This is a genomic window from Sphingomonas sanguinis, assembly GCF_001476905.1.
In the GTDB taxonomy this organism is placed as follows: domain Bacteria; phylum Pseudomonadota; class Alphaproteobacteria; order Sphingomonadales; family Sphingomonadaceae; genus Sphingomonas; species Sphingomonas sanguinis_B.
The window spans coordinates 1-56,775 of sequence record NZ_LDTE01000007.1 but is presented as its reverse complement, the minus strand read 5'-3'; the positions used below and the strand labels follow the sequence as shown (position 1 = coordinate 56,775).

Genomic DNA, 56,775 nt, shown 5'->3' with positions numbered 1-56,775 from the left:
ATATTTGTCAGGTGCCGCCGCGGTGTTGACGATTGCGGCGCGCGGGATCAGAGGGCGGATCAGGCGTGGGAGCCCCCGCGCCGTTCCAGAAAGCGAGAACATGTCCAGCGACAGTTCCAGTAGCGCCGCACGCCTCGGGGTCGTCCGCTAGTTTCGCGAAACTGGCTTTCGTCCGCCCCGGGTCGTGCGGACGAAAGGTTTGAAATGGTCAACGATCTGATTGCCGGTGTCACCGCCGGTTTCCGTTCCTCCCGGCGCGGCCTGTCCATCGCCGATCTCGTCGATACGTTGCAGTCGCTCCCCGTCGAGGAAGCGGCCGACGCCCTCACTCAAATGCCCGACGCCCGCGCCGTCGCCGTGCTCGACAGCCCGGAACTGCGCTCGGCCGCCGATATCCTGTCCCGCCTGGCCCCGGCCCGCGCGGTCGCGCTCCTGTCGCAAATGTCGGAGGACCGCGCCGCCGACGTGCTGTCCGACATGGAGGAAGAGGACGCCGCCGCGCTGCGCGCCGGGCTGCCTGCCCCCGTTCGCGCCTCGATCGAAACGCTGCTCCGCTGGCCACCCGCCAGCGCGGGCGGGATGATGACGACCGAATATGTCGCCGCCTCCGCCGACGCCACGGTCGCCGAGGTGCTGGCGCATATCCGCACCGTCGAGCGCAGCCGCGAAACGGTCTATTCGGTCTTCCTGCTGGAGCCGCAGGGGCGGCTGGTCGCGACCGTCTCGCTCCGTCAGCTGATCGCCGCCGAGCCGGAGTCGCCCGCGATCGATCTGGCACGCGGTCATGATCCGATCACCGTCGCACCGACCACCGACCGCGAAGAAGTGGCGCATCTGATCCGTCGCCACGACCTGCTGGCGCTGCCGGTCGTCGACGAACAGGGGCGGCCGATGGGCATCGTCACCGTCGACGACGTGCTCGACGCGCTGGTCGCCGCGCATACCGAGGACACGCAGAAGTTCGGCGGCGTCGAGGCGCTGGACGATCCCTATCTCGAAACCGGCTTCCTCGCGATGATCCGCAAGCGGGCCGGGTGGCTGAGCATCCTGTTCTTCTCGGAAATGCTGACCGCCAGCGCGATGCAGCATTTCGAGTCCGAGCTGGAGCGCGCGGTCGTGCTGACCCTGTTCATCCCGCTCATCATGAGCTCGGGCGGCAATAGCGGCAGCCAGGCGACCTCGCTGATCATCCGCGCCCTCGCCCTGAACCAGGTCCGCCTGCGCGACTGGTGGCGTGTCGCGCTGCGCGAACTGCCCGCCGGGCTGACGCTGGGCGCAATCCTGGGCGTGCTGGGCATGGCGCGGATCACGCTGTGGCAGACCCTGGGCTTTTACGACTATGGCCCGCACTGGGGTCTGGTCGCGACCACGGTCGGCACCGGGCTGGTCGGGATCGTCACCTTTGGCTCGCTGGCGGGATCGATGCTGCCCTTCGTCCTGCAACGGCTGGGCTTCGACCCGGCGAGCGCCTCGGCACCGTTCGTCGCGACGCTGGTCGATGTCACCGGGCTGGTGATCTATTTCACCATCGCGCTGGCGATCCTGTCGGGGACACTCCTGTAAGATACTCCCCGGCACGGGGGGCCGCAGCACGAAGCGATGACGGAGGGGGGCTCCCCCTCCACCAGCTTCGCTGGTCCCCCTCCCCGTGCCGGGGCGGATGATCAACGCTTCCAATAGCGCACGTAATCGACCTTCATCACCTGCGGCAGGGCGGCGTCATCCACACCCTTCTGCCCGCCCCAGTCGCCGCCGACCGCCAGGTTCAGGATCAGTGAATAGGGCCGGGTGAACGGCCACGCCGCCGCGCCGCCGGGCTGGTCGTTCTTCACCCGCATATAGGCATGGCCGTCGACTCCGATGGTGATCGTGTCGGGCGTCCATTCCAGCTGATAGCGGTGATAGGCGGTACACGCCCCCGCCACACGAATCTGCGCCCCGCGCTGCGTCTTCAGCCGATGATTGAACGCGGCGGAGTGGACCGTCGCGTGGATCACGTCCGGGTCGAAGCCGACCATTTCCATGATGTCGATCTCGCCGCCATCGGGCCAGCGCGAGCCATCCATCGGGAGCAGCCAGATGGCGGGCCACATGCCCCGCCCGCAGGGCAGTTGCGCGCGCACCTCGTAAAATCCGTAACCCAGCGGGTCACGCGTCACTAGCTTGGCAGAGGTATAGTGCTGTCCGCCCCAGTCGGCGGCGTCGCGCGGTGTCTCGGCGCGCGCCTCGATAACTAAGGCACCCTTTTCGACCCGGGCGTTGGTCCGCTCCGGCCCGGCATAATATTCCAATTCGTTATTGGGCCAGCCATGCTTGTTCTGCGCCGTATCCCAACGCCACCGTCTCTGGTCGATTGTCCGGGTAAACTCGTCGCCAAAACTCGGCCGCCCAGACGGGGTTACCATCGCACCGGTATAGGCATAGTTAGTCGCGCCTAGCGATGGTGCCTCAACCTGCTGTGCCTTAGCCGTTCCCGCCGCCAGCAGTGCTCCGCCCGCCAGCCACCATGTCGAATATTGCATCCCCACCCCTTTTATCGTTCGGGACAGCGTAGCGTGCGACGATGCCGAACGCCACGCCGTCCCGATCCGACATCAGGTGGCGATGGTGAAGACCGATCCCGAATCCACCCGCAGTCCCGCGCCGTTGATGAAGCTCGCCCGTTCGGACACCAGGAAGGCGACGGCGGCGGCGACCTCTTCGGGACGGCCACGCCGCTTCAGTTCCATGCCGGGACGCTCCTCGTCCAGGAAGCTCTCGATTGCCTCGTCGAAGCTGACGCCCTTTTCCTTGGCGCGCTTCTCCATCATCGCGTCGGTCATCGGCGTAGCGACAAAGGCGGGCGACACGGTGTTCACGAGCACATTATCGCCGCCATAGGCCTTGGACAGCCCCTTGGCGAGGCTCAGGATACCGGCCTTGGCCGCGCAATAGGGCAGTTCCTCGACATAGGGCTGCACCGCATCCTCCGAGGCCATCAGGATGATGCGGCCCCAGCCCTTGCGGCGCATCGCCGGGATCGCCTCACGACACATGCGGACCGCGCCCATCAGGTCGATGTCCAGCGTCTCTAGCCAGCCCTTGTCGTCGATCTCCAGGAAATCGCCGGTCGCGCCGGTGACGCCCGCCGAATTGACATAGATATCCGGCTCGCCCAGCCGCTCGCGCACCTCGGCCCAGAGCGCGGTCACATCCTCCGATTTGGTGACGTCACCCGTCACCGCGATTACCTCGCCCAGCGACGTCAGTTCCTCGACCGCCTGGTCGAGCGACCCACCCGGCTTGTCGGTCAGAGCGACACGCACCCCCGCCTCCAGCAACAGGCGGGCGGTTTCCTTGCCCATACCGGAGTCCGCGCCACTGATCAGCGCGATACGGCCCTTGATACCCAGATCCATCGTCTCTCTCCTCGAAATCCTGTCAGGCGTGATGTCGGTCAACAAAGTCCGCGATCAGCGTGGCGACGGCGTCCGGTGCCTCCAGCGGCAGGAGGTGCGCAGCGCCCTCGACCGCCACTACCTGCGGCTCGACATAATGGGGCGCGTTCCACTTTCGCTGCGCGGCCTTGCCCAGATCGCCGTCCTCGCCGCCCGCCACGATCAGCGCAGGCGTGGCGATCACGCCCGCCGCCGCGCGCCAATCCTCGCGACTGCCACGCTCCAGCCAACCTCTCCACGCATCCGGCGAGGAGCGGCGAACATCGGCAATCGCGGCCACGCGCAGGGGGTCGGGCAAGGGCTCCGCGCTATTGTCATCGACGAACCTTGCCGCCTGCGCTTCATCGGCAGGGCGTTCGCGGAACCAGTCGAGCATCGCCGCCCGACGATCTTCGTCCATCGGCTCGGGCGCGGGTGGTGAGGCGGCCAGCAGCACGACGCCACCCAGGCCGCAGCCGTTCTGTTCGCGCGCGGCAAGCAAGGTGGCGAACTTTCCGCCCATGCTGTGCCCGACCAGGAACCAACGTTCGGGCCGCCGCGCCGCGACCTCCGCCGCCAGCCAGTCGACCATCTCTGCGACATCGACATAGCCCTCATCCGCATGGTCGCCGAAACCCGGCAGGTCGAGCGCCACGCAATCGAAACGGTCGTCCAGCCGATCGATCACGTCGTTCCAAGCCTTTGCACTGCCACCCAGGGCATGGAGCAGAAACAGGGTGGGTCGAGGCATAGGCGGTCAGTCCGATCATTCATGCGGATCAATAATCTGCGGCATGAAGAACCGACCGCCCGATCGGGTTCCCCCCGACCATGACCAATAAGTCTTTGAGTTGGCGTGGAACCAATCGCGATCTCGACGGATCGAGCCTCTTCGATTGGCGGGCGCGGACGCAGCGCGTAAAGATCGCCGCCGATACGAGAGGAAACAGTCCATGCCCTTCCCCGCTCCCTATGCCGCCGACCCCGCGCGTTACGACGGCCGCATGCCCTATCGCCGCACCGGGCGCAGCGGCCTGAAGCTCCCCGCGATCAGCCTGGGGCTGTGGCAGAATTTCGGCGGCAGCGACGTGTTCGAGACCGGCCGCGCCATCCTGCGTCGCGCCTTCGATCGCGGCGTCACCCATTTCGACCTCGCGAACAATTACGGGCCGCCCTATGGCTCGGCGGAGGAGAATTTCGGGCGGGTGATGGCCAGCGACTTCGCCGCGCACCGCGACGAGCTGATCCTGTCGACCAAGGCGGGCTGGGATATGTGGCCTGGCCCTTACGGCGATATCGGCTCGTCGAAGAAATATCTGATCGCCAGCTGCGACCAGAGCCTGAAGCGGATGGGGGTCGATTATGTCGACATCTTCTATTCGCACCGCGTCGACCCGACCACGCCGCTGGAGGAGACGATGGGCGCGCTGGTCCAGCTGCACCGGCAGGGCAAGGCGCTCTATGTCGGCATTTCCTCCTATGATCCTGGCCTGACCCGACGGGCCGCCGCGATCCTGACGGAGGAGAAGGTGCCGCTGTTCATCCATCAACCGAGCTATTCGATCCTGAACCGCTGGATCGAGCGCGACTTGCTGGCGACGCTGGAGGATCTGGGGACCGGCTGCATCGCCTTCTCGCCGCTCGCCCAGGGCATGTTGACCAAGAAGTATCTGAACGGCGTGCCGCAGGATGCACGGGCCAACCGGGACGGATCGCTGTCGCAGTCGCTGCTGACCGAGCAGAATCTCGGCGCGATCCGGCGGTTGAACGACATCGCCCATTCGCGCGGCCAGACGCTGGCGCAGATGGCCATCGCCTGGGTGCTGCGCGATCCCCGCGTCACCTCCGCCCTGATCGGGGCACGCACGGTCGAGCAGCTGGACGACTCGCTCGATGCCGTCGCGCGGCTGGACTTCACTGCCGAGGAACTGGCGGCGATCGACCAGGCGGCCATGGATGGCGGGATCAACCTATGGGCGGAATCCTCCGACATTACGGAGCTGCCAGCGGCACAGGGCATTCCGGCTCACGGCTGATATTCAAGCTGACGAATGCCATAGCGCCGCTCGTCCCGACATATTTTGTCACGGTCGGCCTATGGCATTTGTCGGACAGTTGACATAGCCTCTCCCGAAAAGGGGAGAGATTGATGAAGACCGTGATTCGTAGTTGCCTTGCCATCGGCGCGCTCCTGGCAACGACGGCGATCCATGCCAACGGACAGGCGCCTGCCACGGCGCCTCGCCAGTTGGAAATCGTGAAAAAGGATCGCCTGCCCAAGCCGCCCGCCCCCCGCGACGCGCGGACGGCCTATCTGATGACCTACTTCACCGACGAGGATCATTCGCTTCACTTCGCGACGTCGCGCGACGGCTATAGCTTCACCGACGTGAATGGCGGCAAACCGGTGATGAGCGGGCGCGAAGCGGCCGAGCAAAAGGGCATTCGCGATCCCCATATCATGCGCGGTCCCGATGGCGGCTTCTATATGTCGATGACCGACCTCCACATCTTCGCCAAGCGCGAAGGGTTGCGCGACACCCAATGGGAACGGCCCGAGGAGCAATATAGCTGGGGCAACAACCGCAACATGATCTTCATGAAGTCCTATGACCTCATCCACTGGTCACGGTCCCGTGTCACGCCCTCGGCCATGTTCCCGCGCTATCGCAACGCGGGCAATATGTGGGCGCCCGAGACGATCTACGATCCCAAGCGCAAGGCCTTGATGGTCTATTTCACCACCCGCGACGGCAATGGGCCCAACTATCTGGTCTATTCCTATGCCGACAAGGATTTCAGCACGCTGACCGAAGAGCCCAAGACGCTGTTCGACTATCCCGATCCCAAGGTGAACGTGATCGATGCCGACATCACCAAGGTCGGCGACAAGTACCATATGTTCTATGTGGCGCATCAGGCCCCCGGCAATATCCGGCATTCGGAATCGTCGAGCATCAACAGCGGCTGGACGAAGGACCTGCGCAAGGTGGACCCCGAAACCGTCGGGACGGAAGCGCCGACCCTTTGGAAACGCAGTGGCACCAACACCTATGTCCTGATGTACGATGTATTCGGTATCAACCCGAACAATATGGGCTTTTCTGAAACCACCGACTTCGTGACCTATCGCAATATCGGCCGCTTCAACGAGCCGGGATCGCCGATGAAGGCGACCAACTTCGCCCGGCCCAAGCATGGCGCGGTCGTGGCGATCAGCCCGGCCGAGGCCACGCGCCTGGAGCGATATTTCGCCACCCGCTAAACGTGAGAATGCCCCCGACCATGATGGGTCGGGCGCATTCCCTTATCCGCGATATTACTTGGCGGCGCTGCTCACATCGCCCTGCCCCATGGCCGAGACCAGGACGTTGCCCGAGCCCGAGAAGTTCGCGGCGGGCAGGTTGGCGATCCGGTCACCCACCTTCACCAGCACCCGCTCAACCGCGCCCTGCGCATTGGTGCGGACCGACTGAACCGCGCCGATCGCCCGGCCCTGCGCGTCGTTGACGACCATGCCGGTATTGACCGGGAAGGCCCCGCCCTGCGCCGCACCGCTACCGGCCAACGCCAAGTTGCCCGACAGCGTGCCATTGCCACCCGCCGCCGACAGCGAGCCCGAACCGGAGCCCGCAGCATTTCCGGCCGCATTGGCGGCGCGCCCGCTCAGGTTGGAGACCGCACCGCGCGCCCGGTTGCCGACCGCGCCAGCCGTGTCACGCACCCGTCCGGCAACGTTGCCGACCGTGTTCACGCCGCGCCCGGCCGCGTCGCGCACCGCATCGGTGCCGATCAACTGGGCATCGACGCCGCCACCGACCGCGCCGGAGGTCGTGCCATTGGCACTGCCCGACCGGTTTCCGACCCGCGTCGCGCTGTCCAGCGTCGAGCCACCGGTGGCGTCACCCGACGCGCTGATCCGCCCCCGACGCAGGTCGACATTCCGGTCGCCACGCACCGAACCCCGGGCGCGGGTCGCATTTTCGGTGGCGACGCGACCCGACCGCTTGGCGCTGTCGAGATTGCCGGTCAGACCACCGGTCGCGCCGCCAGCAACGCCGCCGAGTTGACCACCCAGACCGCCGGCCAGGCCGCCGCCACCAAGAAGCTGCGCCGATGCGGGGCTTGCAACCAGAGCAATGGCAAGGATCGCGGTGCCAGACAGAATGTTCTTCATCTTCGTTCTCCTTAACTTCTGCTGGGACAACGAAGCGGGTGATGCGTTTAATCCCCAATTTTTCGATTTTTATTGGAGGTCGGTGCGGCAATCTCCGCAAACCATTCCACGACCGATGTTTTTTTCCGGTCCTTGCAGCCCCGATCGACGCGCCTCGACATCGATCTTCGCCAGCGCGGCACGACGCTGCGCCGGGTCGGGCGTCGGATAGACCGCGGCGATCCGCCCGGCGACTAGGGGCGCGGCAAAGGAAGTGCCGCGCACCGCAAAGCGTCGACCGTTCACGCCCGCCACCAGCATGTCCGCCGCCGGCGCGACATAATCGAGATGCTCGGCCCGCCCCGCTTCGATCAGCGGACGGTTGCGGCGGTCGACGCCGCTGACTGCGACGACGCCGGGATAGGACGCAGGATAGGCGGGCGGCGAGGCCGCGCCATTGTTGCCGACGGCCGCGACGATGATCGTGCCACGCGCCTGCGCCGCCGCGACGACCCGCGCCAGCAAGGGATTGGACGGCCCGACCAAGCTGATCGTCACCACCGGCACCCGCGCGCCGACCAACCAGCCGAGCGCCTTGGCGATGGCGGTCGCATTGCCACCCGCCGGATCGGTGCCATAGACATCGGCCGAGGCGATCCGCGCACCGGGCAAGGCGCCGCGAATGCCATGCCCCCCGGCGATCAGCGACGCGACGGCCGTGCCATGATCATTGGGGCGCGGCGCGCCGCTGGCAAAACCACGCAGCATCGCAGCTCCCTCGACGCCGCCATCGATCACGCCGACCAGTGTGTCGATCTTCGCCGCCTGTCCGGCAAGCGGCGGCGCGATCATTGCAACCCCACCGCCGCTCGCCAGATGCAGCTGATCCGCGCTCACTTCGCCGCCCAGCTTGCGCAGCTGGTCCAGCGCCGTTTTCAGCGACACGCCCTGCGGCACCCGCAACCGGGCGAAACCGACGCCCAGCACATCATCGCGCTCGATGATCGCATAGCCCGCCTTGGTCGCTGCGGCGATCAGCGTCTCACTGGGGGCGTCGACCACCACCTCGCCCGCGCGCGCAGGAAAGCCCTGGGGGTCCAGTGTGATGGCATCGGGATGCTCGCGCACCAGCTGGGCGAAGGTCTGGCGACGCAAGCCGTCCAGCCGTGCCGCTGCCCGCCGTGCCATATTATCGACCGGGCCCAGCAAGTCCTGCGCCCTGGGCAGTCCGATCGACGACAGCGGCCCCGGCATGGGCAAGCCCGGCGCCCCGCCCTGCGGCAGATTGGGCAAAGCACCACCCAGCTGGGCGCGCACCATGCCAGCTCCGCCCACGATCCCGGCTGTCGCCATCAGCAGCGTCAGGTATCGGCGAGCGCGCCACTTCATCGATCGTCTCCCATTGCCAAAAATCGTCCTGACATGGATTAAACGAAACTCGTCATCCGTTTCATCCCCACAAGAAGGAAATTGGCTTGGCCGCATTCGAGAATGAGCTGTTGGCGCTGCTGCCGCGATTGCGACGGTTTGCGCGATCGCTCACCCATGATGCAGCGGATGCCGATGATCTCTGCCAGGTCACGATCGAAAAGGCGCTGATGGCGCGCGGCTCGTGGCAGGCGGGGACGAGATTGGACAGCTGGATGTACCGGATCATGCGCAACGCCTGGATCGACACCGCCCGCTCGCGTCGCCGGGCGGCGGAGACGTTCGTCGGCGAGGAGGCCGGAATGACGGTCGGCGCCCAGGGCAATGCCGAGGCGCGCGTCGCTCTGGGCGAAGTCGACGCCGCGATGCAGGCGCTGCCCGCCGACCAGCGCGAGGCGGTCGCGCTCGTCTTGGTCGAAGGACTGGCCTATAAGGAAGCGGCCGAGATACTGGACATCCCGATGGGAACATTGACCTCGCGATTGGTGCGCGGGCGACAGGCGCTGATGGCGCGGCTGGGAGAAGCGGCATGACGATCGAACCAGAAATCCTGATGGCCTATGCAGACGGCGCGCTCGACCCTCTGACGACCAAGCGCGTCGAACGGGCCATGGCGGCGGACCCTGCGCTGGCCGAAGAGGTCGAGCGCCATCGGCACCTGAAGGCCCGGCTCGCCCAGGCCTATGCCCCGCTGACCGAAGAGCCCGTGCCCGATCGCCTCGCGGCCCTGCTGACCGGCAGCGCCGCCAGCAACGTCGTGCCGATGCCGGTGCGCACCGCTCCCCCCAAGTCGCGCTTTGCGATACCTTCCTGGCAGGCGGCGGCGGCCATGGCAGCGTGTCTGGTCGTCGGCGTGCTGGTCGGCCAGGGTGTCGATCGGGGACCGATCACGGCGACCGGCCAGGGGCTCTATGCCGCCGGATCGCTCGCCCGCGCGCTCGACGATCAGGCGAGCGGTGGGAACGGCCCGGTCCGCGTCGCGGTCAGCTTCCGCGCCCGCGACAACGGTTTTTGCCGCGTGTTCCAGTCGGCGCAGGCCGACGGCATCGCCTGTCGCGATCCCAAGGGCTGGGCGCTCCGGCGGACGATGCCCGGCTCCGCACCGGCTGCCAATGGCGGCTATGCGCAGGCCGGATCATCGGACGCCGAACTGATGGCGGCGGCGCAGGACATGATGGCCGACATGCCGCTCGACGCAGCGGGCGAGAAGGCGGCGATTGCCCGGGACTGGCGCAAGTAACGGCTGCGCCACTTTTCGGAAAGCAAGCGTTTCCGCAGCGGCAGGTGCGGTGCGTCCGGATTGCCCCTATCTTGGCGCCATGAAGAAGATCGGTTTCCTGTCGTTCGGCCATTGGTCGCCCTCGCCCCAGTCCGCGACGCGCTCGGCGCAGGACGTGTTGCTCCAGTCCATCGACCTTGCCGTCGCGGCCGAGGAACTGGGCGCGGACGGGGCCTATTACCGCGTTCATCACTTCGCACAGCAGCTCGCCTCCCCCTTCCCGTTGCTCGCCGCCGTGGGGGCCCGCACCTCTCGCATTGAGATCGGGACTGGCGTCATCGACATGCGCTACGAGAACCCCTTCTACATGGTCGAGGATGCGGGCTCCGCCGATCTGATCAGCAACGGGCGGCTGCAGCTCGGCATCAGCCGGGGCTCGCCCGAACAGGTGATCGAGGGCTGGCGGCATTTCGGCTATGGCCCGGCGCAGGGCGAAACCGATGCGGACATGGGCCGCCGCCATGCCGAGGTGTTCCTGCACCTGCTGAAGGGGCAGGGCTTTGCCAAGCCCAATCCGCGCCCGATGTTCGCCAACCCGCCGGGCCTTCTCCGTCTGGAGCCGCATTCGGCGGGCCTGCGTGACCGCATCTGGTGGGGCTCCGCCTCGGACGCCACCGCCATCTGGGCCGCCAAGCAAGGCATGAACCTGCAAAGCTCGACGCTGAAGGCCGATGAGAGCGGCGAGCCGTTCCATGTCCAGCAGGCCAAGCAGATCCGCGCCTATCGCGAAGCCTGGACGGCGGCTGGCCATAGCCGCACGCCCCGCGTGTCGGTCTCGCGTTCGATCTTCGCACTGACCACCGATCAGGATCGCGCCTATTTCGGCCGCGACGACAGCCAGGACCAGGTGGGCGTGATCGACAATATGCGCGCCGTCTTCGGCCGCTCCTACGCCGCCGAGCCCGAACGACTGATCGAACAGCTGCGCGCCGACGAGGCGATCGCCGAGGCCGATACGCTGCTGCTCACCGTGCCCAACCAGCTGGGCGTCGATTACAATGTCCATGTGATCGAGAACATCCTGCGCCACATCGCCCCGGCGCTGGGCTGGCGCTGAGGCGGGCCTATCCGTTCTTATCATTCAGATTACAGTATTGTAACATCCGAGACATTCCACCGAAAGCGTTGGAATCGCATAAGAACCGGGCTGGTCGCCGTTTACTCCCGTCGGCGGCCAGCGCCTGATAAGTCCCGCGAACATGCTGCCGAGGGGGGAGCAGAGCCGCCGGGCCCATCCCCGCTGCGCCGCGTTTCCACGCCTCCGCCGTTCCTCCCAAACGGCCTCTCGCGAATGGCGGCGCGCGGGGGTGGTCAGGCGCTTTCCGCTGGGCTAGGAACGACAATTCCCATCTGACCACCAAGCCGGAAAGCAACAGACTTTGGCCGACGAGACGACCCTCGCGGAACCTTCCGATATTTCGACGATCTCCATCGTCGACGAGATGAAGTCGAGCTATCTCGACTATGCGATGAGCGTGATCGTGGCGCGTGCGCTGCCCGACGTGCGTGACGGCCTGAAGCCCGTCCATCGCCGTATCCTCTATTCGGCCGCCGAAAGCGGCTTCGTCGCGGGCAAGCCGTACCGCAAGTCGGCACGCATCGTCGGTGACGTGATGGGTAAGTACCATCCGCACGGCGACAGCGCGATCTATGACGCACTGGCCCGCATGGCGCAGGACTGGTCGATGCGCGTGCCGCTGATCGACGGTCAGGGCAACTTCGGATCGATGGACCCCGATCCGCCCGCCGCGATGCGTTACACCGAAGCGCGTCTGGCCAAGGTCGCCAATTCGCTGCTCGACGATCTCGACAAGGATACGGTCGACTTCCAGCCCAACTATGACGGCTCGGAGCGCGAACCCTCGGTCCTGCCCGCCCAATATCCGAACCTGCTGGTCAACGGCGCGGGCGGCATCGCGGTCGGCATGGCGACCAACATCCCGCCGCACAATCTGGGCGAGGTGGTCAACGCCTGCCTCGCCTATATGGAAAACGGCGCGATCACGGTCGAGGAACTGAACGAGATCGTCCCCGCCCCCGACTTCCCGACGGGCGCGCTGATCCTGGGCCGCTCGGGCGCGCGTTCGGCGTACCAGACCGGGCGCGGTTCGATCATCGTGCGCTCTCGTCACGAGATCGAGGAGATGCGCGGCGACCGCCGGGCCATCGTCCTCACCGAAATCCCCTATCAGCAGGGCAAGAACGCGCTGGTCGAAAAGATCGCCGAGGCCGCCAAGGAAAAGCGGATCGAAGGCATCAGCGACATTCGCGACGAATCGAACCGCGAGGGCGTTCGCATCGTCATCGACCTGAAGCGCGACGCGACCCCGGAAGTCGTGCTCAACCAGCTGTGGCGCCATACGCCCGCGCAGACCAGCTTCCCGGCCAACATGCTCGCCATTCGCGGCGGTCGCCCTGAGCTGCTGAACCTGCGCGATATCATCCAGGCGTTCGTCCAGTTCCGCGAGCAGGTCATCACCCGCCGCTCCAAGTTCGAGCTGGCCAAGGCGCGCGAGCGGGCGCACATCTTGCTGGGCCTCGTCATCGCGGTGACGAACCTGGACGAGGTGGTGCGGATCATCCGTGGTTCGGCCTCGCCGGTTGCCGCGCGCGAGGCGCTGCTCGCCCGCGAATGGCCGATCGCCGAGATCGCCCAGTATATCCGCCTGGTCGAAGCGGTCGAGCATGAGGGCTTTGGCGATACCTATCGCCTGTCGGAGACGCAGGTTCGCGCGATCCTCGACCTGCGCCTGCATCGTCTGACGGCGCTCGGCCGCGACGAGATCGGCGACGAGTTGAAGGGTCTGGCGGACTCGATCACCGAGCTGCTCGAAATCCTCGCCAACCGTGTGAAGCTGTACGAGGTCATGCGCGGCGAGCTGGTGGCGATCCGCGACCAGTTCGCGACCCCGCGCCGCTCGGAAATCGCCGCCGCCGCCGATGGCATCGACGACGAGGACCTGATCGAGCGTGAGGACATGGTCGTTACCGTGACCATGCAGGGCTATATCAAGCGCACCCCGCTCGATGCCTTCCGCGCGCAGAACCGGGGCGGTAAGGGCCGCTCGGGCATGGCGACCAAGGACGAGGACGTCGTCACCGAGCTGTTCGTGACCAGCACCCACACGCCGGTCCTGTTCTTCTCGAACCATGGCAAGGTCTATCGCTACAAGGTGTGGCGCCTGCCCGAGGGCGGGCCTGCCACGCGCGGACGGCCGATGGTCAACCTGTTGCCGCTGGCACCGGGCGAGGTCATCTCGACCGTGTTGCCGCTGCCGGAGGACGAGGCGGAGTGGGGCAAGCTCCACGTCATGTTCGCCACCGCCAAGGGTGCCGTGCGCCGCAACTCGATGGATGCGTTCACCAACGTGCCCTCGAACGGCAAGATCGCGATGCGCTTCGACGACGAGAGCGAGGATCGCCTGATCGGCGTCGCGCTGCTCGGTGCCGAGGACGACGTGCTGCTCGCCACCCGTTGCGGCCGGGCGATCCGCTTTGCGGCGGACGACGTGCGCGAGTTCCAGAGCCGCACCTCTACTGGTGTGCGCGGCATCACGCTGAAGGACGCCGACGAGGTCATCTCGCTGTCCGTCCTCCACCGGGTCGGCACCACCCAGGAAGAGCGTGAGGCTTATCTGCGCTTCGCCCCCTGGAAGGGTGAGAAGGAAGGCGAGCCCGAGCTGTCGGTCGAGCGGTATGACGAGCTGCGCAATTGCGAGCAGTTCATCCTGACCGTCTGCGCCAATGGCTATGGCAAGCTGTCCTCGGCCTATGAATATCGCCGCACGGGTCGCGGTGGTCAGGGCATCACCAACATCGACAATATCGCCCGTAACGGCGATGTCGTCGCCAGCTTCCCGGCCGCCAAGGGGCATCAGCTGATGTTGGTGACCGACCAGGCCAAGCTGATCCGCATGTCGCTGGCGAGCTTGCGCGTCATCGGGCGCGGCTCGGCGGGTCTGCGGCTCTTCAACGTCGCACCGGGCGAGCATGTCGTCTCTGCCGCGCGCATCGAGGAAACCGAAGAGGACGCTGAGATGAACCTGGCCGACGGCACCCCCGAGATCGCGCCCGAGCCGGATGCGGTCGTCGGCGAGAACCTGGCGGCCGGGCCGGAGGATGGTGAATGAACCACCCCGCCACCGCCTATAAGGTGCTGACCGCCGATCAGATGGCGGTGCTGGAGCAGGAAGGCGTCTTTGCGGGCGCTCCGGTGGATGTGGCCGATGGCTATATCCACCTCTCCACCGCCGCCCAGCTGACCGAGACGGTCGACAAGCATTTCGCCGGACAGACCGACCTGCACATCGCAGCTGTCGATCTGGAGGCGATGGGCGAGGCGGTGAAATGGGAAGAGAGCCGAGGCGGCCAGCTCTTCCCGCATCTCTATGCCCCCCTGCCGCTATCGGCGGTGGTGGCCTATGGCCCGATGAAGCGCGAAGAGGATGGATCGGTCCGGCTGCCCATCACCGGCTGAACCACGTTTCGTCATCGAAACGTCACCAAACCCTAAGATCGCGTTTACCCTTGGCCGGTAGAGAAGCGGGGCGATGAAGCCGCCTGTCTTCTCTACCTGGCCGCAAACGGCCGAGTGCCCGGTGATCGGCGACGATGAATCGCTGACCGCCGCAATCGCGCTGTTTCGCCAGCATCCCGACATGCGCCTGCTGCCGGTTCTCGACGCCGAACGAAGACCGGTCGGGGCGATCCGGGAGCGGGATGTCAAGGGGCTGCTCTACAATCCCTTTGGCCATGCCCTGCTGCAGAACCCCGATTTCGGGTCCTGCCTGACCGCCTATGTCCGTACCCATCCCTGTTGCGACCTCGACACGCCGCTCGCCGTCAAGCTGACGCTGCATGCCGATTGGGGCGCGCCCGACGCGCTGATCCTGACCGACAAGGGCTGCTTTGCCGGGACGTTGGACGCCGCGACCTTGGCCCGGCAGGCCGCCGATGCCCAGACGGCCCTGGCCCGCGAGCGCATCGCCCGGTCGGAGCGCATGGACATGGCCGCGCGGACCTATATGGCGGAGGTTGCGACGCTATCCGACACGCTGCTTCGCGCCACCGGCGACATGGGCCGCATGGCGCGCGAGCTGGGCGGCTATGCCAACGACACCCATGCCGGGGCCGAACGTATGACCCAGGCGATGGGCGATACCGGCAAGGCGCTGGGCGACATCGCGGCGCGGGGGCACGGTCTGGCGAACACCTTTGCCGCGATCACCCGCGACATGGACCAGGCCCGCGACATCCGCGATGCGGTCCGTCACCAGATCGCCGCGACCGATCGGCGCGCCAACGCGCTGGCCGACAGCGCGACCGCCATCGACACGCTGCTCGCCTTGATCGAAGGCGTGGCTGCTCGCACCAACCTGCTCGCGCTCAATGCCGCGATCGAGGCGGCACGCGCCGGGGATGCGGGCCGTGGTTTTGCAGTCGTCGCGCATGAGGTGAAGGCGCTGGCCGGCCAGACCCGCGAGGCCGCGCAGGACGCGACGCGGAACGTCTCGGAGGTGAAGACGCATCTCCACGCCCTGCTGGCCGAACAGTCCCAGCTCAATCGGGCGGTCGACGCGATCGGCACGCTATCGCATTCGATCGACCAGGCGGTCGCGGCGCAGGGGATCGCGACCACCGCCATTGCCGCCAATGTCGACCAGTCGGTCGCCTCAGCCCATCAGATTGGGCAGCAGGTCCGCCAGATCGAGGCGGACGCGACACGCATCGACGAGGATGCGGGCGCGCTCCTGACCCTGGCCGATGCGCTGGGCCAGACCATTCAGACGCTGCGCACCCGCACCGCCGATTTCATCCAGACGGTCGCCGTCTGAGCGGTCAGACGTAGAGATCGACCACGCTCACCCCCTGCCCCACCGCTTCCAGCAACAGCGTCCGGTGGCAGTGACAGGGATCGCGCTCGAAACACAGTAGCGCGCTGGCCTTCTCCCCCGCCAGATCGAGCATCCGCGCGGCGGCGGCCTGCGCTTCGGGCAAGGCGAGCTGATCGTCATAGACTTCGCGCAATGTGCCCACGTCGCCCTTCTTGGCCGCATCGCGCCCGCGCTTGGGGGTGCCCAAATCCTTCAGATGGACATAGTCGATGCCGACCTCCTTCAACGCGGCGGCCAACGGTGACTTGGAAAAGCCCGGACGCCGGGACAGCGGCAGCGCGCGAACGTCGATCAGCCGCTCGACCCCGGCCGATTTCAACGTTGCAAGGAAGCCATCGACGGTCGCGCCCTCGTAACCGATGGTGAAGATGGTGGTCATATCACCGACTTGGGGAGCCTGCTCCCTCACGCCAAGTCCTTCCAACCGGGGCCGTCCGGGTTTAAGGCGGCGCGATGACCTATGACATTCATGTGATCGGCGGCGGGCTCGCGGGCTCGGAAGCCGCCTGGCAGCTCGCCGAGGCTGGCCTGAAGGTGCGCCTGTCCGAAATGCGCGGCGGGGCGGACACCACCCCCGCCCATCATGGCGGCGACCTGGCGGAGCTGGTCTGCTCCAACTCCTTCCGGTCCGACGACGCAACCTCCAACGCGGTCGGGTTGCTGCATCAGGAGATGCGCGCGCTCGGCTCGATCATCATGGCCAAGGGCGACACCCATGCGGTACCCGCCGGCTCGGCACTGGCGGTCGATCGCGACGGTTTTTCGGGCGGCGTGACCGCGGCGCTGGAGGCCCATCCCAACATCACCATCGTCCGCGAACGGATCGATGCGTTGCCGGATGGCCCTGCGATCATCGCAACCGGCCCGCTGACCGCGCCATCACTGGCAGGCGGGATCGGCGAGGCGACGGGTGCGGAAGCGCTGGCCTTCTTCGACGCCATCGCCCCCATCGTCCACCGCGAGTCGATCGATATGGACGTCGCCTGGTTCCAGAGCCGCTGGAACAAGGGCACGGGCAAGGATTACATCAACTGCCCGATGGACAAGGAGCAGTACTACGCCTTCCATCAGGCGCTCCTCGACGGCGAGAAGACCGAGTTCCGCGAGTGGGAAAAGGACACGCCCTATTTCGACGGCTGCATGCCGGTCGAGGTGATGGCCGAACGCGGGGTGGAGACGCTGCGCTTCGGGCCGATGAAGGGCGTCGGGCTGGATGATCCGCGTACCGGGCGCTGGCCCTATGCCGTGGTCCAGCTGCGCCAGGACAATGCGGCGGGCACGCTGTGGAATATCGTCGGTTTTCAGACCAAGCTGAAATATGCCGAGCAGATCCGCATCTTCCGCACCATTCCGGGCCTGGAAAAGGCCGAGTTCGCGCGGCTGGGGGGCTTGCACCGCAACACGTTCATCCGCTCGCCCGAACTGCTCGACGCGACGCTGCGGCTGAAGTCGCGGCCGAACCTGCGTTTCGCAGGCCAGATCACGGGGTGCGAGGGTTATATCGAGAGCGCGGCGATCGGCCTGCTCTCCGGGCGTTTCGCCGCCGCCGAACTGACCGGCAAGACCATTGCGCCGCCGCCGGTCGAGACGGCTCTGGGTGCGCTGCTCGGCCATATCACCGGGCTGGCGGAGGCCGAGACCTATCAGCCGATGAACGTCAACTTCGGCCTGTTCCCGCCCATTCCCGGCCGGACCAAGAAGGCCGACCGCAAGCGGATGTACACCGACCGCGCGCGCGAGGCCCTGCCCGGCTGGCTCAACTCTCTTCCGCCGGGCCCGCCTCCTGTACCTCAGCCGGTGCCGTTCGTGCCGGAGGACAGTCCCGCCGAGCAGCCGGTCGACGCTTGACGGCGGTGGTGGCGAATTCGGCGGGGTTCATCGCGCCGGATTTGTCGCGGTCGGCGGTGGCGAATTTGGTCGTGGCCTTGATCGCCCATTCGTCGAAGCTCAGCTTACCGTCACCGTCGCGGTCCAGCTTGGCATAGGCCTTGCGCCGGGCGGCGAGATATTCCTCGCGGGTGATCGTGCCATCGCGGTCCTTGTCGTATCGGTCGAAGCGCTTCTGCTCGCGCGTGCGGGCGGAGGCTTCGGGTAAGGGCGCGTCGTCCTCGGCGGTTTGCGGGGAGGCCGCCGTGGCGGCGCTTGCGGCGGGGAGCGGGGATGGTGTGTCGGGTCGGCTACCCCATAGGAACAGCCCTGCCCCCACCAGCACGAGCGTGCCCAAGCCACCGGCCAGATAGCGCCACATCGGTTTCGTCTCCCCCGTCGAACGGGCTATGGTTAACCGGGGTTAGGCATGGGCGGCAAGGCGATTCCCTTGGCCGTCGCCCCTGCTCGTACCCCGGCGAAGGCCGGGGTCCAGTCTCTACTCGGCCTATGAGGCGCCACGGACGGGCGAGGGAGGCAATGCCTCGCATTCTTGGTTGCAGTGCAACTGGACCCCGGCCTTCGCCGGGGTACGGCTTTATCTTGAGGCGCAGTGGGTCAGCGTCCCGTCAGGCCGTGCCAAGCCAACCGCGCGGCACGTAGTGGATGACCCGGTAGGCGATCCGGGTGGCGCAGACTCTCACGGGACAGAACGCCCAAGCCGCTCAGTCCCCGCGTCCCCCGCCCCCGTTTCGATGACAGCGCGGTATCCAACGCGCCCGACGCCTGTACACCGATCCGCTCCGCCACCGGCTTGTCGCCGATATGCCTCGCCAGATCGGCCATGGCCCAGGCGATCCCGAGAACTTCCCAATCCGCACCGCCCAGCAAACGCCCGATGGAGGCGAACAATACCCCGCCCCGTGCCTCGGCATGCCGCGCGACCCGCTCGTCGTCCAGCGCCTCGCCATCATCGAGCAGCGCCTCCCACCCCTCGATCATCGGCGCCAGATCCGCCCCCCGGACTCCACCAGGCAGCACCGATCCCGCCAGCCGCTGCAAAACCGGATGCGCGGGGGCAGGCTCGCGGTCGAGCTTCTCCAGCGCCTCAAACCACCAGGTCAGCCGCATCTGGCCGATCATCGGCTCGGTCGTGCTTTGCAGGATCGAGGCGAGTTGGTGGTCGAGATCCAGCAGCGCCGCAAATCCGTCCCGTGCCGATGCGGGCGCATAGACCACCGCCAGCGCCTGTTCGCGCATCACCGCTTCGATGGCGGGCGGGGGCGGGGCGGCGGCAGAAACGTCGGTCATCCCCTGCCCTTCGCACAGGTGACGCGCATGAAAAAGGGCCTCCCGGTTTCGCGGAAGGCCCCTTTCAAACCAGAAGGTTACTCCACGGCTCAGCCGCGATAGGTCACCTTCTTGACCGCCGCGACGACCTTGTTCGCGTCGACCAGCGCCAGCTTTTCGAGGTTGGCGGCATAAGGCAGCGGCACGTCCTCGTTGGTCACGCGCAGCACCGGTGCGTCGAGGTCGTCGAACCCTTCTTCCATCACCACGGCGGTGATTTCCGATGCGATCGAACAGGTCGGCCAGCCTTCCTCGACCACAACCAGACGGTTGGTCTTGGCGAGCGACTTCAGCACCGTCTTGGTGTCGAGCGGACGCAGCGTGCGCAGGTCAATGACCTCGGCGTCGATGCCCTCGGCGGCCAGCTTCTCGGCGGCTTCGAGCGCGACGCCCACGCCGATCGAATAGGAGACGAGCGTCACGTCCTTGCCCTCGCGCATGATCCGCGCCTTGCCGATCGGCAAGACGAAATCGTCGAGCTTGGGCACATCGAACGAACGACCGTACATCAGCTCGTTCTCGAGGAACACGACCGGGTCTTCCGAACGGATCGCGGCCTTCAACAGGCCCTTGGCATCGGCCGCGTCATAGGGCGCGATCACGATCAGGCCGGGGACCGAAGCGTACCACGGACCGTAGTTCTGCGAGTGCTGCGCACCGACACGGCTGGCGGCACCATTGGGGCCACGGAACACGATCGGGCAGCGCATCTGGCCACCGGACATATAGTTGGTCTTGGCGGCCGAGTTGATGATGTGGTCGATCGCCTGCATGGCGAAGTTGAACGTCATGAACTCGATGACCGGGCGCAGGCCGCCCATGGCGGCACCGGTGCCGACACCGGCAAAGCCATATTCGGTGATCGGCGTGTCGATCACGCGACGGTCGCCGAACTCGTCCAGCAGGCCTTGGGTAACCTTATACGCGCCCTGATACTGGGCGACTTCCTCGCCCATCACGAAGACGCGGTCGTCGGCGCGCATTTCCTCGGCCATCGCGTCGCGCAGCGCTTCGCGGACGGTCAGCTTCACCATCTCGGTGCCTTCCGGGATTTCCGGCGAGGCGGGCGCTTCCTGCTCGGCTGCGGCGACCAGCTTCTGGGTGCCGCTTTCCTGCTCGGCCGCAGCCGCGCCTTCCGGCATCGGCGGGGCCTTGTGGTCGGTCGCCTCGTTCTTCGGCGCGGCATTGGCCGCATCGCCCGAACGCGAACCCGAGGCGGCGGCGGACGCGACGTCCTCGCCTTCCTCGGCCAGCAGCGCGATGGCGGTACCGACCTTCACATTGTCGGTGCCCTCGGCGACCAGGATCTTGGCGATCACGCCTTCATCAACGGCTTCGAATTCCATCGTCGCCTTGTCGGTCTCGATCTCGGCCATGATGTCGCCGGACTTGACCGTATCGCCTTCCTTCACGAGCCACTTGGCGAGCGTGCCCTCTTCCATGGTCGGGGAAAGGGCCGGCATCTTGATCTCGATCGCCATCTCAGTAACGCTCCACCAGCACTTCAGTGTAGAGTTCAGCCACATCGGGCTCGGGGGTCTGCTCGGCGAAGTCCGCCGCTTCGTTGACCTGCTTGCGAATGTCCTGCTCCAGGACCTTCAGATCGGCCTCGGTCACGCCCTGCTCTTCGAGCAGACGCTTCACGTGATCGATCGGATCGGACTTGTCGCGCACGCCCTGCACTTCCTCGCGGCTGCGATACTTTGCGGGGTCGGACATGGAGTGACCGCGATAGCGATAGGTCTTCATCTCGAGGATGACCGGACCCTTGCCCGCACGGACCCAGGCCAACGCCTCTTCGGCCGCACCGCGGCACGCCAGCACGTCCATGCCGTCGACCTGGATGCCGGGGATGCGGAAGCTCTCGCCACGGCGATACAACTGGTCCTCGGACGAGGCGCGGTTGACCGCGGTGCCCATGGCGTACTGGTTGTTCTCGATCACGAAGATGATCGGGAGCTTCCACAGCTCGGCCATGTTGAAACTCTCGTACACCTGGCCCTGATTGGCAGCACCATCGCCGAAATAGGCGAGGCAGACGCCGCCGTCATTGCTATACTTGTGCCCGAACGCCAGGCCGGTGCCCAGCGACACCTGCGCGCCCACGATGCCGTGGCCGCCGTAGAATTTATGCTCGGTCGAGAACATGTGCATCGACCCGCCCTTGCCCTTGGAGATGCCGGCGGCACGCCCCGTAAGCTCGGCCATGATGACCTTGGGATCGATGCCATAGGCCAGCATATGACCATGGTCGCGATATCCGGTGATGACCGAATCCTTGTCGCCGTCGAGCGCCGACTGGAGACCCACCGCCACGGCTTCCTGGCCGATATACAGATGGCAGAAACCGCCGATCAGGCCGAGGCCATAGAGCTGACCCGCCTTTTCTTCAAAGCGGCGGATCAGGAGCATCTGCTTGTAGAAATCCAGCAACTGTTCCTTGGTAGCCTGGAACGGTTGCGGTTCGGCGGGACGCTCCCGATTGGGAATGGGGGGCTCGCTGGTACGGCTTGGAGCTTTTGCCACAGTCGGGAACACCTTTGTTTCCGTTGGGGAAGGATGCGAGCCTATTGGCGCGCTTTGTCAGGAAACTCAATTCCCCCTTTGAATTCCCACCCGGACAGCGGGAATTTAGGGGAGAATAGCTTTGCCTCGGTTGCCTTGTCGGCGAACCACAGCCTACAACGCGCGTCAACCATGGACAAACCCCTACACCCGTTCCGCATTGCCAATTTCCGCAGCTATTGGCTGTCGCGGTTCAGCGGAACCATTGCCGTCTCCGCCATGTCGATCGTGATCGGATGGCAGGTCTATAACCTGGCGCGCGAGACCATGGACGTGCGCCAAGCCGCCTTCATGCTGGGCATGATCGGTTTCGCGCAGTTCGTGCCGCTGTTCCTGCTGACCCCGATCACCGGGCTGGTCGCCGACAGCGTCGACCGGCGCTGGATCGTGCGGGCGACGACCGCGCTGCTGGTGCTGACCGCAGCGGCGCTCTGGCTGCTGACCCGAACGGGGCATCTGAGCCTGGCGGCGCTCTTCACCGCCGCCGTCGCCTTCGGCATCGCACGCGCCTTTTCGGGGCCAGCCTATTCCTCCCTCGCCCCCAATCTGGTGCCGCGCGAGAGCCTGCCCACCGCCATCGCGGTCAGTTCGATCGCGTGGCAGGTCGGCACGATCGCGGGACCGAGCGTCGGCGGCCTGCTCTACGCCGTCCACCCGGAATTCGCGTACGGCGTGGCGACCCTGTTGTTCGCGATCGCGCTGTTCTGCATCTTCCTTATCGGCCCGGTGCCGCAGCCGCCCGCACAGACCGACCATCGCCCGCTGGCCCGAATCGTCGAAGGGTTCAGCTATGTCCGCCGCAACCGGCTGGTGCAGGCGGCGATCACGCTCGATCTGTTCGCGGTGCTGCTGGCGGGGGCAACCTCGCTGTTGCCGGTCTATGCGCGCGACATCCTGCATGTCGGATCGCAGGGGCTGGGCGTCCTGGCGGCAGGCATGGGGATCGGCGCGGCCTCGACCGCCATCTGGTTCTCGTTCAAGCCGATGACGCAGAATGTCGGGGTGAAGATGCTGATCGCGGTCGTCGTGTTCGGCCTGTCGATCCTGACCTTCGGCATCGCCAGCCACATCACCGGCGCGCTGGGGTTGAGCACGGGGACGCTGGCGCTGGGCGGCACGACCATCTTCGTCCATCCCGCCTTTCTCCTCAGCCTGGCCGCACTGATCTGCGCGGGCGGCGCCGACATGGTGTCGGTCTATGTCCGCCAGTCGCTGATCCAGCTTCACACACCCGACGCCATGCGCGGCCGGGTGAGCGCGGTGTCGCAACTGACCATCTCCGCCTCGAACGAACTGGGCGAGTTCGAGAGCGGGGTCATGGCCTCCATCCTCGGCCCCGTCGGCGCTGTGGTGTTCGGCGGGCTGGGTGCAATCGGCGTCACCCTGCTGTGGTCGCGGCTGTTCCCGGAACTCCGGCGGGCGCGAACCTTTGATCCTCCTGAAATCCTTGCAACCGAACCTAGCCACGGAGAAGCCAAGCCATGAAGGCCAACACCATCCTGGAGACGATCGGCAACACGCCGCATGTGAAGATCCAGCGGCTGTTCCCCGGATCGGAGGTCTGGATCAAGTCGGAACGCTCGAACCCCGGCGGGTCGATCAAGGACCGCATCGCGCTGGCGATGATCGAGGCGGCGGAAGCCAGCGGCGATCTGAAGCCCGGCGGCACCATCGTCGAGCCGACCAGCGGCAATACCGGCGTCGGCCTGGCGATGGTCGCGGCGGTCAAGGGTTACAAGCTGATCCTGGTGATGCCCGAATCCATGTCGATCGAGCGCCGCCGCCTGATGCTGGCCTATGGCGCGACCTTCGACCTGACGCCGCGGGAAAAGGGCATGAAGGGCGCGATCGAACGCGCGCTGAAGATCGTGCGCGAGACGCCTGGTGCTTGGATGCCGCAGCAGTTCGAGAACTCGGCGAATATCGACGTGCATGTTCGCACGACCGCGCAGGAAATCCTGAACGACTTCCGCGATTCGCCGATCGACGTCATCATCACCGGCGTCGGCACCGGCGGCCATATCACCGGCGTCGCCGAGACGCTGAAGAAGGAATGGCCGCAACTGAAGGTCTATGCGGTCGAGCCCGCCGCCTCACCGGTCATTCAGGGCGGCCAGCCGGGTCCCCACCCGATCCAGGGCATCGGCGCGGGCTTCATCCCGGCCAACCTCCACACCCAGGCGATCGACGGCGTGATCGAGGTCGATGCGAACGTCGCTAAGGACATGGCCCGCCGCTCGGCCCGTGAAGAGGGGTTGCTGGTCGGCATCTCGTCGGGCGCGACGCTGGCGGCGATCCTGCAGAAGCTGCCCGACCTGCCCGAGGGCGTACGCGTGCTCGGCTTCAACTATGACACGGGCGAGCGTTACCTGTCGGTGCCGGACTTCCTGCCCGAACAGTGAGCACCGCTGATCGGCCGCGCGGCGGCATCCGCACGGCACTATTTGCCATCGCCGGTACGGCCAGCGTCGTACCGGCTTTGCTTGTGGCGAACGCGCCCGCCATCCCCAAGGCGCACGGCGCCGCCCTTGAGCGGCTGCGCCAGGCACCACGCGTCGTGCCGCCGGCCGAACTGCCCCCGGTCGAGCCGGTGTCGTTCATCGACATGACCCCGGACGAAGCACGCGCCTATAATGAAGGCGTACCCTTCTCGACCGATCCAAACCCGGCGGCGCGCCCGTTCATCTATCGCGGGTCACCCGAGGACAAAGCGCGCGCGCTCGACTGCCTGGCGGCGGGCGTGCTGTACGAGGCGGGCGACGACGCCAAGGGCGAGCAGGCGGTGGCGCAGGTCGTTCTCAATCGCCTGCGCCACCCCGCTTTTCCCAAGACAGTGTGCGGCGTCGTGTTCGAGGGGCAGAAGCGCCCGACCGGTTGCCAGTTCACCTTCTCTTGCGACGGAGCGCTGACCAAATGGCAACCGCCGGAAGCCGCCTGGACCCGCGCTCGCGAGATCGCGACGATGGCGCTGAACGGAAAGGTTTTCCGCCCAGTCGGCCATGCGACCCATTACCATACCGACTGGGTCGTCCCCTATTGGCAGGCGAGCCTGGACAAGGTCGCCCGTGTCGGCAGCCATTTGTTCTTCCGCTGGTCCGGCTGGTGGGGCACACCGCCCGCCTTCAACCGGCATCTGGTGCCGGGCGAGCCGGTCATCGAGCATCTGGCCCCCTTCTCGCCCGCGCACCGGGCTGGGACGGATGCCAGCGACGAAGCGGGGGCCGCCCTGGCCGAAGGAGCGGTGGCGACGGGGACCATGGCACCGCTCGCCAGCGAACCCGACACCTTCCTCATCACCCTGCCCGCCGGACTCTCGCCCGATGGTTTCCCGGCTCTGGCCACGACCCTGTGCGGGCCGCGCAAGCATTGCACGATCATGGCATGGCGCGACGCTGCCACGACGGCCTCTTCGGTGCCGCTCAATCAGGCCCAGATGGAGACGATGGCGTTCAGCTATTTCCGCGATGCCGGGATCGGGCTGGAGCGGACGCTGTGGAATTGCGGCATCTATACCGCGTTCAAGGGGCCGCGCTGTATGAAGCGTACGCCCCTGACGACTGCCCCGATAGCCACTCCAACGCCGCAGCCCAGTCCAACGCCGACACCGACCCCTACGGACGAATTGACCGGCGTCCGTCGCGCCAGCACGACGCCAGCCGAGGCCAAACCCAAAACGCCCCCACTATAGGGCTTCGCATCTCAAAATTTACACCCGCCCCGTCGAAGGCCGGGGTCCAGTCGCAAGCCAGTGGAAGGCGGCCACAGTCCTTACCCAGATTGCGCCCCGCCCTATTCCCGATGCGATTCGACCAGCGCGACAAACTCGGTCAGCTCGGCGATCGCGGCGTCGATGTCGCGCTTCTGCGCCTCGAGCGTTTCGATCTTGGCGGTGCAGCGGGCGATGGTGACCTCGCGCTGCTGGCGGCGACCGTCGCCCAGGTCATACAGGTCGATCATCTCGCGAATATCGGCGAGGCTGAATCCCACCCGCTTGCCGCGCAAGATCCAGGCAAGCCGCGCCCGGTCCCGCTGCGAATAGATACGCTGCGTGCCGCGCCGCTCCGGCGAGATCAGCCCTTCATCCTCATAGAAGCGCAGCGCACGCGCGGTCACGCCGAATTCGCTGCACAATTCGGTGATCGAATAATCGTCGCGATCGGCGCGGGGCAGCGGTTCGGCGGAGGCGGCGACCTTGGTCATGGCGCAAACGCTATATGCCCTTTACGTGAACGTCAATCGACGCACAGCGCCTTGCCACCGGGGCTGCGCAACGCGCGCGCCTCTGCGACCGAGGTGCTGATCCGCTCGACGATCAGCGCCGACAAAGTGGCTCGGCCGGTGCACAGCGTATTGCACTCGGTCGGCAGGCCAGCGGGAAACTGGATACTGTCGCCATCGAAGCGCGCACGGAAACGACACGCGCCGAGCGCGACCTTCAACTCGGTCACCGACCGCTCCAGTGTCCCCGAGGCGACGCAGCCCTGCCCCTCGCCATAATCGAGCACCACGCCGATCCGCCGCACCGGATCGCCGTCCTTTGCCCCGCGCGGCAGGATACACATTCGGTCGGTATCGCGTGACCACATCCCATCGAGCGGCACGGCGGCCGGATCGGCAACCAGGCCCGCTGCGATGCTGGCTGTCTCCAGCCGATCCCCCGCCGCATTGTCGATGCTGTCCGCGCCCTGCCCGCAACCCGCGAGCACCAGCGTCGCCACCAGCGCCAGGACGGAGCGTCTCACGCGATCGGGGCCAGTCCGTCGCCCTCGATTCGGCGAAAGAAGCAGCTCCGTGCGCCGGTGTGACAGGCAGGCCCCGCCGGTTCGCAAATCAGCCAGAGCGCATCTTGGTCGCAATCGATCCGCATCTCGACGACGCGCAGGACATGGCCCGACGTTTCGCCCTTCTTCCAGAGCCGCCCCCGGCTCCTTGACCAGAAATGCGCCTCGCCGCTGGTTCGCGTCGCTGCCAGCGCCTCGGCATTCATATGTGCGACCATCAGCAACTCGCCGCTCGCGCGGTCGGTTGCAATCGCGGTCAGCAATCCGTTGGAATCGAATTTGGGATCGAGCGTCAGCCCGGTATCGCGTTTGTCGGCCATCCGCCCAGATTAAAGCGGACCGGGGCGGAAGTCATCCACCGCCGGTCAACCGTGACCGCGAATCGCCTCGACCAACTCCGCCTTGTTCATCTCCGAGCGCCCCACGATCCCGATCTTGCGCGCCTCCTTCATCAGATCGTCCTTGGTGCGATCCTCCAAATGCGTCGAGCGATGCTCCAGCGTGCCCTTGGCCTTTGCGTTGGCAATGCGCGCCGCCTTTTCCTTGGACTCGCCCTGCTTGCGCAGTTCCTCGTACAGGGCATCATCCTTGATCTGAGGGCCATGATCGCGCGCCATATGGCATCTCCTGTTTTCGGCCTCCGAAACGCAGCGTCCGCGAAAATGATCCGGGCGATGATGACAAACAGGCGACAAACCCGGATCACATTCCTATATGCGCCCCGTCTGCCCCTTAGTTGCGAACGTTGCGAGCGCCTCTCCCATGCTGACCACCAACCCCTTCGACGACGACAAACTCCGCGAGGAATGCGGCATTTTCGGCGTGTCCGGCGCCAGCGGCGCGGCCGCGCTGACCGCGCTCGGCCTGCATGCGCTCCAGCATCGCGGGCAGGAAGCGGCCGGCATCACCAGCTTCGACGGCACGTTGTTCCACACCCACCGCGCGATGGGTCATGTCGCGGGCAATTTCGACCGTGACGACGTGATCCGTGGTCTGCCGGGCGAAGTCGCCTGCGGCCACGTTCGCTACTCGACCACCGGCGAAACCGCGCTGCGCAACGTCCAGCCGCTCTATGCCGACCTGTCGACCGGCGGCTTCGCCATCGCGCATAACGGCAATATCTCCAACGCGATGAAGCTGCGTCGCGAGCTCGTCCGTCGCGGGTCGATCTTCCAATCGACCAGCGATACCGAGACGATCATCCACCTCGTCGCGACCTCCAATTATCGCACCCTGCTCGACCGGTTCATCGACGCGCTGAAGCAGGTCGAGGGCGCCTATTCGCTGATCGTGATGACGCCCGAGGGCATGATCGCCTGCCGCGATCCGCTGGGCATCCGGCCGCTGGTCATGGGCCGCCTGGACGGCGCGGTGATCTTCGCGTCCGAGACCGTGGCCCTCGACGTGTGCGGCGCGACCTTCGAGCGTGCAGTCGAGCCCGGCGAGCTGGTCATCGTGCAGGGCACGGAAATCCGCTCGATCCACCCCTTCCAGGCGGTCGATGCCCGCCCCTGCATCTTCGAGTGGGTCTATTTCAGCCGCCCCGATTCGATCGCGGGCGACCAGTCGGTCTATTCGGTGCGCAAGGAGATCGGTGCGCAGCTGGCCCTTGAAGCGCCGGTCGACGCCGATCTGGTCATTCCGGTGCCCGACTCCGGCGTCCCTGCGGCCATCGGCTATGCCCAGGCCTCGGGCATTCCGTTCGAGCTGGGCATCATCCGCTCGCACTATGTCGGCCGCACCTTCATCCAGCCGGGCGACAAGGTTCGCCATCTGGGCGTCAAGCTGAAGCACAACGCCAACCGCGCGCTGATCCAAGGCAAGAAGGTCGTTCTGATCGACGACTCGATCGTGCGCGGCACCACCAGCCTGAAGATCGTGCAGATGATGCGCGAAGCGGGTGCGGCCGAGGTGCATATGCGCATCGCGTCGCCCCCGACGCGTCACTCCTGCTTCTACGGCGTCGACACGCCCGAGCGCGCCAAGCTGCTCGCCGCCAAGCTGGACCTGGGCGGGATGACCGACTTCATCCATGCCGACAGCCTGTCCTTCGTGTCGATCGAGGGGCTGTACAAGGCGCTGAACGCGGCGCGCGGCGACAAGCCCAGCTATTGCGACGCCTGTTTCACCGGCGACTATCCGACCACGCTGACCGACCATGACGAAAGCGCGACGGTCGACCAGTTCGCGATGCTGGCCGAGCGGGTCGCCTGATGGCGGGTCCGCTCGACGGCAAGCTGGCGCTGGTCACCGGGGCCAGCCGGGGTATCGGCGCGGCGACGGCCATCGCGCTGGGCGCGGCGGGGGCGCATGTCGTCCTGACCGCGCGGAGCCCCAAGGGGTTGGAGGAGGTCGAGGAGACCATCTTCAACGCCGGGGGCTCGGCCACCATCGCGCCGCTCGACCTGGCTGAGAATGAGTCGATCGGCCGCCTCGCCGCCGCGATCGGCGAGCGATGGCAGGCGCTGGACGTCATGGTGCTGAACGCCGGGATGCTCGGCTCGCTGGCCGCCGTGCCCGCGATCGATCCCAAGGAGTTCGCGCGCGTCCTGACCCTGAACGTCAGCGCGCAGGCGGCGCTCATCTCCGCCTTCGACCCGATGCTTCGGCAGTCGGCAGCGGCGCGGGTGATCGGGATAACCTCCTCCGTGGGCCGCAAGCCGCGCGCCTATTGGGGCGCGTACGGCGCATCCAAGGCCGCGTTCGAGACGCTGCTCGCCGCTTATGGTGACGAGACGGCGGAGATCAGCAAGATCCGCACCGCCATCGTCGATCCGGGCGCGACACGCACCCAGATGCGGGCCAAGGCCTATCCCGGCGAAGACCCTGCTTCAGTCAAGGCGCCGGAAGTGGTCGCGGCACGGATCGCCGAACTGGCCATCCACGGGTTCGAGCCCGGCCATTTCGAGCGGGTGGGGTTGTAAAGCCTGAGGGCGATTTTCACCGCAATGTCGCGATGATCCCCGCCATCTCAAACACCGTGCCCTGCGCGTCGAGCGACAGCCCGCGTGCCGCGCCTGCCAGGTCCTGCGCCGCCGCATAGGCATCCAGCGCGACCTTCAATCCCGGCCCCGAGCGCCCACGCGCACGGCCCGCGATGAACGCAGGCACCCGGTCCAGAAACGCCTCATACCGGGCCTGCGACGCTTTCCCCGCCAGTGCCTTGGCCAGCTTCACCCGCTCGACATTGCCCGGATCGCCGGTTTCCGCGATGCGCGCGATCGCCCCGTCCAGCCCGGCGATGTTGAGCCCGGCGAAACGCAAGGCCCGCCCCGGCGCACCATCCGCCACCGCCACGAGCGAGGCGATCTCGTCTTCCTCCGCCTCGGGCAGTTGCTGGCGCAGCACCCGCGCGACGTCACCGTCCCCCAATCGCTCGAAACGGAGCAACCGACACCGTGACCGGATCGTCGGCAGCAACCGGCCCGGCGCATGACTGACGAGCAGGAACACCGTCCCCGCAGGCGGCTCCTCCAGATTCTTCAGCAGTGCGTTCGCCCCACCTCGCTCCAGATCGTCGATCGCGTCGATCAGGACGACGCGCGCCGGGCCCATGGCGGGCGCGGTCGCGAACATCGGTTGCAAGGTACGAACCTGGGCGATGGTGATCGACCGGGCCAAATCCTGATCCGGCTTGTCCGCATCCTTGGGCAGCCGTGCCATGACCCGGAAATCGGGATGCGACCCCGCCGCCATCAGCTTCGCGGTCGGATGATCCTCCGGCACCGCCAGCCCAGGCGACAGCGCCCCCGCCCCGCTCGCCCGCGCGAGCAGGCGGGTGGCGGCGGCGCGCGCAAAGCTGGCCTTACCCACGCCTTCCGGCCCAGCGATCAGCCAGGCATGGTGCAGCTTCGCGCCGCCCAGCGCGGCGGCAAAGGCGGCCTGGGCCGCGTCATTGCCGACCGGCAGGTTCATGGGTGGATCAACCGAAGAAGGAGGTCAGCCCGGCCCAGGCGCGGCCGAAAAAGCCCGCTTCGCTCACATCCTTGTCCGCGACCAGCGGCAGGCGCTGCGCGGGCATGTCGGGCGAGCTGACGACCAGATCGGCGATATGCTGGCCCGCCTTGATTGGGGCCTTGATCGGGCCCTGATAGACGACCTTGGCGCTGATCGCGGGGTCGAGACCGGCGGGCAGCGTCACGGTAAGCTGGCGCGGCGCGACCAGGCCGACGCTGCTCGACGATCCCATCTGGACCTCGGCGTCGGCGACCTTCTTGCCCTTGGCGACGACCGGCTTGGCCTGCCATGCGCGAAAGCCCCAGTTCATGAACTTCACCGACTCCTCGGCCCGCGCGCCGAAGCTGTTCAGCCCGGCGACGACCATCACCAGACGGCGGCCATTCTGCTCGGCCGAGCCGGTGAAGCCATAGCCCGCCTCTTCGGTATGACCGGTCTTCAGCCCGTCCGCCCCGGCGACACGACCGAGTAGCGGATCGCGGTTTGCCTGGGTGATGGCGTTGCCGCCCATCGTCTTGCCCCAGGAGAAGTCACGACGCGAATAGAACTGCTTGTAGAGCTGCGGGAAGTCCTGGATCGTGTGCTCGGCCAGGTCGGCGAGGTCGCGCGCGGTGACATAGGTCACGCCGCCGTCAGGCCAGCCGTTCGACGTGCCGAAATGGCTGTTGTTCAGCCCGATCTGCTTGGCGGTCCGGTTCATCCGCTCGACGAAATTCTGCTCGGTGCCCGCGATATGCTCGGCCAGTACGACGCAGGCGTCGTTGCCCGACAGGGTGACGATACCATACAGCAGATTGGCGACGCTGACCTGTTCGTTCGGCGACAGGAACATGGTCGAACCCGCCTGCGGCCCGTGCCACTTCTTCCACGTCTCCGGCTGCACGGCGACCATGTCGCTGAGCTTCAACTGGCCCTTCTTCACCAGGTCGAAGGCGACATAGACGGTCATCATCTTCGCCATCGACGCCGGGGGCATGCGGCGATCGGCATCCCGCTGGAACAGGATCGCGCCCGAGGACAGGTCCTTCATGAAGGCGACCGGCGCGGGCGTATCGAAGGCGGGAGCGGCCGCGATCGAGGGAGTGGCGAGCGCGACCAGGGCGAGCGGAGCGGCAAAAGATGCGTACAGGGTCTTCATGGGTGTTCCGTGACCAAAGGGAGCCGGGAGGTCAATCCTGATGCAGGATGCGGGCGTCTTCATAACCGGCCTGAACCGCCGCGTCACGCAGGGCTTTGGCGGAATCGGCATTCATGCCCGATCGCTCGACGCGCCAGAGACGCCCCGCCGCACGGGCCCGCGCGTCGAACCGGCGGGCGAGCGCCACGGCCCGGTCATGGCTGGAAAAACTGCCCAGCTGCACCCGGTAGACCGCCTGCGGATCGAGGGCGATGGGCTTGGCGATCGGCGCCACCGCCGTCGCGCCCGCCAGGATCAGGCCGGGAGCACCTCCGCCCGGCGCTAGCGCGCGCAGCCGGACATGCGCGACCGCGCGCTTGTTGGTGCCGAGCAGCCGCGCCGCACCCAGCGACAGGTCCGCCACCCGGTCACCCCGGCCCGGCCCGCGATCACCGACCCGCGCGACGATCGTGCGGCCGGTATCGACATCGGTCACCTCAACCATCGATTCGAGCGGCAGGGTGCGATGCGCGATCATCACATCGTTGGGGTCGAAGCGCTTGCCCGTCGCGGTCCGCCGCCCGGCCAGCTCATGACCATACCAGCTCGCCCGCCCGGTCGCGTCATACTGGCCGTAACGCGGCGTCGACGGCGCATCGTCCTTCCCCGCCGCCGCGACCGGTGCCGCACAGAGCGCGGCCAACAGGGCGATCAGCTCAACCCGCAATCGCATCGGCCAGCAATCCCACCGACAACGCATAGAAATTGGAGCAGTTGTAATCCAGGATGACCCGGTAATTGCCGGTCAGCAGATAGGCCGTCGCGCCGGGCCCGTCCGGCTCCATCAGCGTGGCGAGCACCTGGTCGTTCGGCCAGGCTGCGCCCTGCGGCACGATGCCCATCGCGCGCCACTCGGCCATGGTGCGCCATCCGCTATGCCGCTCGAACACGCGGGGGCAGCGTGGGCTGATCAGCCGGTTGCGGACCATCGAGCGGTCGAACCCGGCCGGGATCGTCACCGCAAAGCCCCAGGGCTGGCCCGCCCGCCATCCGGCATTGACGAAGTAATTGCCGATCGAGGCCAGTGTATCGGCCTCGCTGTTCCAGATGTCCGCCCGTCCGTCGCCATCGCCATCGCGTGCGAGGCGCAGATAGATGGAGGGCAGGAACTGCGGATTGCCCGTCGCCCCCGCCCAGCTGCCCTTCAGCTGGTCGCGCGTGACGCCGCGGTCCATCATCTTCAGCGCGGCGATGAACTCGCCCTCGAACAGCGGCCGCCGCCGCCCTTCATAGGCCAGGCTGGCGAGCGAGCGGAGCAGGTCGAAATTGCCGGTATAGGCACCGTAATTGGTCTCATGACCCCAGATGGCGACCATGATCGATTCCGGCACGCCCGTCTCGCGCTCGATCCGCGACAGGCGCGGGCGCTGCGCCAGATATTTGGTGCGCCCGCGCCCGATCCGCGCGGCATCGACATGCGCGGCCTTATAGGGCGCGAAGGGACTGAAGCCGGTATTGGCGGGCCCGCCGGGCTGGCGCCGGTCCAGCTCGATCACCCGCGTGTTGAGCGTCAGCGTCGGCAGGACCGAGTCCAGCGTCGAGCGGCTCACCCCATCGGCCAGCGCGGTGCCACGCACCTGTTGCAGATAGCTCTGGAAACCGGCCTCGTCCTGGGCCTGAGCCGGTACGCCGCCGACCAGCATCGCCAAGGTCGAAATGAAGCCGAGGCGCATCACGCGCCGGGTAATTGTCCCCCACATGGGACCCTGTTTGCCATAGCCGCGCCGCCGCCGGAACCTCGCGCCACCGCAACCCAGGCACAACCAGCCGCGCTCCGCCCGTCACGATAGCCGATAATCCCCAGTAGATTCGCCCGCCCGCTTGCCGTAGAGGCACCTCCACCGCGCACGGGGAAGAGTGGCCGAGCGGTTTAAGGCACCGGTCTTGAAAACCGGCGATGGTGCAAGCCATCCGTGGGTTCGAATCCCACCTCTTCCGCCAAGACAAAGATAGAATATCGCTTGGAGCGATATTCTATCTTGCAGCCTTCGCGCAGTTGTGATTAGTTGCACTAGCGATGGTAGCTCATACTGCACCCGTCAGAAGCTGGGGCCAAAAGCCCTGTAAGGAGAAATCCTTGACTACTTCCTGTGTCTCGGCGGGGGAGCGGCGCGCCGCGCCCGCCCGGGACCGGGCGCGGCGACCCCGAGGTATAAACGCTCCGGAACAGCGCTCTCAAACTGGCCTACGGGCGCCGACCATGCCGGTCGGTGTGGCCGAAAGGAGAGCAACCAATGAGCCGTCATCCTCGCACGCAGCGGCACAAGCCGCCGGAACCGTCACGTTGGCTCATCCTTTTCAAGGTGGTCATCGCGATTGGTCAGGTGGTGACTTTCGTGAAGTATTTTCTTCGCGAATGATCAGTGACCTCGGGACAGCCGCACCATGACGAAGCGCGCCATGATAAACGAAGCGCTTCGGCTCCTCCGCCTATATTGCGGCCTATCGCAGGCGGAGATGGCTAAGAAGCTTTCAGTCTCTCAATCGATGATTTCAGACATCGAGGGAGGCCGTAAGAGCGTGACGATGGACCTTCTCGAGGCTTACAGTAACGCTATAGGGGTCCGCATGTCGCAGTTGCTCTTCTTTGCCGAAGAGATTGAGGGCCAGCCGGTTGCTCGCCGTGGTCAGTTAATCATTGCAGATAAGGTTCTGAAACTTCTTGAAAAACTGAAGCCCGCCGACCGTGAAGCAGCATAAGCAGCGGTACGAGCGATACCTTTTCAAGGATTCTCCGTGGGTCCAAGATCTTACTCAGCGCGACTTGGCAGAGTTGTTGGGCTGGAAGAAGCATCAATTGGAAGCGCTGATCCGCGATAAGGAGCGCTGGGTCAAACGCGAGCCGAAGCAGATTGGCCTGAAGCTGCGGAACTTAGCCGTTCCAACAGGTAAATTACGCACTATCCACGAGCGGCTCAAGTTTCATCTGAACAAAATTCGACAGCCCGAATACCTGTTTAGTCCGCGGAAAGGTCGATCGCAACGAGACAATGCCGAACATCACGCGCAGCAGACTCAATTCCTCAGCTTAGATATACAACAATTTTACCCTTCGACCACTGACGAGCATATCTTTCGCTGGGCGTTCCATGTCGCCGGTTTGCGGAGCGATGTGGCTGGACTGTTTACCAAGCTTGTCGCAATCGACCGCAAGATGCCATTTGGCTCGCCAGTTAGCCCAGTACTCATAACGCATATACACCGCGCAATGTTCGATGAGATATTTGCAATCTGCCAAGCCAATGGGCTCCGAATGTCTCTTTGGGTAGACGACCTGACAATCTCTGGTACCTTCGTCCGAGGTGAACTAGTCGAACAAATCAGGGGCATTATCCGCCAACGCGGCTTCCAAACTCACAAGATTGAGTTTCGATCTGCGGCACGCCGAGTGATTGTCACCGGCGTACCCATCGAACGTCGCCGGGTTATGGCACCGCGCGCTCTACATCAACGCATTCAAAACGGCTACGCGGCCCTAAGAGGCGATCTGACTGACGTTGAGCGGGGTAAGGCAATAGACAAGCTGCTTAGTGCGTTGGGCACGTATCGATACCACTTGGGCCCCTCAGAACCCGGAGGACGCAAAGCGGCAGATCGAATGGAAGCGCTTAGGGTCCGCCGGGCAAAACTCGACATGACGATGGTTACACTTCCAGCCGTGGAAAATGTGATTACTGCCTCAAGTACGTTGCCTGGGTCTGAACTGCCTTGGGAATAGCGATCGGCAAGGCTTACAATCTGCGGGTCAATGGCATCATTGAAAATGAATAATTTGCGGGCACTGAAAAACATTTATATTATTCTCTAGCGTACCTGCCCCTCCGGACAGCCGTCACCATCATTGCGACGACCGACGCCAGCTTGCGAACACACGGGCGAAAGCGGGCAGTTACAGGACCAGCGCACAGTTGCTGATTAGATTCCGAATGAATTTGCCTCCTCTCGAATAAGTGGCACGATTTGACGCAGCACCTACCACCGTTCATCAATCAGGCATGACCAGCCTGTTCTCTCGCCGCGACACCCTGATCGGCGCCACCGCCCTGACCGCTGCCACCGCGCTCCATGGGGCTGTCCCACCTGGCGATGCGGCGGGCGCGCTGCTCGATCGGATCGCTTGGGGATTGCTGCCGCTGGTGCCGGAGCGGGCGACGACGCTTGGGGTCGATGAGGGCGCTCATGCCGATCTCCGGCGGCGGCTGGAGGATCGCTCGCCCGCCGGGGTGGCGGCGCGACAGCGCTTTCTGACGCAGAGCCTGACGGAGCTGGCGCGGTTGCCGCGTACCGGGCTCGATCCCTCGACCGCGACCAGCATCGCGGTGGTCGAAAGTGCATTCCGCACCGCGCTCGACGGCATGGCGCTGCCTTATGGGGTCGCGACCATCGGCGACTGGCGCAACACGCCCTATGGCGTCATCCAGAATGTCGGATCGTGGCTCGACGTGCCGCAGATGCTGGACGGCGACCAGCCGGTCCGCAACGCCGCCGATGCGGAGGCCTATCTCGCCCGCCTCGCCGCCATGCCCGCACAACTGGATGGGGAGACGGTGCGGATTCGCCAAGCGCGCGAACAGGGGCTGGTGCCGCCGTCCTTCCTGCTCGACAAGACGATCACCGGCATGACGCGCACCATCGCCGAGGCGGCCAACACCGATGGGCCGCTGGTCGGGCCGCTGGCGCGCAAGGCAAAGGCGATCCCCGGCGACTGGACGGGCCGCGCGGCGCAGATCGTGCGGACGGCCATCGTGCCCGCGCTGGAGCGACAGCTGGCCGAACTGCGCGCCCAGCGGGCGGTGGCGAGCGATGCGCCCGGCATGGGCACCCGCCCGCATGGCCCCGCATGGTACGCCTGGGGCCTGCGCGCCGGGACCACCACCCGCCGCAGCCCGACCGAGCTGCACCAGATGGGCCGCGACCGGCTGGCCGACCTCCAGGCACAGATGGACGTCATCCTACGCAAGGAAGGGCTGACCCAGGGCAGCGTCGCCGAGCGCGCCATCGCCTATCAGCGTCGCCCCGGCATCGGCTTTCCCGACAATGACGAAGGGCGCCAACAGATCGTCGCCTATATGCAGGCGAAGATCGACGCGATCCGCCCGCGCTTGCCGCAAGCATTCCGGCGGCTGGCGCGCGGCCATCTGGAGATCCGGCGGATGCCGCTGGCGCAGGAGGCGGGTGCCCCAGCGGCCTATGGCGGCCCCGGCACGATCGACGGACGCGAGCCGGGCAAGGTCTGGGTCAATCTGGGCGATCCGACCATCCACAATCGCGTGACCATTCCCGATCTGGTCTATCACGAGGGTATTCCGGGCCATGTCTGGCAGGGCGAATATGCGCAGAAGCTGCCGCTGATCCGATCGATCCTGGCGTTCAATGCCTATTCGGAGGGCTGGGCGCTCTATTCCGAGCAGCTGGCCGACGAGCTCGGGATGTACGCCGACGATCCGGCGGGGCGGCTAGGCTATCTGATGGGGCTGGCATGGCGCGCGGTGCGGTTGATCGTCGACACCGGCATCCACGCGATCGGCTGGTCGCGCGACAAGGCGCTGGCCGAGTTCATCGCCGCCACCGGCCTGCCGCGCACCAATGCGGTGAGCGAAGTGGACCGCTATTGCGCCTGGCCGGGCCAAGCCTGCGGTTACGAGGTCGGCCGCGCCGAGATCGTCGCCCAGCGCGCCCGTGCGAAAGCGGCGCTGGGGGCCCGTTACGACCTGCGCGACTTCGACCAGGCGGTGGTCGATGGCGGCAACGTGCCGCTGAACGTGCTGGCCGACAATGTGTCGCGCTATATCGCGGGCGCGCGGGGCTAGCCGACCGCTTCAGGTCCGCGCCCAGGGCGCCTTCGCCAGCGCCTGGGCCAGAGCCTGCACCCGCAAGGGTCGAAGGCGGCATATCACCATAGTCGCCGCCCGGGCGCTGGTTCTGAATGGCGAGGATCATCAGATGGTGCCCTTTGCCACCAGCGGCAGGCTGTCGCGAGACGTCGTGAAGGGTGCGGTGCCTACATCCTATCCGGGCTATCCGCCCGACATGCCGATCACTCGTGCCGACCGGATCAACGCCGATCTGCTCGCGTTTATCGAGGCGTGAAGCTGGACGGGCGGCCCGATGGTCCACCCGCTCCATGATGGGAGAGGCATGATGGCCGACCGCATATTGATCTTCTACGGCTCCTACCGATCCGACCGACAGGGTATCCGGCTAGCCGATTTCCTCGTCCGATCGTTCGGGGAACGCGGAGCCGAGGCCGAACTGATCGACGCCAAGGCCATCGGCCTTCCAATGCTGGACCGGATGTACAAGGAATATCCCGCAGGCGAAGCGCCGCCTGCGCTGGAGGAACTGGCGGGCAAGATCCGCGCGGCCGATGCATTCGTCTTCGTGACTGGCGAGTATAATTGGGGCCAGCAGCCGGGCCTGAAGAACCTGACCGACCATTTCCTGGAGGAATGGTTCTGGCGCCCGGCGGCGATTGCCAGCTATTCGGCCGGGCGCCTGGCGGGCGCCCATGCCAGCGTCGCCTGGCACGGTACATTGACCGAGATGGGCATGGTCGTGGTGTCGAGCACACTGCCGGTCGGCGGCATCGGGCACGCCCTGGATGCGGAGGGGCGTCCGACCGGAGACGGCGGCGCATCGCTTACCCGCGCCTTTCCGCGCTTCGCCGACGATCTCGCCTGGTGGACCGCCGCCGCCCGCGAACACCGCGCTCGCGTCGCCCCACCTTATTGAGCTTCGAGCTATCGACGGGTGCGTCAGCTAACCCGATTTAACACCAGAAGATGACAGTGCCCTATACCATCCATGCTGTCGGCCATGAACCATGGAGGTTATGTGTCGTTTTTATCGCTTTGAAGTTCGATATCCCTTCCCTTTATAAATAATGACTTAGGGCACAGCCAGCTCTCGCGCCGCGAGATTTCGTCATATATTTCAGATGCTTAGATGAATCGCCAAAGTATCATGGCCTCCGAACCATTCTGGTTGCTAGGCTGAGCTCAGCCTCGCTTTTTGGGATTGAGCGCCATGATATGACGCTTCCACCCGGGTTGCTATTGGTCTTCTAATGGACTTGATCACAAAAGTGACTTCGTTAGGTTCGCACGACGGAAACGTCGTAAATATCAAAAGAATTTTTGCGACGTCCCGGGAAGAACACGGCCGATAGAGCTGAAGATACGACAGGGAAACGGCGGACAATTTCGCCAAATTTTAGGGGGAAGACTATGACAAAAAAGGGGTTTCTACTCGCTACTAGCTGCGCCGCGATCGTTTGGGCCATGCCCGCCGCCGCTCAGTCTGACCAAGCGACGCCAGCTGCGTCCGATTCGGCCAAAAGCGAGAGCCGCAAAAATGCAGAGCGTGAAAATGTCCGCCTGAACGCCGACGATGCGGGCCCGTCGAGTAACGGCTCGAACGATGTCGTCGTAACCGGATCGCGCATCGTGAATCCGAACCTGGCCTCCGCCGCGCCGATCCAGGCGATCTCGGCCCAGGAAATCAAGCTCAGCGGCGCGGTAAATATTGAGGACGTTCTCAATCGCCTACCGCAGATCGTTCCTTATGCGCCGCAGGCCGATGACGAAGGCAACGGCACCGCGCGCGTCAACCTGCGCAACATCGGCGGTTCGGGCGGAGCGGCGCTCGTCCTACTCGATGGTCAGCGGTTGGGTGGCCAAGTGGCGGCCGACGTCAACTCGATCCCCCCTGCCCTGGTTCAGCGCGTCGACGTGCTGACCGGCGGGGCGGCCGCGGTGTACGGCCCGGACGCCCTGACCGGCGTCGTCAACTTCATTCTGAAGAAGAATTTCAAGGGGCTGCAGGTCGATGCCAATTACGGCTTTTTCAACCATCTGAACCGCAGCAACATCGTCACGGACACGGCCCGGTCGCGCGGTTTCCCGACGCCGTTGGGCTGGGCCAATGACGGTGCGCGCGCGACCATCAACATTGCGGCGGGAACCCAACTGTTCGACGATCGCCTGTCGCTGTCCAGCTACTTCAGCTACCGCCACACCGACAACCTGCCATATAATTCTCGCTCGTCCCAAGCCTGCCACTTGTTGCAGGCTGGCATCGACGGAGCACTGAGCTGCGATAGCACGCTCTATTCGCGCTATGGCTACATCTACAATCTGAACGGCGGAACACCGCAGATCAACGCGAATGACGGCAGCCGAGTCTTCCGCCCCTATCGCAACACACAAAATGCGATGACCGATCGCCAGAACCGCATGGACGACAGCTATCAGATGCTGCGTGCGAATGAGCGGTATAATGCGGGCGGGTTTCTGTCGTTCAAGGCGACCGATTGGGCAGAGATCTACGGCAGCTACATGTATACCCGCAACACCAGCCAGGGGACGTACCTGCCCGCCACGATCGGTGAGCAGACCAATGGCACGGGCGGCTATCAGTTGAACTGCAACAACCCGCTGATGTCGGCTCAGCAGGCCGGCGTGCTTTGCGGTGCGCTGGCGGGTACGGCAGCAACGGTGCCGATCGACTTCGGCTATCGCTTCCAGCATTATCCGACACGCTCGATCGATTATCAGCAAATCTACAATCGTGCGACCCTGGGCGTGCGCGGCGACTTCGGCGGCGCATGGCATTATGACGTTGGCGGCGTCTGGGCCAAGAGCCTGGTCAAGAGCGCGATCAACCGCAACTGGGCGCCATCGGGCGAAAACATCGCCAAGGCGCTGAACGTCGTCAGCGTCAACGGCGTGCCGACCTGCGTGTCGAAGGTGAACGGCTCGGACCCGGCCTGTGTCCCGCTCGACATCTTCCGCGGAGATTCGGACGACCCTGCCGCCTACAATTATATCTTCGCCTATGCACCCAACGGACCGCGTCGCAATGTCGGCTATTTCTTCGACGTGCAGGCCAATATCAGCGGCGACTTGGGCCGATACGGCATCCGCTCGCCGCTCGCGACCGACGGCGTGCAGATCAGCCTGGGTGCCGAGCTGCGTCGCGATATTGCGAACAACTTCACCAGTGCCGACTACAACACGATCATCCAGGGCACGCCCAACCCCTCCTCCTTCTCGCGCGGCACCCAGACCGCCAAGGAACTGGCAGCCGAAATCCAGCTGCCGCTGATCCAGGATCAGTCCTGGACGCACCTGCTGGGCTTCAGCGGCGGTTATCGCGCATCGAATTACGACACTTCGTCGCGGACCTTCTTCAGCACCTGGAAGCTGGAGGGGACCTGGGCACCGATCCGCGACATCCGCTTCCGCGTGGCGCGCAACTTCGCCTCACGCGCGCCCAACGTCTTCGAGGCGACGGAGAACATCAATTTCGCGCGCAGCCTGAACTTCGTCGACATCTGCGGTGCATCGACCGCAACCGGCGGTGCCCCGGCAGCGAGCCTGGCCGCGTGCCAGTTGCAGCCAGGCTTCAACCCGGCGACCTATGGCAGTGTGTCGATCCGTTGCCCGGATGCTGGATGTATCTATCGCAACGGCGCAGTCGACCCCGCGCTGGGGCCACAGACTGCCAACACCCTGACCTATGGCCTCGTACTGACGCCGAGCTTCCTGCCGCGCTTCAGCTTCTCGGTCGACCATTATGAGATCAGGTACAATAACCAGATCGTCGGCCTGGATCAGGATACGATCATTAACAACTGCATCGACTATACGGCCAATCCGACCGAGCTGAATAAGATTTCGTGTCAACAATTTGTCCGTAACGGCAACGGTACGCTGTACGGCAATATCAACAACCCGACGTCGGGCTATGTCAGCTCGCTCGTGCTGAACGTGCCCAACCAGATCGGTACCACCGGCTATGACTTCCAGGGTCATTACGACCTGCCGGTCGGCTCGGGCACCTTTGCCACCGACTTCAACGGCGGCCTGGTCACCAGCGCGGCCTCGATCAGCAACCAGTCGGGTAGCGTAGGATATTTCGGCGACGGCGTGGGTAATCCCATTCCGAAGTGGCGTCATAACCTGCGCGGCACGTTCACCGGTCAAGACGGTCTGTTCCAGGTATCGCTGAATTGGCGCTACATCTCGGCCACCCAGAGCGGCACGGTCCGTCGCACGGTCCAGAACACCTTCGCGCGTATTCCCAATTACAGCTATTTCGACTTGGCGGCGAATGTGAACATCGCCAAGCGGATGACATTGGGCGTGACGATCAACAACCTGCTGGACAAGGACCCACCGATCATTCCGGCGCGGGGTGGCAACAACACCTATTCGATCAATGGCTGGCAGAACTCGCCGGTCAACTTCTACGACATCTACGGACGCTATATCCAGTTCTCGATCACGACGAACTTCTGACCGGGCGTGGCCGCGATCCGGTCGTGGCCAACTCCGAGAAAGCGAACCCCCGGTGGCTAAGCCGCCGGGGGCTCCTTTCGTGCCAGAGGGGCTGCCGCTAACCGGTCCGCAAGATCGTCTGGGGCGGCGCCGGCGGAGTCTCGGCCAAATTGCCTTCGCCAGCCGTCGAAGCAAAAAGCTCGCGAATTGCTGCGGCCTCCATGGGCCGTCCGGTGAACCAGCCCTGGGCCTGCGACCAGCCATTGGTTCTCAGCCAGTCGAGCTGCTCCTGTGTCTCGACCCCTTCGGCCGTCGTCGTCATCTCGAAGGCACGGCCCATTTCCCCGGCTGCTCGTGCGATCGCTTGCGACTGGCGCGAGCTGCCGACGTCGCCGACGAAGCAGCGGTCCAGCTTCAGCTTGTCGAACGGGAAATGCCGCAGATAGGACAGTGACGAATAGCCGGTGCCGAAATCGTCCAGCGCGATCCGAACCCCGGCCTTGCGCAGGGCATGAAGGATGGCGAGGTTGCGCTCGTTTTCGTTCAAGAGCACGGATTCGGTGATCTCCAGCTCCAGACGCCCGGGCGCCAGCCCGACCTCGGCCAGCGCACCCACGACGCGCCGGGGCAGCGTTTCGTCGCGGATCTGGATCGGCGACAGGTTGACCGCGATCGTCTTATCCTCTGGCCAAGCCGACGCTTCCCGACACGCCTCCGACAGAACCCAGTTGCCGACGGGGACGATCAGGCCCGTATCCTCGGCCAGCGGGATGAACTCGTCAGGCCGCACATCGCCCCGCGTCGGATGCCGCCAGCGCAGCAACGCTTCCGCGCCTGCAAAGCGGCCGGTGGCGATGTCCATGATCGGCTGATAGACCAGCCGCAATTCGCCCCGCCCCAGCGCCGCCTCCAGGTCGAGCTTCATCGACTGACGCGCCTGCACCCGTTCGGCCATCGGCGTGTCGAAGGTGCGGATCACGCCGCGTCCTTCCGCCTTGGCCCGGTAGAGCGCAATATCGGCCGCGCGAAACAGGTCGTTGTCCGAGGCATGGGTGGGCGAAGAGGCCGCGATGCCGATGCTGGCGGCCAGCTTGATCGCGACCCCATCGACCATGAAGGGCTTCGATAAGCTCATCATCAGCGCACGGGCCAAGGCCTCTGGCCCGCGCGTCCCGGGTCCGGGCAGATGGACGACCGCAAACTCGTCGCCGCCCAGCCGCGCCAGCACATCGCCCTCACCCAGCATCGTGGTCAGTCGGAGCGCGACGGCCCGCAACAGCTCATCGCCGACCGAATGACCCAGCGTATCGTTGACCTCCTTGAACTGGTCCAGGTCGAGCAGCAGGATATGCGTCTCTCGCTCCAGCCGCTGCTCGAAGGCGTGGCGCAGCGCTGCGCTGAACACCGCCCGGTTGGCCAGTCCGGTCAGCGGGTCTTCATGGGCGAGCTGGACAAGCGCATCGCTAGCGCGGCGCCGCTCCGTCATGTCGTGGAAGAACACGGCCAATCCGTCGCCCATCGGGCACGCCTTGACGTCTACCCACATGTCGAGATCGGCCACATAGGACTCGAATCGAACCGGTTCTCCCGTTTCGATCGCCTGCTGAAAATGGATCTCGAATTCGGAACCGCGATAATCGTCGTAGAGGTCCCAGAAGGAGTCGCCTACCTTACCGCGACGCAGCCTTCCGACGAAGGCTGCGCCTCGTGTGTTCATGAACGTGATGCGCCAGTCGCGGTCCATGACCATGACCATGTCGGTCGTGCTTTCCAGCACGCTGCGGGTCAGCACCTCGCTGGTTTTCAAGGCCGCTTCGGCCAGATACCGGTCATGCCTGTCCTCGACCATGCCGTGCCAGCAGAGAATCGAACCGTCTTCCGCCCGACGCGGTGCCAGGCGGCATTGGAACCAGCGCCATTCGCCGCCGCGCATGACCAGCCGGAAATCCGTCTCCATCGCTTCGCCGGTGGAAAGGGCATGCTTCCACACGGCCTGAACCCGCTCGACATCCTCACGACAAATCGCCGCCGCCCAGCCGTCTCCCTGGCTTTCCTGAATGGTCAGGCCCGTCAGCCTCTCCCAGAGCGGGGGCAGATGGACGATTTCGCCGCTGGGTTTCGCCGTCCACGGAATCTGGTTGCCCAGCTCGCACGCGAATTGATGGCGGGCTTCCTGGTCGGCAAGGCGTTCGGTCAGGTCGGATATGGCCGCTTCCAAGGCAGCGATACGCTGGACCGCGGCAAGATCGCTGTCTTGCCGCTCGGCAGAATGATCGACGAATCGATCCTGCTCAGACGTCTTGCTCAATGTTTACGCTGCCCTGTTTACTCATCCATGTTGGACCAGCTTAGGGCGAAATGCCTAAAGATAGGGTTTCCGTGCCAAGCACATGGCCGATCAAATCGACGGGGTGCATCCCTTGCGCTCCCCGTCCGCTGGGCTAGGCTGCGGTCATGATCGATCGACGCCATCTTCTCGGATCTTCGCTGGCCCTTTGTGCCACGTCCGGCCTTGCCGCCACGCCCTCCACCGCCGGGCGGCTGAAGCAATCGGTCAGCCGCTGGTGTTATCAGGACATTCCGCTCGACACTCTGTGCGCCGCCGCCGCGAAGATGGGATTGCAGGGCATCGACCTGTTGCAACCCGCCGAGTATGACGTGCCGCGTCGCTACGGCCTGCGCTGCACCATGGGCTATGCCGCCGATATGATGACGATCGCCAACGGCCTGAACCGGCGCGAAAATCATGCGGCCATCGAACAGGCCTTTCGCATCGGCATCCCCCAGGCGGCCAAGGCGGGCGTGCCCAATGTCATCGCCTTTTCGGGCAATCGCCGCGGCCTGTCAGACGAGGAGGGCGCGGCCAATATGATCATCGGCCTCAACCGACTGAAGCCCATTGCGGAGGACCACGGCGTCACGATCTGCGTAGAGCTGCTCAACAGCAAGATCGACCATGCCGATTATATGGCCGATCACACCGCATGGGGCGTGGGCGTGTGCAAGGCGGTCAATTCGCCACGGGTCAAGCTGCTCTACGACATCTATCACATGCAGATCATGGAGGGCGACCTGATCGATACGATCCGCAAGAACATCGCCTGGCTCGGTCATTTCCATACCGGCGGCGTTCCCGGTCGCCACAATCTGGACGATACGCAGGAAGTGAACTGGCGCGCGGTCGCCAAGAGCATCGCGGACCTGCGGTTCGATGGCTATCTGGCGCATGAATTCGTGCCCACCGGCGACCCGCTGACCGCGCTGGCACAGGCGGTTCGCACCTGTACCGTCTGATCGCGCGGGTTGCCCTTGGGCCGGTTCGCTCCCCAACGTCAGTCGATCAACCGGCGGCAACCGCCGCCAGCGCCGAAGCCAGCGCGTCGAACACCACGCGGCACCGGGCCGTGCGCCGTAGATCCTCATGCGCGACGATCCACAGGGGCAACGGCAGGTCCAGCGCATCGGCGAGGACGCGGACCAGCGTGGGATCACGCCGTGCAACGACGGTCTGGCAGATCCCGATGCCGAACCCGGCCTGGATGGCGGCGAACTGCGCACCGTCGCTGTCCACGCGCAGGGCGAAACTGGACCGGTCGATTCCCGGCAGGTGCCGCATGGCCGCGCGGATGAAGCGGGTCTCCGTATCGAAGCCGATGAGGTCGTGGTCGACCAGATCGGCCAGCGTGATCGGCACCCCGCGTCGGTCGAGATAATCGCGACGGGCATGAAAGCCCAGGCGAACATCGCCGACATGCCGGGCGATCAGCGCCTGTTGCCTTGGCTCGAACATCCGCACCGCGATATCGGCCTGCCTCTGCAACAGATCGTCCGGCTCGTCGGACAGCGACAATTCGATCGTCAGCGCGGGGTGCGCCCGGCGCAAAGCGACCAGGATCGGCGGCAGGTGCATGACGCCGACCGCCTGGCTGGCGCTGATCCTCAACACGCCCGCAACCGCGTCCGGTTCACCACTGCCCGAGCGTCGCAACGCCTCCGCCGCGCTGACAAGCATATCGGCATGGGGGCGTAGCGCGAGCGCACGGTCAGTCGGCGACAGGCCCCGCTGCGAACGAACGAAAAGCGTGGCGCCGATCGCCTGCTCCAACGTGTCTATGTGCCGCGCAATGCTGGGCTGCGTCATGCCCAGCCGCCGCGCCGCGCCCGATAGCGATCCTTCGCGCAGCACCGCCGCGAAGCTCCGATAGACGTCCCAACTGGGTTCGCTGTTCATCGATTTCCGTATAGCATATCGCCACTTTTCAGCAATTTCCGTTTGGTCGCTCTCGCCTCATTTTGCGCTTCATCACCATGAAGGAGGCGATCATGACACAGCGAACTGCCCTGATCCTGGGAGCCACCGGCGGCATCGGCGGCACCATGGCCCGACGATTGCTGGCGCGCGGATGGCGGGTGCGGGCATTGACCCGAACGACGGCGACATCGCTGGCCGACGGATGCGAACGCGTCATCGGCGATGCCATGCACGCCGCCAGTGTGATCGAAGCGGCGACAGGGGCCGAGGCGATCATCCATGCCGTGAACCCGCCGGGCTATCGTAACTGGAGCACGCTGGTCCTGCCCATGCTCGACAGCACGCTGGCCGCCGCGCGGGCGAACGGCGCTCGTATCGTCCTGCCGGGAACGGTCTATAATTTCGGGGCGGACGCTTTTCCGCTGATCGCTGAAGAGGCACCCCAGCGCCCCCAAACCACCAAGGGCGCGATCCGGGTCGAGATGGAACGGCGGCTGGCGGCGGCGGCCGAGGCCGGGGACGCGACGGTGTTGATCGTCCGCGCTGGCGACTATTTCGGCCCCGGCGCCGCTAATAACTGGTTCGGTCAGGGCCTCGTCACGCCTGGCGCTCGGCCACGCGTCATCCGCAATCCCGGCGGGCGGGGCATCGGCCATCAATGGGCCTTTCTGCCGGATGTCGCCGAAACGATGGCGCGGCTGCTCGACCGCCCCGCCCTGCCCGCCTTTGCCCGCTTTCATATGCAGGGGCACTGGGACGCGGATGGTCGCCGGATGGTCGAGGCGATCGCGCGTGCGCTCGGAGATCCCTCTGTCCCGATCCGCCGCCTGCCCTGGTGGCAGCTTCGCCTGGCCGCGCTGGTCGCCACGACGCCGCGCGAGTTGATGGAAATGCGCTATCTGTGGCAGCAACCGGTCCGCATGACGAACGATCGTCTGGTGGCGGAACTCGGTCAGGAACCCCATACCCCGCTGGACGAGGCCGTGCGGCGGACATTGGCAGGACTGGGGTGCATCGATCCCGTCAAAGATGGTGCCTCCGTCGCCCAGCACGGCTAGGCTGGCGGGATGCAGCGTCTCCATATCGCCATTGCGGGTTGTGGCCCGGCGGGTCTAGCCACCGCGTTGCTGCTGCATCGCGACGGCCACCATGTCACCCTGTTCGAGCGGTTCGATGCGCCGCGCCCGGTCGGATCGGGGCTGATGATCCAGCCGACCGGCTTTGCGGTGCTTCGCGAACTGGGCGTGGCCGATGCGCTACTCGACCATGGCGCGCGGGTCGACCGGCTGCACGGCGAGGCGGGCAATAGCGGTCGGATCGTCCTCGATGTCCGTTATGCGGCGCTGGGCAAGCATGCGGGCTTCGGGGTCGGCGTCCACCGCGCGACGCTGTTCACCCTGCTGCACCGGGCGGTCGCGGCCGAGGGGATCGCCGTCGAGACCGGCTGCGCGGTGACGGGGAGCGAGCTTTCGGCCGGGGATCGTCGCTATCTTTTGCTCGAAGGAGATCGGCGGATCGGACCGTTCGACCTGATCGTCGACGCCCTCGGCACGCGCACCCCGCTCGCCCCGCCCTGTGGCAAGGCGCTGTCCTATGGCGCGCTATGGGGAACGCTGGACTGGCCCATCAATGCGGGGTTCGATCCCGGCACGCTCGAACAACGCTATTGGCGGGCCAGCAAGATGGTCGGCGTCCTGCCCATCGGCCGGTTTCCCGGCGAGACGCGCCAGCAGGCGGCGCTGTTCTGGTCGCTCCGCGCCGATCGGCTGGCGGAATGGCGGACGGCGGGGCTGGAACATTGGAAGGCTGAGGTGTCCGCTCTCTGGCCCGCGACCCGCGCGCTGCTCGACCAAATCGGATCGGCGGAGCAACTTACCTTCGCTCATTACGCACATCGCACGCTGTCGACCCCGGCCGAGACGGGGATGATCCATATCGGCGACGCGTGGCACTCGGCCAGCCCGCAGCTGGGCCAGGGCGCGAACATGGCGTTGCTGGATGCCTATGCGCTGGCGATGGCCTTGCGGGGCTCGACCGACGTCGCGGCCGCACTCGGCAAGGCGGTCGCGATGCGGCGGCGACACGTCCATCTCTATCAGGCGCTGACCGCACTGTTCACACCCGTCTATCAATCCGACAGCCGGATGATCCCCTTCATCCGCGACCGGATCGTCGGCCCCTTGTCGAAGCTCTGGCCCGCGCCGCGCATCCAGGCCGCAACGGTCAGCGGGCTGATCGGCAACCCGCTGAAACCCCTGTTCGGCAATAGCCGCAGCGTGCTCTCCTCAGAGATCGAGCGACAGGCTCAGCCGCACCGTCCGGGGTAGCCCCTGCGCCAACAAACTAGATCCGGTTGACGCCCAGTAGCGCCGGTCGGTGATATTGTCGCCATAGGCGCGGATCGTCGCCGTCTTGCCCAGCAGGACGAAGCGATAGGCGCCGCCGAGATCGAAGGTCGTATACCCCGGCGCATAGCCTTGGTTGAACGCGTTCACCGCACGCCGCCCGACCCGGAACATACCCGCCGAAACACTCAGACCCGGCACTTGGGGCAAACGATACTCGGCGAAGAGCGAGCCGGAGAATTTGGCGGCATTTTCGATCTGCTTGCCGACCACGCTGGCCGCGCCGGTCCGCTGCCGCGCCGACAATGTCATGGCGCTCGCCGTGATCGACAGGTTGCGGCCGACTTCGCCGACCGCGGTGAACTCACCGCCTTCGTACACCGCCTCCCCGTCCTGCACGAAGACATTGGCGCCGTTGAGATAGGCGGAGGGTCGCGCGATGTGGAACCAGGTGCCCGTCAACAGCAATCCGGCCATCGGCTCCAGCTTGACGCCCGCTTCCTTCTGGCGGCTGATCGCGGCGGGCAGGATCTCGCCCGCATTGTTGGCGATCTGCTGCGCGATGGGGCCCGGCTCCAGACCCTCGATATAATTGGCATAGACGCTGGCCCAGTGCACCGGCTTCACCATCAGGCCATAGGACAGCGTGTCGGGCTCGACCTTGTAGGAGCTGGTCCGGCTGACATCCGTATAGCGGGTCTTGCGCCAGCCGATCGTCGCCTGCAGCCAGTCGCCCAGAGCGGCGCGGTCGAACACGTAGAAGCCCAGATCCTCGGTCCGGGTCGGGTTGGGAATGATCCGGGGCGGCGGGGCCTGGTACGGGATCGCGACCGGCGCATAGAGGTTCTGTGCGAAGGTCCGCCGCACGGCGGTCGGCACATTGCCGTCGCGGGTCTGGAAAGCGAGCCCGACCAGCAGGTTATGCTCGATCGGACCGGTGCGGACCACGCCCGACACGTCGCCGCGATAGACCATGTTGGTATAGTCGTTGCCGGTCGTCTGCGCGACGGTCAGCGTGCCGTTGCCGCTGACCGGATCATAACGGCCAAAGGAGGAATAGGCCCGGTCGCGCGTCAGATAGGAGCGCCCCACCGCACCCGCAAAGCGCCAGCCGGGTGCGAAATCGTAATTCACACGCGCGAGCAGGTTCGTTTCCTTGCCCCGCGCCTGCATCCAGTCCGCCCCCAGATTCTGGCGCGGAGAGGGCAGCGGCGGCAGCGTGATCGTGCCGTTGACGGCGGTCAGGCTGAACTCGGTCGGCTCGGTGATCGATTTATAGATATACTCGCCGTCGAGCAGCACCTGGACATTGTCGGCGGGCTTCCAGTCGAACGCCGCACTGACGAAGGCGCGCACGCCATCGGTCCGCCGCACACCGGTTTGCAGGATACCGGTCCCCGCGTTGAGGCGCAGCCCGGCCGTGCCAAAACGGCGGCTGACATCGGCATGGACTCCGAGCGAGCCGTTGATGTCGCCCTGCAACTCGACACGCGTCACCGGCTGCGCGGCGGGGCGCTCGGTGACCAGATTGACGATGCCCGACGGCGTGGCAAAGCCGTAATAGAGACCCGCGGCACCCTTCAGCACCTCGATCCGGTCGAGGCTTTCGATCGGCTGCTCGATCAGGTTCACCACCGGCAGCACGCCGTTCCAGCGGACATTGGTGAAGTTGTTGAGCGTGATCCCGCGCACCGCGAGATTGCTGTAGATGCTGGTGTTGATCTGCGCCTGGCCGACCCCGGCGGTGTTGCGCACCGCATCGTTGATCGATCGCGCCTGCTGCGCGTCGAGCAGCGAGCGCGTCATGATCGCGACGGTCAGCGGCGTATCGACCAGCCGCGCATCGCGGAACGTACCCGCCTGCACGAAGTCCGCGCCGAAACTGTCCCGGCGATCGGCGGTGACAACGATCTCATTAGTTGGTGTGTCCGCCATGGACTGCGCCAGGACAGGCGTGGCGAACACCGGCGCAGTCGAGACAAGCGCCATCGATAGCAGAAGCACCCGCGCCCTGCGGGCCTGCGACACAGCAAGCATGCATATTTCCCCTTCGACGGGGCTCATGCCACTCATGAGAATGACATGCAATAGCTATCGAAGAGGCGTCGGGCGGGCTTGTCGCGGGCACTGGCAGATGGTCTGCAGAGATGGGCGAGGCCTTGAGAACCAAGCCCCCTCAGACGTCGTGATGCGCGGTCGAACCCCGCAAGCCTTGCCCCGCGCGATCATGGAAATCCTTATGGGCATGATGGTGCCGCAATCGGGGATGCGCTGGCGGTTCGTAGCAGGGCGTCGCATCGCTCATCGGCGCGGCGGAGAGCGGACAGGGATCGTCGCCGGCCGCTATCGCTACGGGATGATCGTGCGGCCCCATCGGCGATATCGCCGCCAGCGCGAACAGGACAGGATAGGCGGGAAGGATCATGGCAGGTGAACCCAGAAATGATGGGGCTCTCCTGCGCCGGGTCGAGATGGCAGGCGAGTTAAATGAATTTCACTTTGCCTCGGGCCCGCCAGGTGGAATGCGAAGGGCGATATGGCGCGGATATTGGTGATCGAGGATGACGAGGCGACCGCAGGCGCGATCGTCGCGGAGCTGCAACGTCAGGGCCATGACGTGGCCCACGCCGCCGATGGCGAAGCCGGGTTGCAGATGGCGACGCAGGACGGCTTCGACGCGATCACGCTCGACCGGATGCTGCCCGGCTGCGACGGCTTGTCCGTCGTCGCGCGGCTGCGCGAACGGCATATCGCGATCCCCGTGCTGATGCTCAGCGCCTTGAGCGATGTGGACGAGCGTATCGCGGGCCTGCGCGCGGGCGGCGACGATTATCTGACCAAGCCGTTCGACCTTGCGGAGATGGCGATGCGGGTCGAGGTGATGCTGCGGCGGCGCGAACAGGCCGAGGCCGTCATCCTGCGCGGCGGCGGCATCGAGCTGGATCTCGTCCGCCGCACGGTGCGGGTCGATGGCGATCCGGTACGCCTGCTGCACATGGAGTTCCGCCTGCTGGAGTTCCTTATGCGAAATCGCGGCGAAGTGGTGACGCGGCGGATCATCTTCGAGCAGGTCTGGGGTTATTATTTCGATCCGGGCGCGAACCTGATCAGCGTGCACATCGCCCGGCTGCGCAAGAAGATCGACCGGCCCGACCGCCCCTCGCCGATCCAGACGGTCAAGGGCGAGGGATATCTGTTCGATGCGGGGTGAGACGCGGCTGCGGCTGCGCGAGATCGTCGGGATCAGCACCTTTCGCCTGTCGATCGCGCTGGGCGGGGTGTTCGTCACCGGGCTGATCGTGATGCTCGGTGTCGTCTATATCGTACTGGCGCGCGACATGACGGCGCGCAGCGACCATATCCTGCACGCCGCCGCCCGTCGCCTGGTGACGGTTCCTGCCGAGGACCTGCCCGACCGCATCCAGGCCGAGTTGAACCGCGACCAGAGCGGGTTCAACTATCTCGCGCTGGTCGCACAGGACGGCAGCGTCGTGATCGGCAACCTTCACGACGGCCGCACGCCGCCGGTCAGCCGGGTGACCGATGTCGAGGCGACCCGCGAGCACGGCCCCTTGCGCCTGCTGGCGATCCGTACCCGCCGGGGTGAGACATTGGTTGTCGGGCGAGACATCACGCTGCTGCGCGACCTACGACACACACTGTTCGAGACGCTGGTCGTCAGTGGCCTGCTGACCCTGTTGTGCATCGCCGCCGTCGCGATCCCCTTCGGCCGCGCCCCGCTCCGCCGCGTTCGTGCGCTGCAAAGCGCCAGCCGCGAGATCGCAACCGGCAATTTCGCGGTGCGGATGCCCATCGCCGGGCGGCATGACGAACTCGACCAGTTCGCAGCGACCATGAACGCCACCGTCGAGGAGATCGGCCGTGTCGTCGCCCAGGTAAAGGGCGTGACCGACGCGATCGCGCACGACCTGCGCACACCGCTCACCCGCGTGCGTACGACGCTGCACGGTCTTCGCCGAGAGGCGGGCGATCCGCAGGCCGTCGCCGCCGGGCTGGACCGCGCCGCCGCCGACCTCGACCTCGTGCTCGAACGCTTTGCCGCGCTGCTGCGCATCTCCGAACTGGAGGCGAGCCAGCGACGGGCGGGCTTCCAAACGGTCGACCTCGTGCTGCTCGCCCAGCGGGTGTGCGACCTGTACGAACCGCTGGCCGAGGACCGCGACATCGCGCTCGTCGCCACCAGCCAGCCGCTCCGTATCGAGGGCGACGAAAAGCTGTTGTTCGAGGCGCTGAGCAATCTGGTCGACAATGCGATCAAATTCACGCCGCCGGGCGGCACGGTCCGAGTGGCGGTGTTCGAGGACGGGGGCGCACCTGCGATCGAGGTCCGCGACGACGGGCCCGGCATCGCGCCCGACCAGCGAGAGGCGGTGCTGCGCCGCTTCCACCGCGGGGCCGACGCACAAGGACTGCCCGGCAGCGGCCTGGGTCTGAGCGTCGTCGTCGCCATTCTGCACCTGCACGGCTTTACGCTGCGGCTGGGTGATGCAGGGCCCGGTCTTGCCGCACGGATCGCGATGGGGCGCACCTCTAGCCAGTAGCGCCATGCCCGGCCGTGACGGCCGCCCGAGGTGAAATTCATTTAAGTCGCCATTTCGCACCCGCAGCGCGAAGGGATGCGGGTCGACGGCGGCGCGTGGTCCCCTCCCCCCTTACCCGCGCGCCGTCGGCACCATTCGTGTCCGACACCGGGATGCCCATGCTTCAGCTCGTCAAGCTCGCCCTCGCCAAACCCTATACCTTCGTCGTCCTTGCGATCCTGATCGTGCTGGGCGGCGGCATCGCGGCGGTCGAGACGCCGACCGACATCTTTCCCGATATCCGTATCCCGGTGATCGCCGCGGTCTGGAGCTATCGCGGCCTGCCGCCGCGCGACATGTCGGGGCGCGTCGTGTATTATTACGAGCGCTCTCTGTCGGCGACCGTCAACGATATCGATCATATCGAGAGCCAGTCGCTGTCGGGCGTCGGCATCGTGAAGATCTTCTTCCGCCCCGGCGTCGACGTCCGCACCGCCACCGCCCAGGTGACGGCGGCGTCGCAGACGGTGCTGAAGCAGATGCCGCCCGGCATCACCCCGCCGCTGATCCTGAACTACAACGCCTCGACCGTGCCGATCCTGCAGCTTGCCTTGTCGGGCAAGGGCCTGTCCGAACAGAAGATCTACGACCTGGGCCAGAACATGATCCGCCCGGCGCTGGCCTCGGTGCAGGGTGCCGCGATCCCGTCGCCTTATGGCGGCAAGGAACGCCAGATCCAGATCGACCTCGATCCCGCCGCGCTACAGGCGCATCGCCTGTCGGCCACCGACGTCGCCAATGCGCTGGCCCAGCAGAACCAGATCATCCCCGCTGGCACCGCCAAGATCGGCCAGTACGAATATAATCTGCGCCTGAACAACAGCCCCGATGCGATCGACGACCTGAACGCCTTGCCGATCAAGACGGTGGACGGCGCGACCGTACTGATGCGCGACGTCGCCCATGTCCGCGACGGATCACCGCCGCAACGCAACGAAGTGCGCGTCGACGGCGCGCGATCCGTCCTGATGACCGTGCTGAAGAGCGGTTCGGCCTCGACCATCGCGATCGTCGATCAGGTCAAGGCGCTGATGCCCAAGCTTGCGGCCACGCTGCCCCCGGGCCTCTCGGTCAAGCTGCTGTCCGACCAGTCGGTCTTCGTGAAGGCGGCCGTGTCCGGCGTGATGCGCGAAGGGGCGATCGCGGCGGTGCTGACCAGCCTGATGATCCTGCTGTTCCTGGGCTCTTGGCGCTCGACCATCATCATCGCCGCGTCGATCCCGTTGGCGATCCTGGCCGCCATCGCCGGGCTGGCGCTCGCCGGGCAGACGCTGAACATCATGACGCTGGGTGGCCTGGCGCTGGCGGTCGGCATCCTGGTCGACGATGCGACGGTGACGATCGAGAATATCAACTGGCACCTGGAACAGGGTAAGCCGGTGCGCGACGCGATCCTGGACGGCGCGAGGCAGATCGTCGGCCCCGCCTTCGTCTCGCTGCTGTGCATCTGCATCGCCTTCCTGCCGATGTTCTTCCTGCCGGGTGTGGCGGGCTTCCTGTTCGCGCCGATGGCGCTGGCGGTCGTCTTCGCGATGATCGCCTCGTTCGTCCTGTCGCGCACGCTGGTGCCGACGATGGGCAATTACCTGCTGCGCGATCATGCGACCGAACACACGGCCGAAGTCATGATGACGCATGACGCCCAGGCTGGCCGCCCCGACACGCGCAATCCGCTGCGCCGGTTCCAGCATGGCTTCGAGATGCGGTTCGAGCGGGTGCGCAGCTATTACCTCACCATCCTCGCCGCCGCGCTGGGCCGCCGCAGGGCCTTCGTCATCGGCTTCACGGGCGTCGTCCTCGTGTCGTTCGCGCTGGTGCCGCTGCTTGGCCGCACCTTCTTCCCGACGGTCGATTCCGGCCAGATCAGCCTGCACGTCCGCGCGCCAGTCGGCACCCGGATCGAGGAGACCGCCGCGCTGTTCGACCATATCGAGGATCGCATCCGCAGCGTGATCCCGCCCGACCAGCTGGACACCATCGTCGACAATATCGGCCTGCCGGTCAGCGGCATCAACCGCGCCTATTCCAACACCGGCGGCGTCGGCCCGCAGGACGGCGACATCCTCGTCACGCTGAAGGAAGGCCATGCGCCGACCCAGGGCTTCGTCAAATCCTTGCGCGAGACGCTGCCCGCGGCCTTCCCCGGATCGTCCTTCGCCTTCCTGCCCGCCGATATCGTCAGCCAGATCCTGAACTTCGGGGCTCCCGCCCCCATCGACGTGCAGGTCGCAGGCGCCGATACCAAGGGCGGCGAGGCCTATGCCCGGATGCTGGTGGCCAAGCTATCGCGCATTCCCGGACTGGCCGACGTCCGGCTGCAACAGGCATCCAACTATCCCGAATATGCCGTCGATATCGATCGCGACCAGGCGAGCCGGGTCGGCATCACCGAGAACGACGTGACGCGCAGCTTGGCGGTCAATCTGTCGGGCAGCTTCCAGGTCGCACCGACCTTCTGGCTGAACCCCAAGAACGGGGTGTCCTACCCGATCGTCGTGCAGGCCCCGCAATATCGCGCGAGCACGGTCGAGCAGCTCGACAACCTGCCGATCACCGGTACGACGCCGGGCAGCTTCCAGATCCTGGGTGCGCTGGGCACGCTCCATCGCGAACCCAGCCCCGCGCTGGTGTCGCACTATGCCGTCCAGCCGGTGTTCGACGTGTTCGCCACCACCCAGGGCCGCGACTTGGGGGCCGTTGCCGCCGACATCCGCAAGGTCATCGACCAGACCAAGGGCCAGCTGCCCAAGGGATCGTCCGTCGCCATGCGCGGACAAGTGGAAACCATGAACACCGCCTTTGTCGGCTTGATCCTGGGTCTGGCCGGGGCCATCGTGCTGATCTACCTGCTGATCGTCGTCAATTTCCAGAGCTGGGTCGATCCGCTGGTGATCGTCAGCGCGCTGCCCGCCGCGCTGGCCGGGATCGTGTGGATGCTGTTCGCGACGCACACGCCGCTCAGCGTTCCGGCCCTGACCGGCGCGATCATGTGCATGGGCGTGGCGACGGCGAACAGCGTGCTGGTGGTCAGCTTCGCCCGCGAGCGGCTGGCGGCGTGCGGCAATGCGGTGCAGGCCGCGATGGAGGCCGGAGCCACCCGTTTCCGCCCGGTCCTGATGACCGCGCTGTCGATGATCATCGGCATGGCCCCGATGGCGCTCGCGTTCGGCGAGGGCGGCGAACAGAATGCGCCGCTGGGCCGTGCGGTGATCGGCGGACTGATCTGCGCGACGATCGCGACGCTGGTCTTCGTGCCCGTCGTCTTCGCCATCGCGCACCGCAAATCCTCGGCACCCGCTGCCCAACCCCCATCCCATGACCTCCCGATCGGAGATGCGATCCATGCATGACGCAGCCCCCCTGCCCTGTCTCTTATCCCCATCTGACGCTGCCGACGACCTTCCGCGTGTCGATATCGATGAGCGCGG

Annotated in this window: 50 protein-coding genes and 1 tRNA gene; 29 read left to right on the top strand and 22 right to left on the bottom strand. The window is 65.8% G+C overall.

Going from position 1 to position 56,775, the window contains the following annotated elements; genetic code table 11:
• The first annotated feature begins 204 nt into the window (after nt 1–204).
• Entirely contained in the window at nt 205–1,563 is a 1,359-nt protein-coding gene (gene mgtE, locus SB4_RS01780; RefSeq protein ID WP_058751170.1) for a magnesium transporter, read from the top strand.
• Nucleotides 1,564–1,664: 101 nt separating this feature from the next.
• On the opposite strand, the gene SB4_RS01775 is transcribed toward mgtE, so the two are convergent.
• The 3 genes from SB4_RS01775 to SB4_RS01765 form a co-directional block, all read right to left on the bottom strand.
• Nucleotides 1,665–2,522 (bottom strand): glycoside hydrolase family 16 protein, encoded by an 858-nt coding sequence (locus tag SB4_RS01775; protein WP_058751169.1) that lies wholly within the window; start codon nt 2,520–2,522, stop codon nt 1,665–1,667.
• Nucleotides 2,523–2,594: 72 nt separating this feature from the next.
• A complete protein-coding gene (locus SB4_RS01770; RefSeq protein WP_058751168.1) occupies nt 2,595–3,398 on the bottom strand; it encodes an SDR family NAD(P)-dependent oxidoreductase in 804 nt (267 codons plus the stop codon).
• Nucleotides 3,399–3,420: 22 nt separating this feature from the next.
• Nucleotides 3,421–4,167 carry an alpha/beta fold hydrolase gene (locus SB4_RS01765; RefSeq protein WP_058751167.1) on the bottom strand — a complete coding sequence of 249 codons (747 nt, stop codon included), beginning with the start codon at nt 4,165–4,167 and terminating at the stop codon, nt 3,421–3,423.
• 202 nt (nt 4,168–4,369) lie between these two features.
• Here SB4_RS01765 and mgrA point away from each other — a divergent pair, with 202 nt between their 5' ends.
• Complete coding sequence (gene mgrA / locus SB4_RS01760; protein ID WP_058751166.1) at nt 4,370–5,452, top strand: L-glyceraldehyde 3-phosphate reductase; 1,083 nt, start codon at nt 4,370–4,372, stop codon at nt 5,450–5,452.
• Nucleotides 5,453–5,565: 113 nt separating this feature from the next.
• A complete protein-coding gene (locus SB4_RS01755; protein WP_058751165.1) occupies nt 5,566–6,681 on the top strand; it encodes a glycoside hydrolase family 43 protein in 1,116 nt (371 codons plus the stop codon).
• 54 nt (nt 6,682–6,735) lie between these two features.
• Here SB4_RS01755 and SB4_RS01750 read toward each other — a convergent pair whose 3' ends face one another.
• Nucleotides 6,736–7,593, bottom strand: a complete 858-nt coding sequence (locus SB4_RS01750) for a hypothetical protein (RefSeq protein WP_058751164.1) — start codon at nt 7,591–7,593, stop codon at nt 6,736–6,738.
• Between the two features lie 69 nt (nt 7,594–7,662).
• The gene (locus SB4_RS01745) at nt 7,663–8,961 is read right to left on the bottom strand and encodes a S8 family serine peptidase (protein ID WP_058751163.1); all 1,299 of its coding nucleotides are present in this window, start codon (nt 8,959–8,961) and stop codon (nt 7,663–7,665) included.
• Between the two features lie 80 nt (nt 8,962–9,041).
• Here SB4_RS01745 and SB4_RS01740 point away from each other — a divergent pair, with 80 nt between their 5' ends.
• The 6 genes from SB4_RS01740 to SB4_RS01715 all read left to right on the top strand — a co-directional run bounded on the left by SB4_RS01740 (nt 9,042) and on the right by SB4_RS01715 (nt 16,113).
• Entirely contained in the window at nt 9,042–9,533 is a 492-nt protein-coding gene (locus tag SB4_RS01740) for an RNA polymerase sigma factor (RefSeq protein ID WP_420893871.1), read from the top strand.
• The gene (locus tag SB4_RS01735; protein ID WP_058751161.1) at nt 9,530–10,240 is read left to right on the top strand and encodes an anti-sigma factor family protein; all 711 of its coding nucleotides are present in this window, start codon (nt 9,530–9,532) and stop codon (nt 10,238–10,240) included. Before SB4_RS01740 ends, SB4_RS01735 begins: the two co-directional genes overlap by 4 nt.
• Nucleotides 10,241–10,319: 79 nt before the next feature.
• Nucleotides 10,320–11,336: an LLM class flavin-dependent oxidoreductase gene (locus SB4_RS01730; RefSeq protein WP_058751160.1), complete on the top strand. Its 1,017-nt coding sequence runs from the start codon at nt 10,320–10,322 to the stop codon at nt 11,334–11,336.
• Nucleotides 11,337–11,658: 322 nt separating this feature from the next.
• On the top strand, nt 11,659–14,409 hold the full coding sequence (gene gyrA, locus SB4_RS01725; protein ID WP_058732560.1) for a DNA gyrase subunit A: 2,751 nt from the start codon (nt 11,659–11,661) through the stop codon (nt 14,407–14,409).
• A complete protein-coding gene (locus SB4_RS01720; RefSeq protein WP_058751159.1) occupies nt 14,406–14,756 on the top strand; it encodes a DUF952 domain-containing protein in 351 nt (116 codons plus the stop codon). Before gyrA ends, SB4_RS01720 begins: the two co-directional genes overlap by 4 nt.
• 73 nt (nt 14,757–14,829) lie before the next feature.
• A complete protein-coding gene (locus SB4_RS01715; RefSeq protein ID WP_058751158.1) occupies nt 14,830–16,113 on the top strand; it encodes a methyl-accepting chemotaxis protein in 1,284 nt (427 codons plus the stop codon).
• 4 nt (nt 16,114–16,117) lie between these two features.
• Here the strand turns inward: SB4_RS01715 and SB4_RS01710 are convergent, their stop codons facing one another.
• The gene (locus SB4_RS01710; protein ID WP_058751157.1) at nt 16,118–16,552 is read right to left on the bottom strand and encodes a DUF488 domain-containing protein; all 435 of its coding nucleotides are present in this window, start codon (nt 16,550–16,552) and stop codon (nt 16,118–16,120) included.
• 74 nt (nt 16,553–16,626) lie between these two features.
• Between SB4_RS01710 and trmFO the strand changes: the two genes are divergently transcribed.
• Complete coding sequence (gene trmFO / locus SB4_RS01705; RefSeq protein ID WP_058751156.1) at nt 16,627–18,021, top strand: methylenetetrahydrofolate--tRNA-(uracil(54)-C(5))-methyltransferase (FADH(2)-oxidizing) TrmFO; 1,395 nt, start codon at nt 16,627–16,629, stop codon at nt 18,019–18,021.
• Here trmFO and SB4_RS01700 read toward each other — a convergent pair.
• The 4 genes from SB4_RS01700 to pdhA all read right to left on the bottom strand — a co-directional run bounded on the left by SB4_RS01700 (nt 17,930) and on the right by pdhA (nt 21,915).
• Nucleotides 17,930–18,421, bottom strand: a complete 492-nt coding sequence (locus SB4_RS01700; RefSeq protein ID WP_058751155.1) for an EF-hand domain-containing protein — start codon at nt 18,419–18,421, stop codon at nt 17,930–17,932. The genes trmFO and SB4_RS01700 overlap by 92 nt on opposite strands.
• A gap of 236 nt (nt 18,422–18,657) precedes the next feature.
• Nucleotides 18,658–19,350: a squalene/phytoene synthase family protein gene (locus SB4_RS01695; RefSeq protein ID WP_058751154.1), complete on the bottom strand. Its 693-nt coding sequence runs from the start codon at nt 19,348–19,350 to the stop codon at nt 18,658–18,660.
• 89 nt (nt 19,351–19,439) lie between these two features.
• The gene (locus SB4_RS01690) at nt 19,440–20,870 is read right to left on the bottom strand and encodes a pyruvate dehydrogenase complex E1 component subunit beta (protein ID WP_058751153.1); all 1,431 of its coding nucleotides are present in this window, start codon (nt 20,868–20,870) and stop codon (nt 19,440–19,442) included.
• Between the two features lies 1 nt (nt 20,871).
• On the bottom strand, nt 20,872–21,915 hold the full coding sequence (gene pdhA, locus SB4_RS01685) for a pyruvate dehydrogenase (acetyl-transferring) E1 component subunit alpha (protein ID WP_056432896.1): 1,044 nt from the start codon (nt 21,913–21,915) through the stop codon (nt 20,872–20,874).
• A 171-nt stretch (nt 21,916–22,086) separates the two neighbouring features.
• On the opposite strand from pdhA, the gene SB4_RS01680 reads away from it, so the two are divergent.
• Genes SB4_RS01680 through SB4_RS01670 form a run of 3 tightly spaced genes read left to right on the top strand, consistent with a single transcriptional unit; the run spans nt 22,087 to nt 25,642 of the window.
• Nucleotides 22,087–23,439: an MFS transporter gene (locus SB4_RS01680; RefSeq protein WP_058751152.1), complete on the top strand. Its 1,353-nt coding sequence runs from the start codon at nt 22,087–22,089 to the stop codon at nt 23,437–23,439.
• The gene (gene cysK / locus SB4_RS01675; RefSeq protein ID WP_058751151.1) at nt 23,436–24,356 is read left to right on the top strand and encodes a cysteine synthase A; all 921 of its coding nucleotides are present in this window, start codon (nt 23,436–23,438) and stop codon (nt 24,354–24,356) included. Before SB4_RS01680 ends, cysK begins: the two co-directional genes overlap by 4 nt.
• On the top strand, nt 24,353–25,642 hold the full coding sequence (locus SB4_RS01670; RefSeq protein WP_058751150.1) for a cell wall hydrolase: 1,290 nt from the start codon (nt 24,353–24,355) through the stop codon (nt 25,640–25,642). The genes cysK and SB4_RS01670 overlap by 4 nt, the downstream gene beginning before the upstream one ends.
• A 101-nt stretch (nt 25,643–25,743) precedes the next feature.
• Here the strand turns inward: SB4_RS01670 and SB4_RS01665 are convergent, their stop codons facing one another.
• The 4 genes from SB4_RS01665 to SB4_RS01650 are packed head-to-tail and all read right to left on the bottom strand — an operon-like array spanning nt 25,744 to nt 27,352.
• Complete coding sequence (locus tag SB4_RS01665; protein ID WP_058716544.1) at nt 25,744–26,154, bottom strand: MerR family transcriptional regulator; 411 nt, start codon at nt 26,152–26,154, stop codon at nt 25,744–25,746.
• A 32-nt stretch (nt 26,155–26,186) separates the two neighbouring features.
• Nucleotides 26,187–26,696 (bottom strand): lipoprotein, encoded by a 510-nt coding sequence (locus tag SB4_RS01660; protein WP_058751149.1) that lies wholly within the window; start codon nt 26,694–26,696, stop codon nt 26,187–26,189.
• A complete protein-coding gene (hisI, locus tag SB4_RS01655; protein WP_058751148.1) occupies nt 26,693–27,055 on the bottom strand; it encodes a phosphoribosyl-AMP cyclohydrolase in 363 nt (120 codons plus the stop codon). The genes SB4_RS01660 and hisI overlap by 4 nt, the downstream gene beginning before the upstream one ends.
• 45 nt (nt 27,056–27,100) lie before the next feature.
• The gene (locus SB4_RS01650; RefSeq protein ID WP_058751147.1) at nt 27,101–27,352 is read right to left on the bottom strand and encodes a DUF7218 family protein; all 252 of its coding nucleotides are present in this window, start codon (nt 27,350–27,352) and stop codon (nt 27,101–27,103) included.
• A gap of 145 nt (nt 27,353–27,497) precedes the next feature.
• Here SB4_RS01650 and purF point away from each other — a divergent pair, with 145 nt between their 5' ends.
• Together purF and SB4_RS01640 are read left to right on the top strand one after the other, a co-directional pair.
• On the top strand, nt 27,498–28,949 hold the full coding sequence (gene purF, locus SB4_RS01645; RefSeq protein WP_193753712.1) for an amidophosphoribosyltransferase: 1,452 nt from the start codon (nt 27,498–27,500) through the stop codon (nt 28,947–28,949).
• Nucleotides 28,949–29,659 carry an SDR family NAD(P)-dependent oxidoreductase gene (locus SB4_RS01640; RefSeq protein ID WP_058734040.1) on the top strand — a complete coding sequence of 237 codons (711 nt, stop codon included), beginning with the start codon at nt 28,949–28,951 and terminating at the stop codon, nt 29,657–29,659. The genes purF and SB4_RS01640 overlap by 1 nt, the downstream gene beginning before the upstream one ends.
• 16 nt (nt 29,660–29,675) lie before the next feature.
• Here SB4_RS01640 and SB4_RS01635 read toward each other — a convergent pair whose 3' ends face one another.
• From SB4_RS01635 to SB4_RS01620, 4 genes are read right to left on the bottom strand one after another with little or no spacing between them, the layout of a single operon-like run.
• Nucleotides 29,676–30,650, bottom strand: a complete 975-nt coding sequence (locus SB4_RS01635) for an AAA family ATPase (protein ID WP_058751146.1) — start codon at nt 30,648–30,650, stop codon at nt 29,676–29,678.
• 7 nt (nt 30,651–30,657) lie between these two features.
• Complete coding sequence (locus tag SB4_RS01630; RefSeq protein WP_058751145.1) at nt 30,658–31,830, bottom strand: D-alanyl-D-alanine carboxypeptidase family protein; 1,173 nt, start codon at nt 31,828–31,830, stop codon at nt 30,658–30,660.
• Nucleotides 31,831–31,861: 31 nt separating this feature from the next.
• On the bottom strand, nt 31,862–32,542 hold the full coding sequence (locus tag SB4_RS01625) for a septal ring lytic transglycosylase RlpA family protein (protein ID WP_058751144.1): 681 nt from the start codon (nt 32,540–32,542) through the stop codon (nt 31,862–31,864).
• Nucleotides 32,526–33,542 carry a lytic murein transglycosylase gene (locus SB4_RS01620; RefSeq protein WP_058751143.1) on the bottom strand — a complete coding sequence of 339 codons (1,017 nt, stop codon included), beginning with the start codon at nt 33,540–33,542 and terminating at the stop codon, nt 32,526–32,528. The genes SB4_RS01625 and SB4_RS01620 overlap by 17 nt, the downstream gene beginning before the upstream one ends.
• A gap of 178 nt (nt 33,543–33,720) precedes the next feature.
• Between SB4_RS01620 and SB4_RS01615 the strand changes: the two genes are divergently transcribed.
• The 8 genes from SB4_RS01615 to SB4_RS01595 all read left to right on the top strand — a co-directional run bounded on the left by SB4_RS01615 (nt 33,721) and on the right by SB4_RS01595 (nt 42,170).
• Nucleotides 33,721–33,810: transfer RNA gene (locus SB4_RS01615), tRNA-Ser, on the top strand.
• A 293-nt stretch (nt 33,811–34,103) separates the two neighbouring features.
• A complete protein-coding gene (locus tag SB4_RS20490; protein ID WP_275044974.1) occupies nt 34,104–34,229 on the top strand; it encodes a hypothetical protein in 126 nt (41 codons plus the stop codon).
• A 25-nt stretch (nt 34,230–34,254) separates the two neighbouring features.
• On the top strand, nt 34,255–34,569 hold the full coding sequence (locus SB4_RS01610) for a helix-turn-helix domain-containing protein (protein ID WP_058751142.1): 315 nt from the start codon (nt 34,255–34,257) through the stop codon (nt 34,567–34,569).
• On the top strand, nt 34,556–35,587 hold the full coding sequence (locus SB4_RS18750; protein WP_082669894.1) for a reverse transcriptase family protein: 1,032 nt from the start codon (nt 34,556–34,558) through the stop codon (nt 35,585–35,587). The genes SB4_RS01610 and SB4_RS18750 overlap by 14 nt, the downstream gene beginning before the upstream one ends.
• A gap of 277 nt (nt 35,588–35,864) precedes the next feature.
• Nucleotides 35,865–37,679 carry a DUF885 domain-containing protein gene (locus SB4_RS01605; protein ID WP_082669893.1) on the top strand — a complete coding sequence of 605 codons (1,815 nt, stop codon included), beginning with the start codon at nt 35,865–35,867 and terminating at the stop codon, nt 37,677–37,679.
• A gap of 133 nt (nt 37,680–37,812) precedes the next feature.
• Entirely contained in the window at nt 37,813–37,959 is a 147-nt protein-coding gene (locus SB4_RS19890; protein WP_193753711.1) for a hypothetical protein, read from the top strand.
• A gap of 51 nt (nt 37,960–38,010) precedes the next feature.
• The gene (locus tag SB4_RS01600; RefSeq protein WP_058751179.1) at nt 38,011–38,601 is read left to right on the top strand and encodes an NADPH-dependent FMN reductase; all 591 of its coding nucleotides are present in this window, start codon (nt 38,011–38,013) and stop codon (nt 38,599–38,601) included.
• Between the two features lie 494 nt (nt 38,602–39,095).
• Nucleotides 39,096–42,170, top strand: a complete 3,075-nt coding sequence (locus SB4_RS01595) for a TonB-dependent receptor domain-containing protein (protein ID WP_082669892.1) — start codon at nt 39,096–39,098, stop codon at nt 42,168–42,170.
• 97 nt (nt 42,171–42,267) lie between these two features.
• On the opposite strand, the gene SB4_RS01590 is transcribed toward SB4_RS01595, so the two are convergent.
• Nucleotides 42,268–44,457 (bottom strand): putative bifunctional diguanylate cyclase/phosphodiesterase, encoded by a 2,190-nt coding sequence (locus SB4_RS01590; RefSeq protein WP_058751140.1) that lies wholly within the window; start codon nt 44,455–44,457, stop codon nt 42,268–42,270.
• Between the two features lie 146 nt (nt 44,458–44,603).
• Here SB4_RS01590 and SB4_RS01585 point away from each other — a divergent pair, with 146 nt between their 5' ends.
• Nucleotides 44,604–45,443, top strand: a complete 840-nt coding sequence (locus SB4_RS01585) for a hydroxypyruvate isomerase family protein (RefSeq protein WP_058751139.1) — start codon at nt 44,604–44,606, stop codon at nt 45,441–45,443.
• A gap of 46 nt (nt 45,444–45,489) precedes the next feature.
• Here SB4_RS01585 and SB4_RS01580 read toward each other — a convergent pair whose 3' ends face one another.
• Nucleotides 45,490–46,380, bottom strand: coding sequence for a LysR family transcriptional regulator (locus SB4_RS01580; protein ID WP_058751138.1), 891 nt, complete (start codon nt 46,378–46,380; stop codon nt 45,490–45,492).
• A 92-nt stretch (nt 46,381–46,472) separates the two neighbouring features.
• Between SB4_RS01580 and SB4_RS01575 the strand changes: the two genes are divergently transcribed.
• Together SB4_RS01575 and SB4_RS01570 are read left to right on the top strand one after the other, a co-directional pair.
• Nucleotides 46,473–47,459 (top strand): NAD-dependent epimerase/dehydratase family protein, encoded by a 987-nt coding sequence (locus SB4_RS01575; protein ID WP_058751178.1) that lies wholly within the window; start codon nt 46,473–46,475, stop codon nt 47,457–47,459.
• A gap of 9 nt (nt 47,460–47,468) precedes the next feature.
• Nucleotides 47,469–48,728: an FAD-dependent oxidoreductase gene (locus tag SB4_RS01570; protein ID WP_082669891.1), complete on the top strand. Its 1,260-nt coding sequence runs from the start codon at nt 47,469–47,471 to the stop codon at nt 48,726–48,728.
• Here the strand turns inward: SB4_RS01570 and SB4_RS01565 are convergent.
• Both SB4_RS01565 and SB4_RS01560 read right to left on the bottom strand, forming a co-directional pair.
• A complete protein-coding gene (locus SB4_RS01565) occupies nt 48,687–50,783 on the bottom strand; it encodes a TonB-dependent siderophore receptor (protein ID WP_058751137.1) in 2,097 nt (698 codons plus the stop codon). The genes SB4_RS01570 and SB4_RS01565 overlap by 42 nt on opposite strands.
• A 139-nt stretch (nt 50,784–50,922) precedes the next feature.
• Entirely contained in the window at nt 50,923–51,171 is a 249-nt protein-coding gene (locus SB4_RS01560; protein ID WP_058751136.1) for a hypothetical protein, read from the bottom strand.
• Between the two features lie 111 nt (nt 51,172–51,282).
• On the opposite strand from SB4_RS01560, the gene SB4_RS01555 reads away from it, so the two are divergent.
• The 3 genes from SB4_RS01555 to SB4_RS01545 all read left to right on the top strand — a co-directional run bounded on the left by SB4_RS01555 (nt 51,283) and on the right by SB4_RS01545 (nt 56,697).
• Nucleotides 51,283–51,957, top strand: a complete 675-nt coding sequence (locus SB4_RS01555) for a response regulator transcription factor (RefSeq protein ID WP_058751135.1) — start codon at nt 51,283–51,285, stop codon at nt 51,955–51,957.
• Nucleotides 51,947–53,308, top strand: coding sequence for a sensor histidine kinase (locus SB4_RS01550; RefSeq protein WP_058751134.1), 1,362 nt, complete (start codon nt 51,947–51,949; stop codon nt 53,306–53,308). The genes SB4_RS01555 and SB4_RS01550 overlap by 11 nt, the downstream gene beginning before the upstream one ends.
• A 158-nt stretch (nt 53,309–53,466) precedes the next feature.
• Entirely contained in the window at nt 53,467–56,697 is a 3,231-nt protein-coding gene (locus tag SB4_RS01545) for an efflux RND transporter permease subunit (protein ID WP_058751177.1), read from the top strand.
• Nucleotides 56,698–56,775: the final 78 nt, after the last annotated feature.

Excerpts from the sequence above, each read along its gene's own strand:
- mgtE (WP_058751170.1), top strand. The coding sequence starts at position 205 with ATGGTCAACGATCTGATTGCCGGTGTCACCGCCGGTTTCCGTTCCTCC.
- SB4_RS01775 (WP_058751169.1), bottom strand. The coding sequence starts at position 2,522 with ATGCAATATTCGACATGGTGGCTGGCGGGCGGAGCACTGCTGGCGGCG.
- SB4_RS01770 (WP_058751168.1), bottom strand. The coding sequence starts at position 3,398 with ATGGATCTGGGTATCAAGGGCCGTATCGCGCTGATCAGTGGCGCGGAC.
- SB4_RS01765 (WP_058751167.1), bottom strand. The coding sequence starts at position 4,167 with ATGCCTCGACCCACCCTGTTTCTGCTCCATGCCCTGGGTGGCAGTGCA.
- mgrA (WP_058751166.1), top strand. The coding sequence starts at position 4,370 with ATGCCCTTCCCCGCTCCCTATGCCGCCGACCCCGCGCGTTACGACGGC.
- SB4_RS01755 (WP_058751165.1), top strand. The coding sequence starts at position 5,566 with ATGAAGACCGTGATTCGTAGTTGCCTTGCCATCGGCGCGCTCCTGGCA.
- SB4_RS01750 (WP_058751164.1), bottom strand. The coding sequence starts at position 7,593 with ATGAAGAACATTCTGTCTGGCACCGCGATCCTTGCCATTGCTCTGGTT.
- SB4_RS01745 (WP_058751163.1), bottom strand. The coding sequence starts at position 8,961 with ATGAAGTGGCGCGCTCGCCGATACCTGACGCTGCTGATGGCGACAGCC.
- SB4_RS01735 (WP_058751161.1), top strand. The coding sequence starts at position 9,530 with ATGACGATCGAACCAGAAATCCTGATGGCCTATGCAGACGGCGCGCTC.
- SB4_RS01730 (WP_058751160.1), top strand. The coding sequence starts at position 10,320 with ATGAAGAAGATCGGTTTCCTGTCGTTCGGCCATTGGTCGCCCTCGCCC.
- SB4_RS01720 (WP_058751159.1), top strand. The coding sequence starts at position 14,406 with ATGAACCACCCCGCCACCGCCTATAAGGTGCTGACCGCCGATCAGATG.
- SB4_RS01715 (WP_058751158.1), top strand. The coding sequence starts at position 14,830 with ATGAAGCCGCCTGTCTTCTCTACCTGGCCGCAAACGGCCGAGTGCCCG.
- SB4_RS01710 (WP_058751157.1), bottom strand. The coding sequence starts at position 16,552 with ATGACCACCATCTTCACCATCGGTTACGAGGGCGCGACCGTCGATGGC.
- trmFO (WP_058751156.1), top strand. The coding sequence starts at position 16,627 with ATGACCTATGACATTCATGTGATCGGCGGCGGGCTCGCGGGCTCGGAA.
- SB4_RS01700 (WP_058751155.1), bottom strand. The coding sequence starts at position 18,421 with ATGTGGCGCTATCTGGCCGGTGGCTTGGGCACGCTCGTGCTGGTGGGG.
- SB4_RS01695 (WP_058751154.1), bottom strand. The coding sequence starts at position 19,350 with ATGACCGACGTTTCTGCCGCCGCCCCGCCCCCGCCCGCCATCGAAGCG.
- SB4_RS01690 (WP_058751153.1), bottom strand. The coding sequence starts at position 20,870 with ATGGCGATCGAGATCAAGATGCCGGCCCTTTCCCCGACCATGGAAGAG.
- SB4_RS01680 (WP_058751152.1), top strand. The coding sequence starts at position 22,087 with ATGGACAAACCCCTACACCCGTTCCGCATTGCCAATTTCCGCAGCTAT.
- cysK (WP_058751151.1), top strand. The coding sequence starts at position 23,436 with ATGAAGGCCAACACCATCCTGGAGACGATCGGCAACACGCCGCATGTG.
- SB4_RS01665 (WP_058716544.1), bottom strand. The coding sequence starts at position 26,154 with ATGACCAAGGTCGCCGCCTCCGCCGAACCGCTGCCCCGCGCCGATCGC.
- hisI (WP_058751148.1), bottom strand. The coding sequence starts at position 27,055 with ATGGCCGACAAACGCGATACCGGGCTGACGCTCGATCCCAAATTCGAT.
- SB4_RS01650 (WP_058751147.1), bottom strand. The coding sequence starts at position 27,352 with ATGGCGCGCGATCATGGCCCTCAGATCAAGGATGATGCCCTGTACGAG.
- purF (WP_193753712.1), top strand. The coding sequence starts at position 27,498 with ATGCTGACCACCAACCCCTTCGACGACGACAAACTCCGCGAGGAATGC.
- SB4_RS01640 (WP_058734040.1), top strand. The coding sequence starts at position 28,949 with ATGGCGGGTCCGCTCGACGGCAAGCTGGCGCTGGTCACCGGGGCCAGC.
- SB4_RS01635 (WP_058751146.1), bottom strand. The coding sequence starts at position 30,650 with ATGAACCTGCCGGTCGGCAATGACGCGGCCCAGGCCGCCTTTGCCGCC.
- SB4_RS01630 (WP_058751145.1), bottom strand. The coding sequence starts at position 31,830 with ATGAAGACCCTGTACGCATCTTTTGCCGCTCCGCTCGCCCTGGTCGCG.
- SB4_RS01625 (WP_058751144.1), bottom strand. The coding sequence starts at position 32,542 with ATGCGATTGCGGGTTGAGCTGATCGCCCTGTTGGCCGCGCTCTGTGCG.
- SB4_RS01620 (WP_058751143.1), bottom strand. The coding sequence starts at position 33,542 with ATGCGCCTCGGCTTCATTTCGACCTTGGCGATGCTGGTCGGCGGCGTA.
- SB4_RS20490 (WP_275044974.1), top strand. The coding sequence starts at position 34,104 with ATGAGCCGTCATCCTCGCACGCAGCGGCACAAGCCGCCGGAACCGTCA.
- SB4_RS01610 (WP_058751142.1), top strand. The coding sequence starts at position 34,255 with ATGACGAAGCGCGCCATGATAAACGAAGCGCTTCGGCTCCTCCGCCTA.
- SB4_RS01605 (WP_082669893.1), top strand. The coding sequence starts at position 35,865 with ATGACCAGCCTGTTCTCTCGCCGCGACACCCTGATCGGCGCCACCGCC.
- SB4_RS19890 (WP_193753711.1), top strand. The coding sequence starts at position 37,813 with ATGGTGCCCTTTGCCACCAGCGGCAGGCTGTCGCGAGACGTCGTGAAG.
- SB4_RS01600 (WP_058751179.1), top strand. The coding sequence starts at position 38,011 with ATGGCCGACCGCATATTGATCTTCTACGGCTCCTACCGATCCGACCGA.
- SB4_RS01595 (WP_082669892.1), top strand. The coding sequence starts at position 39,096 with ATGACAAAAAAGGGGTTTCTACTCGCTACTAGCTGCGCCGCGATCGTT.
- SB4_RS01585 (WP_058751139.1), top strand. The coding sequence starts at position 44,604 with ATGATCGATCGACGCCATCTTCTCGGATCTTCGCTGGCCCTTTGTGCC.
- SB4_RS01580 (WP_058751138.1), bottom strand. The coding sequence starts at position 46,380 with ATGAACAGCGAACCCAGTTGGGACGTCTATCGGAGCTTCGCGGCGGTG.
- SB4_RS01575 (WP_058751178.1), top strand. The coding sequence starts at position 46,473 with ATGACACAGCGAACTGCCCTGATCCTGGGAGCCACCGGCGGCATCGGC.
- SB4_RS01570 (WP_082669891.1), top strand. The coding sequence starts at position 47,469 with ATGCAGCGTCTCCATATCGCCATTGCGGGTTGTGGCCCGGCGGGTCTA.
- SB4_RS01565 (WP_058751137.1), bottom strand. The coding sequence starts at position 50,783 with ATGCTTGCTGTGTCGCAGGCCCGCAGGGCGCGGGTGCTTCTGCTATCG.
- SB4_RS01560 (WP_058751136.1), bottom strand. The coding sequence starts at position 51,171 with ATGATCCTTCCCGCCTATCCTGTCCTGTTCGCGCTGGCGGCGATATCG.
- SB4_RS01555 (WP_058751135.1), top strand. The coding sequence starts at position 51,283 with ATGGCGCGGATATTGGTGATCGAGGATGACGAGGCGACCGCAGGCGCG.
- SB4_RS01550 (WP_058751134.1), top strand. The coding sequence starts at position 51,947 with ATGCGGGGTGAGACGCGGCTGCGGCTGCGCGAGATCGTCGGGATCAGC.
- SB4_RS01545 (WP_058751177.1), top strand. The coding sequence starts at position 53,467 with ATGCTTCAGCTCGTCAAGCTCGCCCTCGCCAAACCCTATACCTTCGTC.